The sequence below is a fragment of the Minwuia sp. IMCC3060 genome, assembly GCF_029909435.1.
Classification (GTDB): Bacteria; Pseudomonadota; Alphaproteobacteria; order Minwuiales; family Minwuiaceae; genus Minwuia.
This window is the reverse complement of the sequence record NZ_CP123782.1, coordinates 1-55943: the sequence shown is the minus strand read 5'-3', so window position 1 is coordinate 55943 and position 55943 is coordinate 1. Positions and strand designations below refer to the sequence as shown.

The following is a 55943-nucleotide window of genomic DNA, read 5'->3' as shown; positions in this document are numbered from 1 at the left end:
TCGCCGGTGCCGTTGCGCCATGCCGGTCAGGGGCCCTTGCCCGCAACCGCTTCATTCCCTGGTCTGCAGGCCGTGGCCTGCACAAATTCAGTCAAACAGGCTCGACACCGAGGTCTCGGTGGAGATGCGCTTGATCGCCTCCGCCAGCAGGGACCCGATCGGAACCTGCCGGATCTTCGGCTCGTTCTCGACCTCGTCCGTTGCCCGGATCGAGTCAGTCACCACCAGCGACTCAAGCGACGAGTCGGACACACGCTTGACCGCGCCGCCCGACAGTACGCCGTGAGACACATAGGCGGACACCGACAGGGCACCCCGTTCGAGCAATGCTGTCGCCGCGTTGCAGAGCGTGCCCGCACTGTCGACGATGTCGTCAACAAGAATGCAGTGACGCCCGTCAACATCGCCGATGACGTTCATCACTTCAGACACACCCGCCTGTTCGCGGCGCTTATCCACGATGGCGAGGTCCGCGTCAAGGCGCTTGGCGAAGTAGCGCGCGCGAACCACACCGCCCACATCCGGCGAAACCACCATCAGGTCCCGGTCGCCCAGATTATCCTTGATGTCGCTGACCAGCGCAGGTCCGCCATAGAGGTTGTCGGTCGGGATATCGAAGAAGCCCTGGATCTGTCCGGCGTGAAGATCGACGGTCAGAACCCTGTCCGCACCCGCCTTCTCGATCAGGTTCGCCACCAGCCTGGCGGAAATCGGTGTCCGCGGCCCCGGTTTCCGGTCCTGCCGGGCGTACCCGAAGTAGGGCAGGACAGCAGTGATGCGGCGCGCCGAGGCCCGACGCAGCGCGTCGATGCAGATCAGCAGTTCCATCAGGTGATCGTTGGCCGGGAACGACGTGGACTGAACGACGAAGGCGTCCTCCCCCCGCACGTTCTCGTGGATCTCCACATACACTTCCTCATCCGCAAAACGCTTCACGGATGCATTCGTCAGACGGACGCCCAGATAATCGGCAATCTGGGCGGCCAGGGCAGGGTTGCTGTTCCCGGCGAGAACCTTCATGGGGCTGTTCGTCAATCTGTGGCAAAGCGGGCGGTGGCGGAAGCGGGACGTTTATCAGTCCGCCCCGGAACTGTCCATCAGCCATGACAGAATTCTGACATGGCGGGACTGCTGTCACCCCCGGTCGGCGGCCAGTGCCTCCAGGATACGTGCCAGGTCCGGGGCCGCCGCGCCGGCAGCCAGGTCCGCAATATCGCCCCAGCGGCGGTTCAGACGGCCGGCAGGTACGGTATTCTGCTGCTCCAGCCGTCCCCGCTCCCGCCCTGTGGCATCCCGCACCAGCCAGAGCAATGTCACCCGGTCACTGGTCCCGTCAGCCGGGGCGACCACGACATGCAGTTCCAGCGTGGCGCGGGTCGCGTCGGAGGTCGGTCCCAGCGTCAGCCCCTGCTTCGCCAGCGCCGCCCTGATGGCTGTGTCCAGCACCCGGTTGCCGTCACCCGGCGCGCCGGAGATGCCGGCCAGCGCGATCCGCGCCGGGGGCGGCACGGCCTCGGCCACGGGCAGGTCCCCGTTCACCAGGCGCACCAGATGCGCCGCCACTGTCACGGCCAGGTCCCGGATCGCGATGGGACGGGCCGCCGTCCAGTCCGCCGCCACCACCCGCTCCACGTGGTCCAGACCATCCGTCGCCGCACCGGTTGGATCCAGCAGGGTCCAGCGGAACGCCAGCGTCGTGTCCGCCCCGTTCCCCCGCAGCCGCTGAACCTCGCCCGCGAGCTGATAGCGATTCGGGATACGCGCGGTCGTCGCGGCGATCTCCGCCTTCTGCAATTCGATCACCACCCGCTTGGTCAGCGCATCCAGAGGCCCCGCTTCCTTGCCCTGAAGCGGCAGTACGACCAGCGCGATGCTCGGGCCGGGGGCGCGGGCGACCACTGCCGTCTTCTGCCCCGATGGCCGAAAGGGCTGCGGCACCTGCCCGCATGCCGCCACCAGCACCGTCAGGAGCAGCAGAAGGGCTGCGGACCGATGTCCGATGGACTCAGAAAAGGACACAGCTCGCCATCGAGACCAGCAGGAAGAAGAAGATCATCATGATCAGCCAGGGCATCGCGCCTTGTCCTATCGGGTTACAAGGTCGAGCGGCAGGCGGCTCAGCACCTCCGACCCGTTCGCGGTCACCAGCGATGTCCGGCCCAGGGTCATCGCCGTGCCGCTGTCGCTGTCCATCAGGATCATGTGCAGGAAGAACACCATCCCCGACGCGATCTCCACCGGATTGTCCGCATAGAACATCGGCCAGTCCATCCAGTTCGGCGCGAAGGTGGTGCCAAGACAATAGCCACAGGCGTTCATCCGGTGTGCCGTCAGACCGGCGTCATCGAAGACCCGGGCGTGGGCCGCGAAGACATCCCCCATGGTCGATCCCGGTTTCAGCGCGGCCTCGCAGGCCAGCAGGGCATCGACGGCACGGGCATGCATGTCGGTATGGGCCGGACGGGGCGCCCCTATGGGCACGGTCCGCATCAGCGCGGCGTGGTAGCGCCGGTAGGCACCTGCCCATTCCAGGGTCAGCTGATCCTCCACATCCAGAGTGCGCCGTCCGGTGAAATAGCGGCAGAGCAGCGCGCCCTCGCCGGAGCCGATGATGAATTCGTTGCCGGAATAGTCGCCATCGCCGCGAAACACGGCCCCCTGCATCGCGGCCAGGATATCGCCCTCGAACGCGCCCGCGCGGGTCTCGGCAATGCCCGCGTCCCAGGCGTCATCGCCCAGTTCCGCTGCCCGCCGGACATAGTCGATCTCCGCCGCACTCTTGACCAGCCGCAGCCGGCTCACCAGCAGCGACGCGTCGGACATGGCGCAGAACCCCTCCAGCGCGCGATCCAGGCGGCGCAGGTTGTGTCCGGTCAGACCATAGGCGTCCAGTTCGACCCCGACGCGGGCACCGTCCAGCCCCAGGTCCGCCATCATCTCGCACAGGCTGTCGGCAGGATTCACGCCTTCGCGGTCTTCCCAGACCCGGATGTCGGCAATGTCGGACGTATGCCGGGCCTGGCGCAGGTCCGGCGCACGGGTCAGCAGCGCGGTGCGCCCGTCCGCCGTCAGGACCAGACACTGGAAGAAGACATAGCCGAAGGTGTCGTAACCGGTCAGGTAGTACATGCTCTCCTGCCGGAACATCAGCAGGGCATCCATCCCCTGCTTCCGCAGCACGGCGCAGGCGCGGTCGCGGCGGTCAGCCATCTCCTCGGCGGCAAAATGCAGGGGCATGTCTCAGGTCTCCTTCAGCATGATGGCGCTGATCAGGCGGCCATAGTCGGGCTCACCCCGATGCACGGATCGGCGGTAACTGTAGAACAGTTCATGTTCCGGATATGTGTCACGCGCCAGATCATGGAAGCGCGCCACGCCCGCCACCTCCGCCCGGCGGCGGATGAACCCCGGCAGATCGAAGAACGGTCGCGGTGCATCATCGGGCTGGCGGAAATACCGCGCATTCTCCACGTCCATCGCCAGGAAGCGGTCGCGGAACTCCGGCCCGACCTCGTAGGACGCCTGCGCCAGGGTCGGACCGAGCGTCACGCTGATCCTGTCGCGGCGGGCGCCGAGCACCTCCATCGCCGTCACCGTTGCCTCCAGGACCCCGTCCAGCGCACCCTTCCAGCCGGAATGGGCGGCCCCGACGACCTGTGCCTCGGCATCCGCGAACAGCAGCGGCCCGCAGTCGGCGGACAGCACGCCCAGCGCCAGACCCGGCATCCGGGTCACCATCGCATCCGCCTTCGGCCGTGGCCCGTCGAAGCGGCCGGTCACCGTCACCACGTCCGGGCTGTGATGCTGATGCACGGTCAGCAGGTGCCGCGCACCGATATGGCGGCGCACCAGATCGCGGTTGATGGTGACCGCCATCGGATCGTCGGTGGATCCGGGACCACAGTTCAGGCCGGCGTGAATCTTCCGGGAAACCCCGCCCTTGCGGGTGAAGAAACCATGCGCGATGCCGGGCAGACCGGTCAGGTCAGGGCTGGAAAGCGTCGTCAGGCACATAGGCTGTCGGGGTGTCCATGTTCGGGGATGTCAGGCAGAGCGCCTTGAACAGCGTACCCATCCGGTCCGGGTCCGTCAGCCGGTGATAGGCGCCGACCAGCGCATCCCGGGTCGGTGGATCGGCCTTTGCCACCAGTTGCGCCAGTCTCGGCTCCACGCCCAGCCGCCGCAGCAGGTCGCGCTGGCTGATCGGACCGAAGGCCTTGGCACCGCCATGAATCGCGGCGCGGGCCATGGCCGCAAAGTCCACATGCGCTGTCAGATCGGCACTGCCGATGTCGGCGAGGATCGGGTGAAACGCGTGGCGGCGCACGGCCTGCAGGGTATCCCCGGCCGCCGTCTCGCCATGGCCGTAGTCGATGAACAGGGCTGCGCCGCCCTGAACCGCCAGCCGGGTGCCGATGGCCTCCACCAGCCGCCGCCCCTCCTCCGAGACCTCGAAGGTCTCCGCGTCCTTCAGCACTGGCATGTCTTCCGGCGCTTCGAAGACCAGGGGCTCATCCACAAAGACGAGCCTGCCATCGCTGACGCCGACGCAACGCTCCTTCAGTTCACCGTCCTGCATGGTGATCTGCCGGATCGGCAGGGCGTCCAGCAGTTCGTTGCCGATCAGCAGCAGCGGACCGTCGGGCAGCTTGCCCACACGGTCGGCGAAACTGATCTGATGCCCGGCCAGCCGCTCCGCCTGCACCGCCTGCAGGCGCGGGCTGGCCTCCACCAGGCAGACCGTTCCGGTGGCCAGCATCTGCGGCGCGGCGCGGCGAATGGCCCTGAGCGCATCGGCCATCAGGGTGCCGCGCCCCGGTCCGATCTCCGCCAGCACGATATTCTCCGGCGCGCCCATGCGTTGCCACATGTCCGCTGCCCAGAGCCCGAGCAGCTCACCGAACATCTGGCTGATCTCCGGCGCGGTGATGAAGTCCCCGGCGACGCCGAACGGCTCCGATGTCGTGTAGTAGCCATGGGCAGGATCGAACAGGGCACGCCGCATGAAACGGTCGAGCGGCAGCGGCCCGTCCGCCGTGATCTCCGCGATCAGTGCCTCTTCCAGCGCCGTGCTCATGAACGTGCCCCCCCGGACTGCCGTGTCGCCTGCCAGACGAAGTAGAGGCCGATCAGGATCATGGGAAGGGAAAGCTGCTGCCCGCGCGACAGCAGACCGAACAGGGGCTCCAGCCCCGCATCCCACTGCCGGAAGAACTCGACGATGAACCGGGCCAGGCCGTATCCGGCGATGAAGGTGCCCATCACCAGGCCGGGCCGTTCCAGCGCATGGAACCGGCGGATCAGGACCTGCGCCACGATGAACAGCACCAGTCCCTCCAGCAGCGCCTCGTAGAGCTGGCTCGGGTGGCGGGGCTGGTCATCGGCACGGGGAAACACCATGGCCCAGGGCACGTCACCGGGACGGCCCCAGAGTTCCCCGTTGATGAAGTTGGCGATACGGCCAAAGAACAGGCCGACGGGCGCCACCGCCCCCAGCATGTCACCGAAGGCCAGCCGTGACAGGCCGCGCGCGCGACAGAACAGCAGCGCCGCCACGATGACCCCCAGCAGCCCGCCATGGAACGACATGCCGCCGGTCCAGACCTGCGGAATCTCTGACAGGTTCTCGAGGAAATAGCCCGGGCGGTAGAACAGGACATAGCCCAGCCGCCCACCGAGCAGGACCCCCAGCGTGGCCCAGGCCAGAAAGGCATCCGCATCATCGCGGGTCAGCGGAGAATCGGGTCGGGCAGCCAGTTGCATCGCCAGCCGCCAGCCGAGGATCAGTCCCGCGACATAGGCCAGCGCATACCAGCGGATGGCCACCGGCCCGAACTCGACCAGCACCGGGTCGATGGTGGGAAAGGGAATTGCGTACATGCGGCTGGTCTACAGCGGAAAGTGCAGCAGCGAAACAGCGCTGTCAGGCAACTCGCACGCTATTCGGCCCGCTGCCAGATATCGTTCCACCACTTCGTGGCGGGCTTTTCCGGGATCGACATCTGGTCGCGGATCCCGTCGATCGGCCAGCCGGTGAGGCTGGCCAGCCGTTGTGCCTCCTGCTCCATGCGGTGCGGCAGGGTCTGGCGATAGAGGTCCGCCGCCGGGCAGGTGGCCTCCCCGTTCCAGGGATGACGGATGACATAGCGGGTCTGGAAGTTCTCCGCATTGTCCGTCAGGCGGAACATGAGATCATGCGGATGGCTGGTCGCGTCATAGCGCAGATGCAGACGGGTGACGAAGGCATCCACCGGCCCGGGACCGGGCCGGGGCATGATGCGGGTGCCGGGGCGCGGCTGCGGCACCGTGCCGGGCAAAGGCGTCGGGGTGACATCGGGGGCCACCCACCAGGCGCCCAGCGTGCGCAGTTCGGCGCGCGACAGCGGGTCGGCGGCGCAGGGATCGCACCAGCTCATGTTCCAGGCATATTCCAGGAATGCCACGCCGGGTTCACGGCGCACCTGTTCCGCGAACAGCGCCGTGTAGACGTCGCCGAATTTCTCCCGCACATGCACCGGCAGTTCGTCGCCGCTCGGCATCTTCACGGTGCGATAGTTGGCCGTCTCCACCCGCCCCCCCTGGGTCACCGTGAAGACGAACAGTTCCTGCTGCCCGTCAGCATTCAGCATGCCCATGCGGATCGGCAGCATGAAGTCCGGACTCTCGAACGCGATCTGCAGCGGACGCAGATAGCTGCGGCCGGAGCGCGCCTTCTCCCCGAGATTGACCTTGGCCACGAAGAACTTCATGCCCATGGCGATATAGTCGCCCAGCACCTTGTCCGCGGCCTCCGACACGCCGTAGCCATTCTCCCGCAGCCAGGTGCCAAGCCCGCCGGACTGTTCCGCCGACAGGATCTGGATGTCATATTCGCCGACGGTATATTCCGCCTCCACCGTCACGCCCAGGGCCTTGTTGCGCGCCGCCGCACCCTCTGCATCCTCGACCCGTGCCGACTGCATGGCCAGCGCCCTGAACCGGCGCTGCAGGCAGGGATCCTCATCGAAATACTCGACCAGGCGCGGCGCGGTGAAGGCATCCAGATGGTCGACCAGCGCCGGTTCCGCCACATTGATCTGGTCCCGGCCCAGTACCGACGGCGTCGGGATGACAATGGCAAACTCCGACGGGTCACCCCGGTAGTCATTGGCCATGGTGATCACCGTCCGGTCCAGATTGCGCGCCAGCACGACCTTGGACGCCTTGTTGAACAGGTCGCTGCCGCCTTTCGCGACATAGTAGCCGCAGAAGGCGGATGCCGGTGCGGCGGCAGCCAGCAGCAGGCCTGTCAGCAAGGCCAGCAGACGCAGGTTCAGGCCGGGGACGGACCGGGGACGTGGACGCATTGCTCGTACTCCATCAAATCATCTGCGCATCATGCTGCCCGCCGTGTATGACGACAATGGGGCAGGTGTGCCCCGACAGTTCGGCCCTTGTCGAAGCATTTCCAGGCATGCCTGCCCTAGCCTGAGAGTCCCGTTCCTGCCGGAGTCCGCATCGTGATCCGACCTGCCCCGCGCCTGACGACCGAACTGCTGTGCCTTGCCCTGCTGGCGACACTGTGGGGATCGTCCTACCTGTTCCTGAAGGTGGCGGTGACCGAGATTCCGCCGATCACCCTGATCGCCGTCCGCGTCTCCATTGCCGCCGCCTTCCTGATGGTGGTGATCACCGTGCGGCGGGAAAGGCTGCCCCGCGATCCGCTGACCTGGCGGCGCCTGCTGGTGCAGTCCTTCTTCAACAGCATCGGGGCCTGGCTGCTGGTCGCCTGGGGGCAGCAATATGTGGACAGCGCGCTCGCCAGCGTCCTGAACTCCACCTCCCCCATCTTCGTCTTCCTGATGACGGTGCTGTTCACGCGCCACGAATCGACCAGCCTGATCCGGCTTGGCGGCGCGATGCTGGGCATCCTCGGCGTTGCCCTGATCATCGGTGTCGATGCGCTGCAGGGCCTGGGGCAGCAGGTTGCGGGGCAGCTCGCAGCCGTTGCCGGTGCGGTGCTCTATGGCGTGGCGGCGATCTACGGCCAGCGCCGGTTCGGACATCTGAGCGCACCGGTCACCGCCGCCGGGACCATGCTCTGGGCCAGCGCGGTGCTGGTGCCGCTCAGCCTGCTGATCGACCGGCCCTGGGACCTGCGCCCCTCCCCCCAGGCAATGGCGGCGGCAGGGATGCTGGGGCTGTTCTGCACCGGCATCGCGCTGCTGCTCTATTTCCGGCTGCTGCGCACGCTGGGCAGTCTCGGCACCGCCAGCCAGGCCTATCTGCGCGCCGGGATCGGGGTCGGTCTGGGCATGATCTTCCTGGGGGAGACAATGTCGCTGACCGTCGGTTTCGGCCTGATCGCGGCAATCCTGGGGGTCGCCATGATCAACCTGCCGCCATCGCTGTTCGCGCGACCGTTCTTCAGGCGCCGCCGCTTGCCGTGACCGGGAAGGGGACGGGCGATGCCTACTTGCTGGTCATGATCCAGACGCCGTCCCAGTCGTCGCCCGGCGGGTTCTCCTTCATCAGCGCACAGCGCTCGATGTAGGTATTGGCCAGCTTGTCGGAGTCGTTCGCCTTCAGCGCTTCCTCGAAATAGCTGACGGCCTTGTCCCATTCCTGATGACGGTAGCGCTTCACGCCCTCGTTGAAGTTGCCGAGGGCATCCATCAGGTTCGGGAACGACTGGTCGTTGTGATAGTCGAGGCATTCGAAGACGCCCACCGGCTGGGTCTTGCCCTTCACCACCACCTTGTCGATGTCGCGCAGGCGATAGACGCCCTTCAGCTTCGCAACCGTGTATTCCGACAGCAGGATGCGGGCATTGTACTGCTTGCAGGCGCTTTCCAGACGGGCGGCGAGGTTCACGCCGTCGCCGATCATGGTGTAGTCCATGCGCTTCTTGGAGCCGATGTTGCCGGCGACGATGGAGCCGGTGTTGAGGCCCAGCCCCATGTCCACTTCCATGTCGCCGCGCTTCTTGCGCTCCACGTTCCATTCCCACAGGCGCGAGATCATGTTGATGCCGGCGCGCAGGCCCCGGTCCTCGTCATCCTCGTGCGGCACCGGGATGCCGAAGGCGGCCATGATGGCGTCGCCGATGAACTTGTCGAGCATGCCGCCCTGTTCGGAGATGCAGTCCACCATCAGTTCGAAATAGTCGTTCAGCAGCGCGACCGTGCCCTGGGCCCCCAGCGATTCGGTGATCGTCGTGAAGCCGCGCACGTCGGAGAAGAGGACGGTGGCGACGGTGTCCTTGCCGCCCAGGATCTCCTCCTGATTGCCCCCGGCCAGCATCTGGTCGGCCAGGCCGGGATCCATGTAGCGCGACAGGGTGGACTTCACCCGCTTCTCGTTGGAGATATCCTCCATCATGATCAGGGTGCCGAGGGGCTTGCCGTCACCGGAGGTCAGCGGCAGCACATTGACGTTGGCGGAGACCTTCTCGTCCCCGAACGCCAGTTCCGCATCGACCGAGGTATCGCCTTCGCGGCTCTCCTCCACCCGCTCGATCTTCTCCAGCAGCCAGGCGTTGGCCTCCCCGAAGACATCGGCCGCCTTCTGCCCGATCACGTCCTTGGCCAGCGTGCGCATGATTCGCGCACCGGCTGCATTGCAGGTCTTGGCCTCACGATCCTCATCGAAGGTGACGACACCGTTCGACATGGATTGCAGCATGCTCTCGTTGTAGTTCTTCATCGCCTGGATGTCGCCGAACAGCTTGGCGTTCTCCAGACCGATGGCGATCTGGGCGGTGAAGGCCTTCAGGCGGCTCTCGTCCTCGTCGGAGAAAGGGCCACCGCGCTTGTTCAGCGCCTGGGTGACACCGATGACCTTGCCGGCCTTGTTGACCACCGGCACGCAGAGGATCGACCGGGTGAAGAAGCCGGTCTGCTTGTCGAAGCCCGGGTTGAAGCGCAGGTCGGCGTAGGCATAGGGAATGTTGACCGTGTCACCGGACACGAACACCGCTCCGGCGATGCCCAGGTGGTTCGGGAGACGGATCTCCACCGAATCCAGTCCCTCGCCCACATGGCTGAAGAGTTCGTTGGTCTTCTCGTCATTGATGAACAGGGTGGAGCGTTCGGCATCCAGCATCCGGGTCGCTTCGGACATCACCCGCTGCAGCAGCCGCGTCAGTTCCAGTTCCGAGGTCATGTCGGAGACGACATTCAGGAATTCGATCTCGCGCTTGCGGGTGCTCTCCATCCGCTCGACCAGCTGCATCGACTGCAGGGTGATGGCGCACTGGGTGGTCATGCCCTCCAGCACCGCCATGTCGAGGTCGGAAAATTCGCCCTCCGCCTTGTTCAGCACCTGGGCGACACCGATGATGTCCCCCTTGGCGTTCTTCACCGGCGCGCAGAGGATCGACTGGGTGACGAAGCCGGTTTCCTTGTCCACATCCGCATTGAAGCGTTCGTCTTCATAGGCCTTGTGGACGATCTCGCCCTCGCCGGAATGGAATACGGCGCCCGCGATGCCGGCATTGTCCAGAATGCGGATCTCATGCGTGCGGATGCCTTGTGCCACCCGCGAATAAAGCTCCCCCGTGGAACTGTCGTGGAGGAAGAGGGTGCCGCGTTCGGCGCGCGTTTCCTTCACGGCGACAGTGATCAGGGTGTCCAGAACAGCATCGAGGGTGTCCAGCGCCGCGACCTGGCGTGAAACGTCGAGCAGCATCTGCAGGTGGCGCAGATGCTCCGACTGGGACATGCCGTCGTTCTTGCCGCCCGCCGCCTTCATGGGGCTTTTGGCCGGGCTGTCATACATGCTGCTTCTCCTCCAGCCGATCACGCAGCTTCTGGATGGTCGTCCGCAACTGGTTCAGTTCATTCACCTGCAGACGCTTGCTTTCCTGCATGTTCTCACGCTGTACGGCTCGCATTTCATCCATCTCGTCGCGCAGCGCCTGCACTGTATCATGCAATTGGCGGTTCTCAGCGGCCATTTCGCGCTTCACCCGCTGCACGGCGGCATCGGCGGCGACCTTGGCTTCATCCATCTCGTCACGCAGCGATTGCGCCATGGCTTTCAGGTCGCGAATCTCCGCCGCCGCGCCCTGGCGTTCCTGCTGCACCAGCCGCTGGGTTTCCACCCGCTGTTCCTCCAGCGTGTCGCGCAGGGCCTGCGCGGTATCCTTCAACTGCTGGATCTCGGCGGCCGCAGCCTGCTTTTCCGCCTGCACCAGCCGCTGGGTCTCGTTCATCTGCTCGGTCAGCCGGTCGCGCAGGGACTGCGCCGTGTTCTTCAGTTCCTGAATCTCGGCGGCGGCGGCCTGTTTCTCAGCCTGGATGAGCCGCTGCGTTTCCATCCGCTGCGATTCCAGCGTGTCACGCAGGGCCTGCGCCGTGTCCTTCAGTTGCTGGATCTCGGCGGCGGCACCCTGCCGTTCCGCCTGCACCAGACGCTGCGTCTCCAGCCGTTGGGCCTCGATACTGTCACGCAGGGCCTGCGCGGTTTCCTTCAGTTCCCGGATCTCGGCGGCGGCCCCCTGCCGCTCCGCCTGCACCAGCCGCTGGGTCTCGACCCGCTGGGACTCGAGTGTGTCGCGCAAGGCCTGCGCCGTGTCCTTCAATTGCTGGATCTCGGCTGAGGCAGCCTGCTTCTCCGCCTGGACAAGCCGCGCACTCCGGCTGCGTTCGTTCTCCAGTTCGTCCCGCAGCGCCTGGGCGGTATTCTTCAGCGTGCGGATTTCCGACTGCGAGGCGACTTCGGCTTGCTGCACCTTGCGCCGTGTCTCGCGGTCCTTCTCGTCCAGCGCATCGCGCATCGCCTGGATGCCGCGCTGCAACTGCCGTAGCTCCGCACCATTCTCGAGGGTTTCTGCAGCCATCTCGACCCGTTTCACTGTTCGGCAGCAAGCCTATCAGCCTGATTGATAACGGAATCCTAGCGGAATTGGCAGCGCGGCGGTAGAGCGAAGCTTTCGCCGGGGAAAGCCTCCGGATCGTGTGGCTGAAATTTGTGCAGTGCAAAAATTCAAGGCAGTCATATGCGCGTAACACGTGCAATACCCATTGTGCACAAAAAATGACCAATTTATTTCACATATATTTCAATAAGTTACACGCAAGTCTCAACCAATCACATTGGTATCAAGCTTGCTGAAGCACTGCGTTCGGGGGACGCCGGTCTGGCGTCTGTATCGCGATGAGGAGTGCGTTTCGCAATGTTCAAGAAAACCCTTCTGGCCGCCGGCATTGTCGGTGCGGCCCTTTTCGGCGTTCAGGCAACAGCCAACGCCGCCAGCCATTCAGAGGGGGACTCGTTCCAGTTTCCCGGCGAATTCTCCGCCAATGTGGGTTTCGTTTCCGACTATCGTTTCCGCGGATTCACGCAGGCCGACAGCGAACCTGCACTGCAGGGCGGCTTCGACTGGAGCCATGACAGCGGTGTCTATCTCGGTGTCTGGGGCTCCAACGTGGAGTTCAATGACGCGCACCTCGAGACCGACTTCTACGGCGGCTTCGCCAATGAGGTCGAAGGCCTCTCGTACGACGTTGGCATCATCTACTACGCCTATCCGGGTGCGTCCGACCGCTTCAACTTCAACTTCTTCGAAGGTTACCTGAGCCTCGGCTATGACTTCGACATCGCTTCCGTCTCCGTCGGCACCGCCTATTCGCCCGACTTCTTCGGCAGCACGGGCGACGCCCTCTATACCAATGCAGGCGTCAGCATCCCGCTGCCCGCTGACTTCGCGCTGGACGCCGGCATCGGCTACCAGATGATCGATCAGGGAACGTCGGTCATCGACTGGTCGGTCGGCCTGTCGAAGTCGTTCTTCGGTTTCGACTTCAGCGTTTCCTACGTTGATACCGAGCAGAACGCTGTCGGTGCGGATGCGACAGTGATCTTCGCGGTCTCCCGCTCCTTCTGATCGCGTACCGCCCGACCCTGGTCGGGCAACGGCAACCAGACAGATACCCCGTCGGCCCGAAAGGGTCGGCGGGGTCTTCTTTTGCCCGCCGAAGATTTATTGTGCGCTGCACAAAATTAACCCTTGACGCTGCAGGTGCGAGGTTGCATATAGGGTCCATGTTGCAGCGCACAAAAAGAGAGAGCTGCACCGAACAACACGTTGCAGGAGCGAAACCAATGACCAAGGCTGCTTTCCCTTTCGCCGACTTCGGCAAGATGATGACCGAGATGAAGATGCCCAACGTTGACTTCACGTCGATGATGGCGATCCAGCAGAAGAACTTCGAAGCTGTCACCGCCGCCAATCAGCTGGCCATGGACGGTTTCCGCGCGGTCTTCGAGCGCCAGGTGACCATCGCGCAGCAGGCTGTCGAAGAGGCCCAGACGGCCGTCAAGAGCCTGAACGAAGGTGGCGCCAAGGTTGACGTCGAGGCCCAGACCGAGGCTGCCAAGACCGCCATGGAAAAGGCTGTTGCCAATGTCCGTGAGCTGACCGAGATGGTGACCAAGTCCCAGGGTGAAGTCGTGGACGTGCTGCACAAGCGCATGCTCGACGGCATCGAGGAAGTGAAGGGTCAGATGAAGCTGAACTGATCACGCTTCAGCCGACCGACTGATCCGGAAGCCCGTCGCAGGAAACTGCGGCGGGCTTTCTGCATCTGGGCCACCGCCAAGCCCCCGACCGCGAGAAAGATGCGGTCGGAGCATCATGACATTTGAACGCAGGTGCACACCGCGCCATTATCCCGCCAGCACACCCTTGCCCGACACCCTGTGGAGCGTCCCCGTATGCGTAACGACGAGATCCATGATGGTGACGACGCCCAGGACGACCGTGGCCTGACCCCGGAGCTGGTGCGCGAGATCCGGCTGGCGCTGGACGCCGGCGACGCGGAGAAGGTCCGCGAGGCCCTGGCCGAGCTGCATGCCGCCGACCAGGCTGACCTGTTCGAGCTGTTCGACCGTGACCGCCGCGAGACCCTGTTCCGGATGGTCGGCGACAGTCTGGAACCGGAAGCGCTGGCTGAGATGGACGAGCCGGTGCGTGACGCGCTGGTGGAAATGCTTGGCCCGCGCCGGGTGGCGGAGGCGATCTCCACTCTGGACGAGGATGATGCCGTCTACGTCCTGGACGCGCTGAGCGAGGAACAGCAGCGGGCGGTACTGAACGCGGTCGCGGAAGATGTGCGCCGACCGCTGGAAGAAGGCCTGTCCTTCGAGGAGGATTCGGCCGGTCGCCTGATGCAGCGCGACTTCGTCGCGGTCCCCGCCTTCTGGTCCATGGGTCAGGTCATCGATCACCTGCGCCGCACGGAGGACCTGCCTGACGAGTTCTACGGACTCTATGTCATCGACGCGGCCTTCAAGCCCATTGGCTGGGTGCCGCTGGACCGCGCCATGCGCACCAAGCGCCCGATCCGGATCGGCGACATCATGGATGCCGATCCGATCAGCCTGCCGGTGGACATGGACGAGGGCGATGTCGCCTACCAGTTCCGCCAGTATGGTCTCACGTCCGCCCCCGTCGTCGACGACAGTGGCCGGATGCTCGGCGTGGTCATGGTCGACGACGTGGTCGAGATCGTCGAGGAAGAGGCGGAGGAAGACCTGTTCCAGATCGCAGGTGTGCGCCAGGACGACCTGAACATCTCCATCCTGCGCACGACGAAGAGCCGCTTCGCCTGGCTTCTGATCAATCTCGGCACTGCCCTGCTGGCCTCTGCCGTCATCGGCCAGTTCGATGCAACCATCGAGGCCGTGGTGGCCCTGGCCGTGCTGATGCCCATCGTCGCCTCCATGGGTGGCAATGCCGGAACGCAGACCCTGGCCATCGCGGTCCGCGCCCTGGCGACGAAGGACCTGACGACATCGAACGCGCTGCGCCAGGTCTCGAAGGAGCTGGTGGTGGGCGGCATCAACGGCATCGCCTTTGCCATCCTCATCGGGCTCGCCACCCTGCTCTGGTTCCAGGACCCGATCCTGGGCGGGGTCATCGCGGCGGCCATGGTCATCAACATGGTCGTGGCCGGGCTGGCCGGAATCCTGATCCCGCTGGGCCTCGACCGCGCCGGGGTCGATCCGGCGATCTCCAGCGCCGTGTTCCTGACCACCATCACCGACATCGTCGGCTTCTTCGCCTTCCTCGGCCTGGGAGCCTGGCTGCTGCTGTAGGCGGGAACGTCAGGCGATGGGCATGCGCGGTGCGTGACCTACCACACCAACGAAAACGGCGCTGACGGGATCAACCCGCCAGCGCCGCAATCTCTCGACCGAAGTCAGGTTCGTCAGGCAGCGACAGCCGGGGCCGCGCCGCGGATCTCCGCTTCTACATAGGCTTCGAACTGGGTGAAGTTGTCGTTGAAACGACCGACCAGTTCCTGCGCCTTGGTGTCATAGGCACCGCCATCGCTCCAGGTCATGCGCGGGTTCAGCACCTCGTCGGGCACACCCGGGCAGGATGTCGGAACCTGGAAGCCGAAGTTGGGGTCGGTCCGCGTCGGCACATTGGCCAGCGAGCCGTCGAGCGCGGCGTTCAGCAGGGCGCGGGTGTGGCGGATCGGCATGCGCTGGCCAACGCCATAGACGCCGCCGGTCCAGCCGGTGTTGACCAGCCAGCAATCGGCCCCGTGCTTCGCGATCTTCGCGCCCAGCAGGTTGGCATAGACGGAGGGGTGTCGCGGCATGAACGGCGCGCCGAAGCAGGTGGAAAAGGTCGCCTGCGGCTCGCTGCCCAGACCCTTCTCGGTGCCTGCGACCTTGGCGGTGTAGCCGGACAGGAAGTGGTACATCGCCTGCTCCGGTGTCAGCCGGGCAATCGGAGGCAGCACACCGAAGGCGTCTGCCGTCAGCATCACGACATTGTCGGGATGCCCGGCGACACCGGTCGGGCTGGCGTTGGGGATGAACTCGATGGGATAGGACGCGCGCGTGTTCTCGGTCAGGCTGTTGTCGAACAGGTCCAGTTCCCCGGTCATCGGGTCCATCACCACGTTCTCCAGCACCGTGCCATACATGCCGGTGGTCTTGTAGATCTCCGGTTCAGCCTCCGCCGACAGGTTGATCACCTTGGCGTAGCAGCCGCCTTCGAAATTGAAGACGCCGTCATCGGCCCAGCCATGCTCGTCATCGCCGATCAGCATGCGCTTCGGGTCAGCCGACAGGGTGGTCTTGCCGGTGCCGGACAGGCCGAAGAAGATTGCCGCGTCCCCCTTCTCGCCGACATTGATCGAGCAATGCATCGGCATGATCGACCGCTCCGGCAGCAGGTAGTTGAGGATCGAGAAGACCGACTTCTTGATCTCGCCCGCATAGTGGGTGCCACCGATCAGCACCAGCCGACGGGCAAAGTTGACGAAGATGAAACAGTCGGAACGGGTGCCGTCACGCTCCGGGTCGGCGCGGAAGTTCGGGGCCTGGACGATGGTGAACTGCGGCGCGAAGTCCGCCAGTTCGTCCGCCGTCGGCTGGATGAACATGTTGCGGGCGAAGAGGTTGTGCCAGGCGCGCTCCGTGATCACCCGGACGCCAAGACGATGTTCATGCGATGCACCGGCCCAGCAGTCCTGCACGAAGACCTCGCGACCGGTCATGTACCCCTGCATCCGGCCCAGCAGCGCGTCGAAGGTTTCCTCGGTGATGTCCTTGTTCACCGCACCCCACCAGATGTTGTCGGCGGAGCTGCTCTCCCGCGTGATGAACTTGTCCTGTGCCGAACGGCCGGTATGCACACCGGTTTCGACCACCAGCGCACCGCCACGGCCGATCCGCGCCTCGTGCCGACCAAGCGCCGCGGTGTAGAGCGCCGCAGTGCCATAGTTCCAGTGCGCCGTGCTGACGCCACCAAAGCCCTGTTTCTCCAGCCCGTGGCTGCTGATCGTCGGTCCGAGGTTGTCCAAGATGCTCTCTCCCCACAGGGCACGTGAAACGCTGCCGTGCCAAGTCTTACTTCAAAGCCTGAGAAATGCCCTTCGCGGCATGACGCGGGCACCATGCACCGCTGAGTTTCCTGCCTGTAGCAAAAGTGTCGTCAACATGGCCAGTCGCTTTAGCGTCTCAACCGCGATTCCCGCGAAAAAAAGTGCATCTGCGCGGATTCGCGCCCCGCTGGACGGCAGATCCGTCCGCAGGGGGAGAGAATCAGGCGGATGTATCGACCGTCGGCCCCGCAGCCGGATTCCCCTTCGCCACGACCACGCGCGCCGGACGCAGCAGGCGACCGTTCAGGGTATAGCCTTCCTCGATCACGTCGACACAGGTACCCGGCGGGGCACCCGGAATCTCGATCTCCGTCATGGCTTCGTGCAGGTTCGGATCGAACTTCTGCTCGCGCGCCTCGATCTGCTTCACGCCATGACGCTCGAAGATCTGCGACAGCGCCGCCTGGGTCACCTTCACCCCTTCGGTCAGCGCCACCAGGTTGGCGTCCCCGGCATCCTCCGGCACCGATGACAGGGCACGGCGCAGGTTGTCGGCCACCTCGCACATGTCGCGGGCGAACTTGGTCGCCCCGAACTTCAGCGCATCCTGCCGGTCACGTTCGGCACGCTTGCGGGTGTTCTCCAGATCGGCGTAGGTGCGGACCAGCCGGTCCTTCAGCGCCGCGACCTCCGCGGTCAGTTCCGCGATCTGGTCCTCCTCCGGCAATCCGACCTCGATACCGACATCGGGATCGCCCGCGTCGGCCTGTTCGGAATCCACGCCCTCCACCGGTGTCCCGGCAGGATTGGCCTGATCCGGATTGGCATCATCGTTGGCCGCTTCCGCCGCCGCTTCTTTCTTGTTCTCGTCAGTCATCAGTTCGCCCTGATCGCAAGGAATTCATCTGCATGAATGTGTGCTGTTGCTGGCAGGTGGCGGTTTCGGTGGCCCACGTCAACCCATCAGGCGACCAACCACCTTTGCCGTGTAGTCAACCATGGGAATGATCCGGGCGTAATTCAAGCGCGTCGGACCGATCACGCCGATGGACCCGATGATCTGCTGCTTGCTGTCGGTGAAGGGTGCAACGATCACCGATGAACCGGTGAGACTGAACAGATTGCTCTCCGATCCCACGAAAATCCGCACCCCTTCGCCGTCCTGGGCGAGGTCGAGGATGTTCAGCAGATCCCCCTTCGCCTCCAGATCATTGAACAGCAGACGCAGCCGCTCCAGATCCTCGATGGCCGTGATGTCGTCCAGCAGGCGGGATCGCCCCCGGATGATCAGGCGGCTCGGCGTATTGTCGCTGCCGGCCCAGTCGGCCAGTCCGGCCTCCACGACGTTGGCCGCCAGACGGTCCAGCTTCGCCTGCTGCTGCTCGATTTCCTTCAGGATCTCGTCGCGCGCCTCGCGGATGGTGCGCCCCCGCAGGCGGTCGTTCAGATAGTTCCCGGCCTCCACCAGCGCCGAAGGGGTCAGCCCCGGCGTGACGCTGATCAGCCTGTTCTCCACCACGCCGCCGACCGTGACCATGACCACCAGCGCCTGGTCCGGCGACAGGCTGACGATCTCCAGATGCTTCAGCGGCTGGTCATTCTTCGGCACCGTCACCAGACCGGCATAGCCGGACAGGCTGGAAAGCAGCTCGGAGGCTTCGGTCAGCACGTCTGTATAGTTGCGGCCCTGGGTGACGCAGCGCCCTTCGATCGACGCGCGTTCGTCATCCGTCAGGTCCCCGATCTCCAGCAGTCCGTCGATGAACAGCCTGAGACCAAGGTCGGTGGGCAGACGCCCGGCGGAGGTATGCGGTGCGTAGAGCAGCCCGGCTTCCTCCAGATCCGACATGACGTTGCGGATCGATGCCGGCGACAGGGGAGAGATCAGCTTGCGCGAGATGGTGCGCGAGCCTACGGGCGCGCCGGTCTGCAGGAAATCCTCCACGATATGGCGAAAGATCTCACGACTGCGCTCGTTCAGGGACTGGATCGTGTTGTTCTCGCTCATGCTGCAAATCTAGGGAGTCAGGTGGCCACAGGGAAGATGCCGATGTGCGCGGGTTGAAGATATTCGGTGCGGGGGATAGAACGCGCCACCACTTCCTACGGAAATGTCCGCGATATGCCGCCCCGTGCGGCGGACTTCCCCGTGAACGAACAGCAGCAGGAGCTTTCATGTCCCGTCCCTCCGGTCGCGCCGCCGACCAAATGCGCGCCGTCAGCCTGGAACCCGGCTTCTCCCGCCATGCCGAAGGCTCCTGCCTCGTCCGCTTCGGCGATACCCACGTGCTGTGTGCCGCCACGGTGGAGGAGCGCGTGCCCGGCTGGCTGCGCAATTCCGGTCGTGGCTGGGTCACGGCGGAATACGGCATGCTGCCGCGTTCCACCCACACCCGCACCGACCGCGAGGCCGCCCGCGGCAAGCAGTCCGGCCGCACGCAGGAGATCCAGCGTCTCATCGGGCGCTCGTTGCGCGCGGTGACCAACCTGGAAGGCTTCGGCGAGCGCCAGATCCGCGTCGACTGCGACGTGCTGCAGGCCGATGGCGGCACCCGCACCGCCGCGATCACCGGCAGCTGGGTCGCGCTGCACATCGCCCTGAAAGGGCTGGTGGACAAGGGTGCCATCAAGTCGATCCCGCTGATCGGTCAGGTCGCTGCCATTTCCTGCGGCATCTATCAGGGCCAGCCCGTGCTGGACCTGGACTATGACGAGGACTCGAAGGCCGAGACGGACAGCAACTTCGTCATCACCGATGGCGGCACGCTGGTCGAGATCCAGGCCACGGCGGAGGGCACGCCCTTCACCGACGCGGAGTTCATGGAACTGCTGCGGCTGGCGCGGAAGGGCGCCGGGGAACTGGCCGAGCTGCAGCGCGCGGCCGTCAGCGACTGAACGCCATGGCAAGACGCCTGACAGAGAAGCGGATCGTCGTCGCCAGCCACAATGCCGGCAAGGTGCGGGAGATCAATGACCTGCTGCGCCCCTTCGGTCTGGAGGCGGTTTCCGCCGCTGACCTGAACCTGCCGGAGCCGGAGGAGACCGAAGACAGCTTCATCGGCAATGCGCTGCTGAAGGCCCGCGCCGCCGCCACCGCATCCGGCCTGCCCGCGCTTTCGGACGATTCCGGTCTGGCGGTCGATGCGCTGGACGGCGCACCGGGCATCCATTCCGCACGCTATGCCGGTCCCGACCGGGATTTCGGCTTTGCCATGGCGCGTCTGGAGCGTGACATGACCGCAAGCGGCAGACCGGAGCGGACAGCGCGTTTCATCTGCGCGCTGGCACTGGTCTGGCCCGATGGGGAGGAAGCGGCCTTCGAGGGCAAGGTGGAGGGAGAGATCACCTTTCCGCCGCGCGGCAGCCAGGGCTTCGGCTATGACCCGGTGTTTCAGCCGCGTGGTCACAGCATCAGTTTTGGTGAAATGGACCCGGACGCAAAGCACGGCATGAGCCACCGCGCCGACGCCTTCCGCCAGTTGATCGCTGCCTGCCTGTCAGACTGAAACCGCAGAAGCTCCGGCTCAGCCAGGCTGGATGAACGGCAGCGAAGTGACTTCCGCCTGACGGGGACCACTGGACGTCTCCACGACCAGTTGCGTTCCGACTTCGGCCAGGGGGCTGTTGATCAGCGCGATGGCGATGTTGCGTTGCAGCCGGATGGATGGCACGGCGACCGAGATCAGGCCGGCCGCATTTCCATCCCGGTCGCGCACCAGCCAGTTGTGGTCGCTGGGTTCCAGGGTCGGCGGTTCGATGAACAGCCCGACCCGGCGGCGCTTCGGTCCCTCCGCACGGATCTTCCTCAGCGCGTCCTTGCCGATGAAGTCCGGCGCCATGTCCAGATTGATGAAATCCCCCAGACCCAGTTCCAGCGCGTTTGCGTCCGGGCGGGTGTCCGCGCCCCAGGACAGCAGGTCACCCTCCGTACGCTCCACGACGTTCGGGGCGCCGGGACCGATGCCGTGGGGCAGTCCGGCGGACATCACCCGGTCCCACAGATCGGTGCCGCGCGTTCCGTCCATCAGATAGATCTCGAAGCCCGGCTGCTTGCTCCAGCCGGAGCGGGCAAGGATCAGCGGAATGCCGTCGAGTTCCGTTTCACGGAAGGCAAAGTACTTCAGGTCGTGGACCCATTCCCCGAACAGGTCGGCCACCACCAGCGGCGCGTTCGGTCCCTGGATCGCGAGCGGTGAAACATCCGGCTCCGTCACCTCCACATCCAGGCCCAGCGCGGCGGCGATCCCGCCGACCCAGTATTCCATGTCCGAATCGGCGATGGAGAACCAGAAGCGGTCATCGGCCAGTTTCAGCAGCACGGGATCGTTGATCAGCTTCCCCGTCACGTCGCTCAGCAGCGCGTAGCGGCCCTGACCGACCCGCATCTTCGAGATGTCGCGCGGCGCCAGCATCTGAACCAGCCTGGCCGCGTCCGGTCCGGCGATCTGCACCTGGCGTTCCGCCGCCACGTCCCACAGGGCCACCGTCTCGACAAGGCGCCGGTACTCGGCCTCGAAATCACCGAAGCCGGTCGGCATGTACATGTGATTGTAGACCGTCATGTCACTGACACCGGCCGCGACCGTGGCGTCGAAATACGGGGACTTGCGGATGCGTGGCCCGATGGTGATCCGGAATGTCATGGCGGTGCCTCCCCACCTTTTTTTCTTCTGCATACAGCCGGATCGAAGAAACCGGGTATCCCGCTTGCGGCAGTTCCTGTCGGGAACGGACTTTCCAGAGGCCGTTCAGGCGCATAAAGCTGGGTCCGACCTGCAAGGATGGAGAGATCGGTCATGAACTTCGAAGCTTTCGTCACCTGCGCCGTGACCGGGTCTGGTGCCACCACCGACAAGTCACCGCATGTCCCGGTGACGCCCGAACAGATCGCCGACAGCGCCATCGAGGCCGCACGGGCCGGGGCGGCGATCGCGCATATCCATGTCCGCGACCCGGAAACCGGCAAGGGCAGCCGGGACACGGCGCTGTACCGGGAAGTCGTGGAACGGGTGCGCGCATCCGACGTGGACGTGGTCATCAACCTGACGGCGGGCATGGGCGGTGACATGGTCTTCGGCCCCGGGGAGCGGCCCCTGCCGCTGGACCCGGCGGGCACCGACATGGTCGGACCTCTGGAGCGGCTGAGACATGTCGAGGAACTGCTGCCGGAGATCTGCACCCTGGACTGCGGCACGATGAATTTCGCCGAATCCGACTACGTCATGACCAACACGCCGGGCGCGCTGCGCACCATGGCCATGCGGGTCAAGGAACTGGGCGTCCGGCCGGAGCTGGAAGTCTTCGACACCGGCCACCTGGTCTTCGTCAACGAACTGGCCCGCGACGGCTATCTGGATGATCCGATGATGATCCAGCTCTGCATGGGCATCCCCTACGGCGCGCCGGACGATCCGCAGACCCTGATGGCGATGGTCAACCGCCTGCCCGCCGGGGCGACCTGGTCGGCCTTCTCCATCGGCCGGATGCAGATCCCCTTCGTGGCGATGGCGGTACTGGCAGGCGGCAATGTCCGCGTCGGGCTGGAGGACAACCTCTGGCTGGAGAAGGGTGTGCAGGCCACCAACGGCAGCCTTGTCGAACGCGCGGTGTCGATCCTGCGGGCGATGAATGTCCGGGTGCTCGGCCCGGCAGAGGTCCGCGACCGGCTGAAGCTGGTGAAACGATGAGCGGCGCACGTCCCGCCCGCGTCGGCCTGATCGGCGGCGGCGTCATCGGTGGCGGCTGGGCCGCGCGCTTCTGCCTCGCCGGTTCCGACGTGACGGTCTTCGATCCCGACCCGGAGGCGGAACGCAAGCTGGGCGAGGTCTTCGCCAACGCCCGGCGCGCGCTGGCGGGCCTGCACCCCGACAGCCGCCCGGCGGAGGGGCAGCTTCGCGTCGTGACGCGGCTGGAGGACGCTCTGGACGGTGCCGGTTTCGTGCAGGAGAGCCTGCCGGAGCAGGAAGACCTCAAGATCCGGGTGCTGGCAGCGGCTGACGCCCTGTTGGCGCCGGAGGTCATCATCGGTTCCTCCACCTCCGGCCTGCTGCCGACGCGGCTGCAGTCGGCGATGAAACATCCCGAAAGGCTGACCGTCGGGCATCCGTTCAACCCGGTCTACCTGCTGCCGCTGGTGGAGCTTTGCGGCGGTGAAAAGACAGCGGCTGAAACCATCGAACAGGCCCGCGCAATCTATGAATCGATCGGCATGCATCCGCTGCATGTCCGCCACGAGATCGACGGTTTTATCGCCGACCGGCTGCTGGAAGCCGTCTGGCGGGAGGCGCTGCACATGATCAACGACGGTGTGGCAACGGTGGAGGAGATCGACCGTGCCATCCACATGGGCCCCGGCCTGCGCTGGTCCCTGATGGGGACCTTCCTGATCTATCGCGTTGCGGGCGGCGAGGCCGGAATGCGGCACTTCATGAGCCAGTTCGGCCCGGCGCTGAAGCTGCCCTGGACCAAGCTGGAAGCCCCGGAACTGACCGATGAACTGCTGAACCGCATCGTCGACCAGTCCGACGATCAGGCCGGTGACGCATCGATCCGCGAACTGGAGCAACTGCGCGACGACGGCCTCGTCGCCATCCTGAGGGCGCTGCGCGACATGGATCACGGGGCGGGCAGGTACCTGCCGCCGTCGGCCTGAAGACAGGGCACCGGGCCCGGTTGGTCAGACGGCTTTCAGGTGCAGCCCGTAAAGGCTTGCCTCTGCGTTCCGCGCCAGTCCCTCCAGGTGCAGCGACACGATGCGGGGCACGTCGGCTGCCGGGTCCGGACCGACGGACAGGACGACCTTGCCGGGTGCAACCTGGCAGCGGCCGCTGCCGACCTGCGTGACCTGCGCTGACCACTGCGCACCCAGACGGGTCGCGGTGTGGTGCGGGTCCGCGGCAATGGCACCGACCGTCGCGATACGCTGCGCGCCATTGGCGTGGCGGGTGATGTCGGGGCGGACATAGTGTTCCCGCGTCCGGTGCTCGCAGAGGTTCCAGTAGAGCGGCGCATGCCCGGTCTCGGGCACGCAGACACCGAAGGCGACACGCACATCGACGCCATCGGCCAGATGCCAGTCGCGTTCTACATCGAACGGCGGATGGCAGGGCACGCCCAGATCCGGCAACTGCGCCGCCGCCGCCCGCGCGTCGGGTGTGGCCATGACCAGCGACACCGGCCCCTCGTCGGTGCCCAGCACATCCTGCATGAAGGCCGGAACCCGGTCCGGGTCTTCCTTCGCCATGAGTTCGATGTAATTGCAGCAAAGGTCACTGGCGGGCTGAAACAGGACACAACGGTTGCTCAGCCCCAGCGCCGCCATCGTGCTCTTCGGCGTGACCGTGAAGCCGAGTTCCTCGAAATGCCGACCGGCCCTGTCAGCGTCATGGACATGAACCATCAGGTGGTCAATGTCCCGGACCAGCGCCGGGGCAGCGGTCACGAGTCGCTGCCACCCATCTGCGACTGGATGTAGTTCTGCAAGCCGACACGTTCGATCAGGCCAAGCTGGGTCTCCAGCCAGTCCACATGTTCCTCTTCCGATTCCAGAATGCTCTCCATCAGCTCCCGGCTTACGAAGTCGCCCGCGCTCTCGGCCAGGGAAATGCCTGCACGCAGGTCGGGTATCGCGTCCATCTCCAGCGCCAGATCACACTGCAGGATCTCTTTCGTGTCGGTACCGATGCGCAGCTTGCCGAGATCCTGCAGGTTGGGCAGTCCCTCAAGGAACAGGATGCGCTCGATCAGCTGATCGGCGTGCTTCATCTCGTCGATCGACTCGTCGTGTTCATGCTTGCCGAGCCGTGTCAGACCCCAGTCCTTCAGCATCCGCGCGTGCAGGAAGTACTGATTGATCGCGACCAGTTCGTTGTAGAGAACCCTGTTGAGACAGGCGATGACGTCAGGATTGCCCTTCATGCGGCACGACTTCCCTTGCTGCTGTGTGTTCGTTCTGCCGGACAGGCCGGACGGCCATTGCCGACGTGTCGGCCACATCATGCGCCGGGGAGGCTGAACGTGTCGACCCGACGGAACCGCGGGCCACGCGCGAGCTGCCGAGCCAGTGCCGCATTGCGTTGGTGGCGAACATCAGGGCTATTCCGCCGCCATCGCCAAGTCGGCGCCGACCGATTGCTGCCGGGCCTCCATCATGTCGGCGATGGTGGGAAGGCACTTGCCGCAGCGTGTGCTGCAGCCGAGGCCGGGATGCACAGCCGTGGCATCACGCTCGCCGCCGTCAATGACCTCGTTGATCTGACAGTCTGTCAGGGCATTGCAGATACAGACGTACATGACTGCTTCTCGTGCGCTGTTTTCCTCACCTGGGACCAAGAATGATGAGAATGCGAATGATTGTCAATGACAGGTCGCCACATTGCGTCAGCGGCTGCCGAGCCATGCGGTGTGGCGGGCTTGCCCTTACCTGTACGTCAATGCATATCTGGGGCAGAACAATCATTATGATCGGGAGAAGAGTTCGATGGCTGAAGCTTATATCGTCGAGGCGGTACGCACCGCCGGTGGCCGCCGCAATGGCCGTCTGAAGGAATGGCATCCGGCTGATCTGGGCGGTGCCGTGCTGGATGCACTGGTGGACCGCAGCGGCATTGATCCCGCTGCCATCGAGGATGTGGTCATGGGCTGCGTCGGTCAGGCGGGCGAGCAGTCGTTCCATATCGGACGCAACTGCGTCCTGGCCTCGAAGCTGCCGGAGAGCGTGCCGGCGGTTTCCATCGACCGTCAGTGCGGCTCCTCCCAGCAGTCGATCCAGTTCGCGGCCCAGGCCGTGATGTCCGGCACCATGGACATCGTCATCGCCGCCGGTGTCGAGAGCATGACCCGCGTGCCCATGGGCAGCCCGACCCGCCTCGCCGCGGAGGCCGGTCTCGGCGTGCCGATGAGCCCGCACATGGAAGAGCGTTATCCTGGCGTGCAGTTCAGCCAGTTCACCGGTGCCGAGATGATGGTGAAGAAGTACGGCTTCAACCGCGACCAGCTCGACGCCTTCGCGCTGGAAAGCCACAAGCGTGCGATCCGGGCGACCGAGGAAGGTGCCTTCAGCAACGAGATCCTGGCGCTGGAGGTCGAGGGCGATGAGGGCCGCGAGATGCACACCGTGGACGAAGGCATCCGTTTCGATGCCTCGCCTGAGTCCATCGGCTCCGTGAAGCTGCTGATGGAAGGCGGTGCGATCACCGCTGCCAACGCCAGCCAGATCTGTGACGGTGCCGCCGGTGTCCTGGTGGTCAACGAGCGCGCGCTGAAGGAGCACAATCTGAAGCCGCTGGCCCGCATCCACAATCTGACCGTGACCGGTGGCGACCCGGTGATCATGCTGGAGGAGCCGATCGGCGCCACCCGCAAGGCACTGCAGCGCGCGGGCATGAAGATCGATGACATCGACCTCTATGAAGTCAACGAGGCCTTCGCGCCGGTACCGATGGCCTGGCTGCAGGAAATCGGTGCGGACCACGCCCGTCTGAACGTCAATGGCGGCGCGATCTCGCTCGGCCATCCGCTGGGTGCCTCCGGTGCCAAGCTGATGACGACGCTGATCAATGCCCTGCACGCCCGTGGCAAGCGCTATGGCCTGCAGACCATGTGCGAGGGCGGTGGTATCGCCAACGTCACGATCATCGAGGCTCTCTGAGTCCTGTCGGATCGCGGGTGCCCTGCCCTGATGCGGGGCACCCGTCTTCCGCATCCCCGGCCTGCGAAGGGATACGTCCATGAATGACCGCGTCACCATCTCCATCGCGGGCGGCATCGCCGATGTCCGGCTGAACCGCGCCGACAAGATGAATGCACTGGACCCGGACATGTTCGACGGCATCGTTGCCGCAATCAACGAACTGGCATCCAGCAGCGCGGTCAGGGTGGTGGTCCTGTCGGGGGAAGGCCGGGCGTTCTGTGCCGGGCTCGACTTCGAGAGCTTCCGGCGGATGGGCGGCGGCAATGTCGAAGGCGTCGGGCGTCTGACCAGGCGGACCCACGGCATCGCCAACCGGGCGCAGCAGACCGCCTGGGGCTGGCGCAACCTGCCGGTGCCGGTGATCGCCGCGGTGCATGGCGTGGCCTTTGGCGGCGGCCTGCAGATCTGCCTGGGCGCCGATATCCGCATCGTCGCCCCCGACACCCGCATGTCGGTGCTGGAGATCAAGTGGGGGCTGGTGCCCGACATGGCCGGCCTGCCGCTGATGCGGGAACTGGCGGGGGATGATGTGGTGCGGGAACTGACCTTCACAGGCCGTCAGTTCTCCGGTGAGGAGGCCGTGGCACTGGGCTTCGCCACCCGCACCGCCACGGACCCGCATGCGGAGGCCATGGCCATGGCGCGGGAGATTGCGGGCAAGAGCCCCGACGCCATCCGCGCCGCGAAACGCCTGCTGAACATGCGGGGCGACGCCGACGAGGCAGGCTTGCTGATGGCCGAGAGCGAGGAACAGGAAAAGCTGATCGGCAGCCCGAACCAGCTCGAAGCCGTCCGCGCCGGCATGGAGAAACGCGCCCCGAACTTCAGCGAGGCAAGCTGATCCGGAGACCTGCACTCAATCCCTGGAGGCCCACGAAATGACCCTGCGCTTCATCTTTCTGGCGGATCCGATGTGTTCCTGGTGCTGGGGCTTTGCGCCGACGGTGGACCGCATCCGGGAGCGTTTCCCCGAAATTCCGGTGCGGCTGGTGATGGGGGGACTCTATCCGGGCGTCACCAGGCCGATGAAACCCCACGCGAAAGAGGAAGTCCGCAAGCACTGGGAGCATGTGAACGAGGCTTCCGGCCAGCCGTTCGACTATGGCTTCTTTGATCGCGAGTCCTTCGTCTACGACACCGAACCCGCCAGCCGGGCGCTGGTTGCGGCGAAGAAGATGGGCACGGACAGGCCGCTGGAATTCCTGGCGACACTGCAGGGTGCGTTCTACCGGGACAATCGCGACGTCACCGACACCGGAACCCTGGCCGACATCGCCGCAGAGTTCGGGCTGGACCGTGATGCGTTCCTGGAAACCTTCGCCAGCGAGAACACCCGCGAAATGACCCAGCGCGACTTTGCCTTCAGCCGCCAGCTCGGCATCCACGGCTTCCCGTCACTGCTCGGCTACGACGAGGAACGCTATCGCCTGCTCGCCATGGGCTACCAGGAATGGGACTGGCTGGAACAGGTGATCCAGCGCTGGATCGGCAAGGCCTCCGGCGCGACCGGGACCGTTCACTGATTGCCTGCAGGACGCTCGCGGACCTGATCCGTGCGCCCGGCCTCCCGCGCCGGGGCGGCACTGCTGTGTACCAGGATCAAGTCCGGGTACGGCGTCGGTGGGGTGGGAGCGGTGAGCACCAATGTCCTGCCCACTCACGACGCTCGCGGCACTGATCCGAACCAGATTGCACGCTGGATACTCGGATCGAGTCCGGGCACAGCGTCAGGGAGGGACGGTCGGTTCAAATGAGCCGCCCCTCCGCCCTGCGTTCGCTGTTGGTGACCGGTCGCGCCAGCCACCCCTATTTCTTGCTGAACGACTCCCGGGCCTCCTGGGCTGCCGAGAGGTTCGCGCCGAGCCAGCTCTGGTCGAAATCAGCGTAGCTGGAGACCTGGTTCAGGGCGTTCGCGGTGGCGTTCACCGCCTCCTTCACCATCCTGACGGCGGTCGGCGGCATCGAGGCTGCGGTCTCGGCCAGCTCGAGCGCCCGTTCCGCGGTCTTGCCGTCGTCGGCGACTTCGTCGACCAGACCCCAGTCCAGCGCCTGCGCCGCCCCCATCTTCTCGCAGAGGATGATGATGCGCTTGGCCCGCGCCGGACCGACCAGCCGCGTCAGGCGGGGCTGTGCGCCCCACTGCAGGTTCAGGCCGATCTTGATCTCCGGCACATACAGAAAGGCGGAGCGGCCCAGCACCCGCCAGTCCAGCGCCAGCGGCAGCGCGAAGCCTGCACCGACCGCCATCTTCTCCATCGCCGCGACGGTGATCTGGGGCATCTTCTCCCAGGCATCGCACAGGCGTCCGCCCATGCGAAAACGGTCACGGATGTCCAGTTCGCTCAGGCCTTCGGTGCGCCACATGTCGGCATCGGTCAGATCCGCGCCGGACGAGAAATAATTGTCATTGCCCCGCAGGACCACGGCGTGGACCTCGCGGTCATCGTGAAATGACAGCCCCACTTCCGTCATCTCCCGCATCAGGGTCGGGTTGAAGGCATTCAGCTTCTCGTGGCGGTCCATGGTGACGATGGCCACCTTGCCGCGACGCTCGATCTCGACGTTTTTCCAGCTCATGATTGGTTCCTCCCCAGGAAAAGCCCATTGTGACTCAGTTCAGCCGTCGTGTCAGCTTTTCCCGTGCCTTTTCCAGCAGTTGCACGGCAGCCATGCCCTCAAGATGGGCCAGGCCATCGTCCAGAATCTCCTGCGCCGCCATCAGGTTTCCCGATTTCGCCGCCAGGTCGGCCCGGTCGAGCCAGACACCCGGCTCCCGCGGTGCGAACAGGGAGATGCGATGCAGGATCTCCGCGGCACGGTCCAGGTCGCCCGACTGTTCCGCCCGGATGCGAATGTTGTTCTGTAGTCGCATCAGGACATGGCGCAGCGGCACCGCCGCCATGTGCTCCGGCTGCAGCGCCACATCCCGCCCCGCGATCCGGTTCAGCAGGGCCTGCAGTTCATCCATGGTGCGGGTACGTCCGCCGTTGAAGGGGTCAATGATCGCCAGCCCCTCCGGGAATGCCAGGCGCAGGAGGAAATGACCGGGGAAATTCAGCCCCATCAGCGACCAGCCCTGCGCACGGGCGACATGGATATAGAGGATCCCCAGCGCCACAGGCAGACCGCGACGACGGTTGATCACCGCCATCATGTCTGCGTTGCGCATGTCATCGTAGGTCTGGCCGTCGCCACGATAGTCGAACTGCCCGGCCAGCCGTTCGGCAAGCCAGCTCGCGGCCGGTGCTGCGGCGGGTGGAGCGGACGCCAGTTCGGCGAGATGCCGGCGATAGGGTGCGGGGTCACGTTCCGGATGGTCCGCCATGGAAAGCGCCAGGGCCACCTCCGCCACATCCAGGTCGCTGTCGGCCAGGCCGGCGGCCCGGCGCAGAACCGACTGCCAGTCGCTCTCCGCCATACCGGATCAGCTGCCGCGGGAAGGATCGTTCTTCAGGCGAACATAGCTCTCCACCTTCCGGACCCCCTCGATATTGCGGGCATGGCGGATCACGCGGTTCAGTTCGGCCTCATCCTGCGCGATACCGATCAGATAGATCGTGCCGTTGACGGTCTCCAGCGAGTAGTTGATGCCATTGACGTCCGGATCACCGATGATCTTGCCGCGCAGTTCGGTCGAGATCCGCACGTCACGGGCAAAGTTCTGGAAGCCCCCCTCCGTCGTCACCTGGATGGCATTGGCGACTTCCTTCACGCCCTTGATCTTCCAGGCAAGCGCCTCTGCCCGCAGGCGGCTCTCGTTCTTCTCCACCTTGCCGGTCAGCAGTACACGGCCTTCCACCACCTCGTGATCGACATCGCGGAAGAGCTGGAAACTGTCTTCCAGCAGGCTGGTGCTGAGGGCGGTGGAAATCGTGGCATCGTCGATGGCATCGCCGATGGAGCGTTCCTGCGCCAGGCTGACACCGGCGGTTGCGCCCGCGCCGAAGATCGCACCGGCACAGCCGCCGAGCAGCCCGGCGGCACTGCAAAGCGCCACCACCGCGAGAACGCGCGATCCCCGGGATCCCGTTGAAAGAACTGACATTGGGCCGTCTCCTGTCCATGCGAGCGGGCTGTCACGGCCCGATCAGCGAATCATGCAACCGATGATACGGCATCTGGGTAGCGAAAGCGGGCGATTTCAAGGCCGCCACATATCCGGCAGATGCACCGGCAACCGGCGTGGCAGGACCGCAATCAGGTCGAAACGGTACCCCTGCACATCCGCACCCAACTGGCCTGAAGCCCGCAGATACTCGGCCGCGCGCAGGATTCGCTGCTGCTGGCTGCGGCTGACGGCGCGGCGCGCGGCGCTCATTTCCGGGCGACGTTTCACCTCGACAAATGCCACAACCTTGCCACGGCGGGCGACGATATCGATCTCTCCCACAGGCGTCCGCAGGTTGCGCCCGACAATGCGATAGCCCTTCAGCCGCAGCATCCAGACCGCCAGTGTCTCCGCCCCGCGCCCGGCCAGAAAGGCACGCTGCCGCTTCTGGCGACTGCCTGCCGGTTGCGCCATCTCAGTCACTCTTCTTCGGGGCCAGTTCGACGGCGCGACGATAGACCTCCCGGCGCGGCAGACCCGTCTCGGCAACGACCGCATCGACGGCATCACGGGTGCGCAGCCGGGACAGGTGGTCCCGCAGCAGGGCATCGATATCCACCGCCTCCACATCCGCATCATCGGCGGGCGGGCCGACAACCAGAACGATCTCCCCCTTCGGCTGACCGGCCTGCGCGTAGTGCGCGACCAGCTCGGGGATCGAACCGCGCCGCACTTCTTCGAACATCTTGGTCAGTTCGCGGGCAACGGCGACCTGCCTGGCCCCCAGCACCCCGGCCATGTCCCCCAGCACCGCCTGCAGCCGGTTCGCGGTCTCGTAGAAGACAAGCGTCGCCTGCACCGCGCCCAGCTCCTGCAGCACCTTCCGGCGCGCCGCCGATTTCGGCGGCAGGAACCCACCGAACAGGAACCGGTCACTGGGCAGCCCCGCCACCGACAGGGCGGTGATCACCGCGGACGGTCCCGGCACAGCGTGCACCGCAATGCCCGCCGCGCGCGCCTCATCCACCAGCTTGTAGCCGGGGTCGGAGATCAGCGGCGTGCCTGCGTCGCTGGTCAGGGCGATGGCGGCCCCGCCGGAGAGGGCGTTCAGCAGGGCGGGCCTCACTTTCGCCCCATTGTGATCGTTGTAGATATCCAGCGTCGCGGTGGCCCCGAAGCTCTGCAGCAGACGCCGCGCGACCCGCGTGTCCTCCGCCAGGACCCGGTCCGCGGACGACAGGACGTGACGTGCCCGCGGGCTCAGATCGTCGAGATTGCCGATCGGGGTGGCCACGACGTAAAGTCCCGGCGCCAGGGCGCGCGGTCCCGGCCGGGCATGTGAAGAGGATCTGACCATGGCCGCAGGTTACGCCGATTCCGCAAGGATTGCAGATATGTCCGACCGCCGCAGAAGCCGTTTCCTCACAGGTGTTTCCGGGCTGCTGCTGATCGGGCTGGCAGCCTGCAGCAACCCGGCAGCGGAGAAACCGGCCACCGAAGCCGCACCGGTCGCGAAGGCCGCGCCGGCCAGACCCGCGCCTGCCGCACCAGCGAAACCCGCCGAGCCGGTGATACCGGGCGGCCTCGCCGGGACCTTCGGCTCCATTGAAACCCGCTCCGCCGAGGGATTCAGGATGCAGCAGATCCTGCTCAACCGTCCCGAACTGGACGGCCAGCGGCCTGTCCGGGTCGCCATTCTGGTGCCGTTGACTGGCCGTGCGGCCGGGGTGGGACAGCGACTGCTGGACGCGGCAATGCTGGCCATGTTCGACCAGCAGCAACCCCGGCTGAACCTGATTCCGAAGGATACCCAGGGCACACCGGAAGGGGCCGAGCAGGCCGCCCGCCTGGCCCTGGCGGAAGGCGCGGAAGTCATTGTCGGGCCCCTGTTCGGCAATCACGTGCAGGTGGTCAATGCCGTGGCCGAACCGGCGGGGGTGCCGGTACTCGCCTTCTCCAACGACAGTTCCGTCGCGGGCCGTGGTGCCCATATCCTGGGGGTAACGCCGACAAACGAAGTCCGCTCCATCATCGGCTTCGCACTGGCCCGCGGCCACAGCAAGATCGCCGCCTTCCTGCCGGACTCGGTCTATGGCCGCCGGGTGCATCAGGCCCTGGTCGAGACCATGGAACAGTCGCTTGGCGAGCTGGTCCGGGTGACCTACTACCCGGCCGGCGCGGAAGCCGACGATGAACTGCTGCTGCAGTATGCCCGTGAATTCGCCGACTACGACCTGCGCAGGCAGGCGCTGGAGGAGGAACGGGCCCGGCTGGAAAGCAATGGTGACGCCATCTCGAAATCCGCGCTGGAGCGGCTGGAGGTGCTGGATACGCTTGGCGATCCGCCGTTCGACGCTGTGCTGCTGGCCGAGCCTGCCAGCCGCCTGCCCACGATCGCCCCCCTGCTGGCGTTCTATGACGTTGACCCCGTGGTGGTGAGGTACCTCGGACTCGGCGGCTGGTTTGCCAGTGACCTGCAATCGGAACCGACCCTGATCGGCGGCTGGTTCCCGGGCCCCGACCCGGGCTTCTACAACAGTTTCGCCAGTCGCTTCAGCGCCACTTTCGGCACGGAACCGGACCGGATCGCCATGCTGGGATATGACGCCATTGCCCTGGCCGCCACACTGATCCGGGATCAGCCTGCGGGACAGCCGGTCTTCAGTGAGTCGGCCCTGCTGGATGACCAGGGCTTTGCCGCCTACTACGGCACGTTCCGCCTGCGCGCGGATGGCCAGAGCGAACGTCTGCTGCCCGTGCTGGAAGTTGCGCGGGACGGGCTGCGCGTGGTGGGCAGCCCGCGCCAGGGCTTTGCGCCTCTGCTGAACTGATCGGCGACGCCCGCGGGCATTTCCATCACCACCCAATCTGTTCTAGCATCCCGCCAGACGACAACTGACGCTTTGCGATCTGGGGGAAGACGAAATGGATGTTCGGGCAGCACTGGCCGTTGAAGCAGGCAAGCCGCTGGAAGTCACCACGGTTCAGCTTGAAGGACCGAAGGCCGGTGAGGTGATGGTGGAGGTCAAGGCGACCGGCATCTGCCACACTGACGAGTTCACCCTGTCGGGCGCTGACCCGGAAGGTATCTTCCCCTCCATCCTGGGCCATGAGGGCGCGGGCGTGGTGGTGGAAGTCGGCCCCGGCGTCACCTCGGTGAAGCCCGGCGACCACGTCATTCCGCTCTACACACCGGAATGCCGCCAGTGCAAGTTCTGCCTGTCGGGCAAGACCAACCTCTGCCAGGCCGTGCGCGCCACCCAGGGCCAGGGCCTGATGCCCGACGGCACCAGCCGCTTCAGCCGCAACGGGTCGCCCGTGTTCCACTACATGGGCACATCCACCTTCGCCAACTACACGGTGCTGCCGGAGATCGCGGTAGCGAAGATCCGTCAGGACGCACCGTTCGAGAAGGTCTGCTACATCGGCTGCGGTGTCACCACCGGGCTCGGCGCGGTCATGAACACCGCCAAGGTGGAGGTGGGATCCACCGCCGCCGTCTTCGGTCTGGGCGGTATCGGGCTCAACGTGCTGCAGGGCCTGCGCATGGTCGGCTGTGACCGGATCATCGGCGTCGATCTGAACAATGACCGCCGCGAACTGGCGGAGAAGTTCGGCATGACCGACTTCATCAATCCCAACGAGGTCGGCAACGACAAGGTGGTGGAGGCCATTGTCGATCTGACTGATGGCGGCGTCGACTATTCCTTCGAATGCATCGGCAACGTCAACGTCATGCGCCAGGCGCTGGAGTGCTGCCACAAGGGCTGGGGCGAGAGCATCATCATCGGTGTCGCCGGTGCCGGTCAGGAGATCGCCACCCGTCCGTTCCAGCTTGTCACCGGCCGGGTCTGGCGCGGCACGGCCTTCGGCGGTGCCAAGGGCCGCACCGATGTGCCGCGCATCGTCGACTGGTACATGGACGGCAAGATCAACATCGACGACCTGATCACCCACGTGCTGCCGTTCGAGGAGATCAACAAGGGCTTCGACCTGATGCATGCCGGTGAATCGATCCGTACCGTCGTCACCTATTGAGGTCCCTGCACCGAAACCTGCAGGCACCGGCGGCAGTGGGCCGCCTGACCATCGGGTCCCGGGAACAACGGGAGCGTTTCCGGGCGCGGGCTTTCGAGGGCCGGGTCCTGACCCTGCGCAAGGACTGGTCTGCCGTGTCGCAGAGGCAGGCCAGTCTGTTCTGACTGCAAAGGCAACCTGCCGGTCCGGCGGGTTGCCCCCATTGGCAATGTCGCAACCAGCGTCCGGGGAGGGACAATGGAACAGCAAGCAGAGACCCTGAACGAACTCGGTGCCGCGCTCGACGCGCGCCGCGAAACCATCCACACGGAAATGGGTGGGCAGGACAAGATCGACCGCATCCACGAGAAGGGCCGCTACACGATCCGCGAAAGGATCGCGAAGCTGGTGGATCCGAACAGCTTCAGCGAGGTCGGCACCTTCGCCGTCTCGGATCGGGTCGAGGATCGGGGCAACACGCCGGGCGACGGCAAGATCGGCGGTTTCGGCACGGTGGCCGGGCGTGCCATGGCCGTGGCCGGTGACGACATCACGGTGAAGCGCGGCTCCAGTTCCGTCATCGGCAGCCGCAAGCTGCACCGGATCTTCGAGACCGCCTGGGCCGATGGCACCCCCTGTGTCTATTTCGGGGAGACTGGCGGCGCCCGCATCCCGGACACGCTGGGGTCGGAAGGTTTCGTGAAGGTCCCGCCCGACATTGCCAACGCGCGCCGCCGCAGGCGCTCCCCCATGATTTCCGTGATCTGCGGCGAGAGCTTTGGCGGTTCGTCCTTCCAGTCGGCCTTCTCCGACGTGGTCATTCAGGTGGAGGGGACCTGCCTGGCCGTCACCAGCCCGCGCGTCATCGAGATCGCGACGGGGGAGAAGATCGGCTTCGAGGAACTGGGCGGCACCTCGGTCCACGACCGCATGACCGGTCAGATCGACCGGGTCGCGAAGGACGAGGATGATGCCATCGACCAGGTGCGGACCCTGCTCGGCTATCTGCCACAGAACTGCTGGGAAGAACCGCCGCGCACCGCCTATGACACCAACATCGGCCCGGACGACAAGATCAGCGATCTGGTGCCGATGAAGCGCACACGGGCCTATGACATGCGCCGGGTGCTGCGGCGCATGACCGACGACGGCAGCATCTTCGAACTGAAGCCCAATTTCGGCCGCAGCCTGATCACCGCCTTCGGGCGCATCGCCGGTCGGTCGGTGGGCTTCGTCGCGTCGCAGCCGGTGATCTATGCCGGGGCGCTGTCGCCCGATGCCTGCGACAAGGCCACGGCCTTCCTCAGCCTCTGCGACGCCAACAACATCCCGCTGATCTTCATGCAGGACACGCCCGGCTTCATGGTCGGGCGGCAGGTGGAGCATGCCAATCTGCTGGCCAAGGCGATCCGCTTCGCGGAGGCACTGGCGCTGGTGGAGGTGCCGCGCCTGACCGTGGTGATGCGCAAGGCCTTCGGCCTCGCCTATTTCTCCCTGTCGGGCAGCAGCATGGGGGGACGCGCCGTCGCCGCCTGGCCGTCTGCGGAGATCAGTTTCATGGACCCGGCGGTTGGCGTGAACGTGGTCTATGCCGACAAGCTGGCGAAGCTGGACCCGGAAGCCCGGGGTGCGGAACATGCCCGCCTGATGGCGGAGGTTGCCCGCGACACGGGTCCGAACGCCGCCGCCGGTGCCATGCAGGTGGACGAGATCATCAACCCCGCCGACACCCGCGCCTGGCTGGCGCACCATGTCAGCCGCATGCACATCGACATTCCCCCGCGGGGGTCGTTCAAGCCGCTGGCGACCTGGCCGACCTGCTACTGAGCATGTCCCTGAAACCCGTGGACAGGAGAACGGGATGATCCAGCTCTACGAACACCCCCTCTCGCCCTACGCGCAGAAGGTGAAGATCGCCCTGCGCCACAAGGACGTTCCGTTCAACCTCGTTCGGCCGGAGGGGCTGGGGTCCGGCGCTGCAGCAGCGGATTTCGCGCAGGGCAATCCACGGCGGGAAGTACCGCTGCTGGTGGACGGGGACTGCCGCATCTTCGATTCCACGATCATGCTGGAGTATCTCGAGGAAAAATGGCCGGAACCGTCGCTGATGCCGGAAGCCCCGGCGGAGCGGGCGCGCGTGCGCATGGTCGAGGATGTGATGGACACGCATCTGGAAGCCGTGAACTGGGGCCTGGGGGAGGTGAGGTACTTCCGGCGCGCGGAGGGGGCGCAGGCCGATGCGCTGCGGGGCCGGGCTGAAGCACAGCTCGACGGCTTCTTTGGCTGGCTGGAGACCCGGCTCGGCGATGCGGAATGGATGACCGGCGCACGATTCGGGCGTGCCGATCTGGCGGTGGTGCCGTTCCTCAATGCCTCCCGCGGGTTCGGATTTGCGCCGGCGGCGGGCGGCGCGCTTGCGGCATGGCTGGATCGGGTCAATGCGATTCCGGCGGTCGCAACCACGGCGGCGGAGGCCGAAGCCTCCATCGCCAGTATCGGCAAGGCCTATCGCGCGGTGGAAGGCGGCGGTTTCCGTCGCCACTATCGGGACCACCGCCTGGAATGGATGATCCGTTCCGGCGGCTTCGACATTGTCGCCCGGGGTCTGGAGCGGGGCGACATCCGTTTCACCGACGGTTTCGACGGGGGGAGCGACTGATGTCCGCCATGGAGCCGGCCACGGAATCCTTCGGTCTCGAAGGCAAGGCCGTGCTGGTTGTCGGGGGCGGCGCCGCCGGTGACGGCATCGGCAACGGGCGTGCGGCGGCACTGCTGCTCGCCCGCGCCGGGGCGGACGTGATGGTGGTCGACCGTCAGGCGGACCTGGCCGAGGCAACGGTCCGGATGATCCGCGACGCAGGCGGCTCGGCAGCGGCGATCGATGGTGACGCGACGCGGGAGGACGATTGCCGGAACATGGTGGCGCGGACGCTGGCGGCCTTCGGCCGTCTGGACGGGCTGGTCAACAATGTCGGTATTGGCAGCCGCGGCAGTGTCGTCGCCATGAGCCAGACCGAGTGGCAGCGGGTGATGCAGGTCAATGTGGAGACCATGTACCTGACCTCCCGCTTCGCCATTCCCGCCATGTGCGAAAGCGGTGACGGGGGCGCGATCGTCAATGTCTCCTCCATCTCCGCGCTGCGTCCGCGCGGCCTGACCGCCTACACCACGTCCAAGGGGGCGGTGATCGCGCTGACCCGTGCAATGGCGGTGGACCACGGGCCGGACGGCATCCGGGTCAACTGCGTCGCCCCGGGTCCGGTCTACACGCCGATGGTCTACGCGCGGGGGATGAGCGATGCGGCGCGGGAGCAGCGCCGCAAGGCCTCCCTGCTGGGCCTGGAAGGCACCGGCTGGGACGTTGGCATGGCGATCCGGTTCCTGATCTCCGCGCAGGCCCGCTATGTCACCGGCCAGACGCTGGTGGTGGATGGCGGCGTCACCCTGCAGGGGCCGGAGCGCGATTCAGCAGGCTGAGCAAGACCACATGCAAGGGGGAGGACAACGGACATGGCTCGCGTGAAATATCTGACGAAGGACGACCTGGCGGAGGCGGACAAGCCGCTGCTGGATCGTGACATCAACCTGTTCCGGGCGCTGGCCCACAATCCGAAGGCCGCACGCGCCTTCAGCCATCTGGGACGGCATATCAGGTTCGGCAGCGGCCTGGATGGACGGTTGCGGGAGCTGGCCATCCTGCAGGTCGGCTACCTCGCCCGCTCGCCCTATGAATTCTCCCACCACATCAAGATCGGTGCGGACTTCGGCGTCAGTGACGCGGATATCGCCGCAATGATCGCGGAGACCAACGGGGAGGATACCGCGCTGGAACCCCTGGCCCGACTGGTCCTGCGCGCGGCGCGGGAGATGACGCTGGACGGCGGTGCCAGTTCCCGGACCTTCGACGAACTGAAACAGTATTTCGCCGAGGACATGATCATCGAGCTGTTTCTGGCCATTGCCTTCTACAATGGCGTCGTCCGCATGCTCGCCAGCCTGGAGATCGATGTGGAGCCGGAATACCAGCAGTACCTCGACCGCTTTCCGTTTCCGACCGACTGAGCGCCTGACTGCCTGACCGAGGGAAGGAGCAGCCCATGAAGATCCGTTCCGCCGAGATCATCCGCCTGTCGATCCCCTTCACCGATGGCAGTTCCGGGGTCGGCCTGATGCCGCAGCAATGGACGCATCTGGATGTCGCCCTGCTGAAACTCACGACCGAGGATGGCACCGTCGGCTGGGGCGACGGCTTCGCCTACCATTGCGTCGGGGCCACCATCGCCGCATTGCAGGACATGGTACTGCCGCATGTCGTGGGCGCGGAAATCGATGACATTCCGGCCTTCAACCACCTGCTTCAGAAGCGGCTGCACCTGCATGGCCGCTATGGCATCACCATCTTTGCCATATCCGCGGTCGATACCGCGCTGTGGGACATCGCGGCGAAGCAGCAAGGGGTGTCGCTGGCCCACCTGCTGTCGGACAGCCCGCGCCCGTCGATCCCGGCCTATGCCAGCCTGGTACGCTACGGCAATCCCGGACAGGTGGCGGAATTCACGGCGGATGTGGTCGCGCGGGGGTTCCGGACCGTGAAACTGCACGAGATCGCGCTGGACTGCATCGAAGCCGGTGTCGCGGCGGCGGGCAGCGGGGTTCGTGTCACCACCGACGTGAACTGCAACTGGTCGCTGGAGGAAGCGCACCGGATGATGCCGGAGATGCAGCGCCTCGGCCTCTACTGGGTCGAGGAGCCGGTGTTTCCGCCTGACGATGCGGAGACCCTGGGCGCACTGCAGGATCAGTATGGCGTCTCCATCGCCAGCGGCGAGAACGCCTGCACCCTGACCGAATTCCGCCGCACCATCCCGAAGCTCGACTTCGTCCAGCCGTCTGTCACCAAGGTCGGCGGCGTGTCGGAGGCCGTGGCGATCTGCGATGCGGCAGCCGAGGCGGGCAAGCGCGTCATGCCGCATTCGCCCTATTTCGGGCCGGGGTACTGGGCCACCCTGCAGGTCATGGCAGCGAAACCGAACGCGGAACTGTTCGAATTCTTCTGGATCCAGCCCGAAGCCTTCATCGACCCGACCATCCCGACGCCGGTCGATGGCAGCATCACTGTTCCCGACCGCCCCGGCATCGGCTTCGAGCCCGACCCGGACGTGCTGGCGAAATATCGGGTCGCATAGCGACCCGGCGTCGGCTCAGACCTGCCCGCCGCCGTCAGCAGAGAGTGTCTGGCCCGTGACGTAGCGCGCGCGGGCCGAGAACAGGAACAGCGCGGCACCGCCTGACCATGCCGGGTCGCCGAGAATGTGTCGGGCCGTGGTCATCCGGCCGCCCCCTGCCAATGCGGTTCCAGCCATGTTCCGATCTGACTGATCGACTGGCGCGCGATCTCCAGTCGCGGCCAGAACCAGTGCCAGACATGCGGCACGCCGTCCGTCATCTGCAGGGTGACATCCGCACCCGCTGCCTGCGCCCGCTCCGCCAGCCGCAGGGTATCGAAGCGCAAGGCCTCCGCATTGCTGGCCTGAACCAGCAACGGCGGCAGACCGGAAAGATCCGCGTGGATGGGTGAAGCGCCCGGATCGTCCAGCGCCGCGCCACCCACGTAAGCGGCGGCATAACCGGCGATATCCTTGAAATCGATCAGCGGATCGTCGGCGGTCGCCTTCGCGACATCGGATCCTGCCGCGACATCCAGATCCACCCAGGGGGACAGACAGACACCGGCGACGGGTGCAACCCCGCCCCGGTCGCAAAGGGCTGTCAGCGCCGCGACTGTCAGGCCACCGCCTGCGGAATCCCCCATGACACATACCTTCGCCGCAGGCCGTTCGAGTCGTATCTGTTCGACCGCAGCGCAGGCATCAAGCAGCGCTGCGGGGAAGGGATGCTCAGGGGCCAGACGATAGTCCGGCACCAGCACATCCGAACGGGCGGCGACGCCGATCGCGGCGGCAAGGTGGCGGTGGGAGCGCGGGGAGCCGATGCCATACCCGCCGCCGTGCAGATAGACGATCATCCGGTCCGCAGCCGCGCCCGAGACCTGAAGCAGCTCGCCCGCCAGTTCCCCGCAGGACCAGTCACTGACAGTGACACCGTCGGGCAGTGCAAAGGCCTTCTCCGCCCGGTCGTAGAGCGCCCGGCGTTCCGCCAGCGAGACTGTATGGGCCGGCGGCTGCTGCTCCAGGAATGCGATCAGATCGCTCAGTTCACTCATGATTCCCCTCCCCTGACGGTCGAAGCCTTGCATACGGCGCAGCCGACACGTGAATATGGTCACCTGGAATACTATAATCTAGGTCATGTAGTGTCACGGCGAGTCGGCACAGCAACAGGGGAGAGAGATCGATGAAACTTTGTGAAGGACGCGTGGCGATCGTCACGGGCGCGGGACGGGGACTGGGGCGCAGCCATGCGCTGATGCTGGCCGAGCATGGGGCAAAGGTAGTCGTCAATGACCTCGGCTCCGCCGCGAGCGGCATCGGGGAGGATGCGACACCGGCGGACGAGGTGGTGGCGGACATCCGCGCGGCGGGTGGCGAGGCAGTGGCCGACCACAGCGACGTTGCCACCTGGGACGGCGCCCAGGGCGTGGTGCGCAAGGCCATCGATACCTTCGGCGACGTCAATGTCATCATCAACAATGCCGGTATCCTGCGCGACCGCATGATGGTGAACATGACGGAGGACGAGTGGGACTCGGTCGTCCGCGTGCACATGAAGTCGACCTTCGCCGTCACCCACCATGCCGCCAACCACTGGCGCATGATCAGCAAGCAGGGCGGCAGCCCGGAGGCGCGGGTCATCAACACCACCTCCCACTCCGGCCTCTACTGCAACATCGGCCAGACCAACTACGCCGCCGCCAAGGCCGGCATCGCCACCTTCTCCATCGTCGCGGCGCGGGAGCTGCAGCGCTATGGCGTCACCGTCAATGCCATCGCGCCGCGTGCCACCACGCGCATGACCGAAGGCCTGCGTGAATGGACGGAGGAGCAGTTGGACAAACGGCGGCCGGAGTGGGTCTCGTCGCTCGTGACCTGGCTGGCCAGTACGCAGTCGGCAGGCGTCAGCGGGCGCGTGTTCGAAGCCTGGGGCTATGGCTTCACGGTGGCGGAAAGCTGGCAGCATGGCGCAACAGCACCCGCATCGCTGGACCCGACCACCATCAATGACAGCATGCGGGACGCCATTGCGAAGTCACGCCCCAACGCAGGCATCGATATCGGTGTCGAACTGGATCCCTGACCGGGGCCGCACCGCAGGAACATCAGTCGTCGCCGTCGAGAATGCCCCGGATATTGTCCTTCATCCGGCCCAGCACCCTCTCGGCGGTGGCGATGTCCTCGTCCGACAGGCCGTCCAGGACCGTGTGGTTCAGGCGGTGACCGACCGTCGCCATCTGGTCCAGCACGCCCTGCCCCCGTGCCGTGACGACGATCCGTTTCGCGCGGCGGTCACGGCTGTCGGGGCGGCGTTCGACAAAGCCGCTGGCCTCCAGCCGGTCGATCAGCCCGGTCATCGGCGCCTTGCCCATGTCCAGGATGCGCGCCAGCTTCGTCTGGGGCATCCCGGCCTCAGCCCCCTCGGTGCCGAGACTGCGCGACAGTTGCGCCAGCACCCACCACTGGGAACGGGTGATGCCAAGCGGCTTCATCTCCTGATCGAACAGCGTCCGCCGCATGCGGGAAACGTCATGCACCAGAAACCCGATCCGGAACTGCGGTGACTGCGCCGAAGGCCCCGATGAAGCTGCCGGTTCGTCGGTGGGTTCTCTGACCGCCATCGTGACCTCTTCCGCAGGATGCATTGCCGTCGTTTCCGACACCTTATTGAACAAAACCATCCTGCAGAATACCACTTTCCGTCAGGACCACGGGACAGTCGATCACGCGAACAGCAGGACCAGCGAGAGCAGGATGGCGATCATCGGCACAGTCCGGTGGACATCGGGCGCGCCCGCAGGCGTCGGCACGCGCCGCTTCAGCGCAAGCAGGGCGAGGTTCACGACGATAAAGATGCACAGCAGGATGTAGGTCGTTACCTGGGCCAGTTTCTCGATGGGGGCACTCAATGCCAGGACGACAACGATCAGGGTCACGGCGACGGTCGCCGCGACAGGTGTTCCCAGCCGGTCACTGGTGGCATGGGCCCAGGTGAACAGGCGGTTCCGGCGGCCCAGGCCATACAGCACGCGGGCGGCCATGACGATCTGGGCCAGCACGCCGTTCAGTGTGGCGAAGATCGCGATCACGATGATCGTGTCCGGTGACCAGCCTGTTCCCTTCTCGAACACCAGGGCCAGCGGGCGTTCGCTCTGCGCCAGTTGCTGCATGTCGACGGCCCGGATCGCAGCGACCGCGACAAGCACGTAGAGCAGGGTGGTGATCATGATCGCGCCGACGATGCCGCGCGGCATGGTCCGGACAGGGTCGATGGTTTCCTCCGCCAGGTTGACCATGTCCTCGAAACCGATGAAGGCGAAGAAGGCCAGCAGTGCCGCGGCGAGCAGCATCGGACCGCCGCCGTGCAGCAGGGAACCCAGGTCCACCATGTCTGCCAGGGGTGTCACCGGTTCGGCACTGAAACCCGCCCCGACGATCAGCAGCAGGCCGACAATCTCGATGAGGGTGAGAATCGCGGCAAACACCAGGGACTCCAGCACGCCGACAAGGGCGATGCAGCCCAGCAAGAGGCCGACAAGGATCTCGAGCCAGAATCTCGGCAAGTCGACAAGCGCGGCAAGATAGCCAACCCCACCCTTCAGGATCGCTGCCGCCGAGATCACGCCGACACAGGCAACCGCCACACCGACACAGTCACCGAACCACCCGATACCGAAGGCGGTGCGGACATAGGCGGCCTCCCCCGCGCTTTCCGGTATCCGGGCCGAAAGCTCGGCAAAAGAAAGCGCCGAGAGCGCCGCTGCCACGCCCGCGACAACGAAAGAAAGCGGGGTCAGCGCGCCCGCCACGCCCGCGACCTTGCCCACCAGCACATAGATTCCGGCGCCGACCATGACGCCGACGCCGTAGAGGATCAGCAGGCTCAGTCCGACGCGGCGATGAAGGGCCATGGTGGCGTCCTTTCAGGGAACCGGGGAGAAACGGAGAGACGCAGCAATCGGGCAGCGGATGGCGCTATCGCATCAGCAGAACAGGCATGTGTGCCGACGCGAGGAATGCAGCCAGGTTCGGCCCGGCCAGTGCCCCGTTCTGCGGCGAGACGATGACAAGCCCGGCATCCGAGCGGATCTGCTGGATGAGGTCCGCTGTCTGGACGGCGGCGGTAATCCGGGCAGGAAGATCAAACGACCGCAACTGGCTCTCGGCTTCGGCGGGTGTGACGGCCGCACCGGAAAGGACCTCCACCACGCGGTCACTGTCCCCCTTGAACCACCGGGCGGCGGCCAGACCACGGGCAAGAAATCCGGCACTGTCGGCGACCACGACGATGCGCCCCTGCCCGACGCTCTCGCCCGGCGGCAGCACCAGGACGGGGGCGGACATCCGGCGGATGGTCGCGGCAAGCGTCGCCCCCACATGTCCGGGACGGCGCGACAGCACCAGCAGGTCATCCTGATCCGCCTGCGATACAAGCGTCTCAGCCACGATTCCGCGCACCGTCCGCAGCTCGCAATGACACCGGAGCGCCGCCGCAGTGGCCGATACGTGGCGCGCGAGCAGCGCCGACTGCGCCCGCAAGGCGGCATCCATCGCCCGGGCGTCCAGCGTCTCGGAAAGTCCCGTCACCGTGCTCACGTGCCGCGCGGGCAGCCCCTCCCCCGCCAGGACATTCACCATGCGGGAGTCCTCGACAAACAGACCTTCCGCCTCGGCATTCAGCCGGTTTGCCAGCCGCAGGGCCTCGGGCAGCATGGAACGCGCTGCCGGGGAGAGGTCCAGGGCCAAGAGCATCCGGCGGATCGCGAAGCCTGCCGTCATCCCGCCCCCTCCGGCGGGTCGGGATCACGACCCGCGTCCGACGATGCCGCCTTCGACGCCTTCGCGAAGGCCGTCAGCCTGTCCTCGACCAGGCGATGAATGGTGCCCTCGGCAAAGCTGCCGTCCGCCCCGCGCGGGCCTGTTGCCATGCCGGTCAACAGCGACAGCGCCTCATCGACGTTGCTGACCGCATGTATCCGGAATGTCCCTTCCCGTGCCGCCGCGACCACATCCTCCCGCAACATCAGATGCCTGACATTCGACCGCGGAATGATCACGCCCTGGCTGCCGGACAGCCCACCTTCGCGGCAGATGTCGAAGAAACCCTCGATCTTCTCGTTCACGCCGCCGATGGCCTGGGAGACACCATGCTGGTTCACCGAACCGGTCATCGCGAGATCCTGACGGATCGGGACACCACTGATGGCGGACAGCAGCGCACAGAGTTCCGCCATGGAGGCGCTGTCCCCGTCCACCCCGCCGTAGGACTGTTCGAACACCAGACTGGCGGAGAGGGTCAGCGGCCTGTCGGGCAGATAGTGCTGGGCAACGAAGCCCTGCAGGATCATCACGCCCTTCGTGTGCAGCGCACCGCCAAGCTTCGCCTCCCGTTCGATATCCAGGACGCCGCCACGGCCCGTGCGCACACGCGCCGTGATCCGGCTCGGCTGACCGAAGGCGAGAGACCCCGCCTGCAGAACCGACAGGCCGTTGACCTGCCCCACGGCGCTGCCCGCGACATCCACCAGCACGACGTCCTGCGCAATGCGCTCGTAGATCAGGTCGCGGACCCGGCTGCCCCGACGGATACGGGCGTCCAGAGCAGCGGTCACACTGTCGGCGGACACAACGGACGCCCCTCCGGCCGCAGCCAGATGACTGGCCTCCCGCGCCAGATCGATCAGGTCGCCAACCTGTGTCGAGAAACGCTCCGCGTCCCCTGCCTTGCGAATGGCATGGTCCAGGATTGCAGCGACGGCAGCGCTGTCGAGAGGCAGCAGCCCCTCGTTGCGCGATGCCGTGGAAATGATGGCGGCAAGCTGGAGAGCCGTTTCCGGCTGGCGCGGAACCTGATCCTCGATATCCGCCGCGATCTTGAACAGCTCCGGGAACTCGGGGTCGTGCACCGACAGCAGGTAATAGAGTTGCCGGTCACCGATCAGCACGATCTTCGTTTCCAGCGGAATCGGTTCCGGGTCCAGCGTGACCGTGGAGATCATGCCCATCGACTGCGCGATCGATTCGATCCGGATCTCCCGCGAACGCAGCGCCCGTTTCAGCTGATCCCAGGCAAAGGGCTGGGTCAGGATCTGGCGGGCGTCGAGCACCAGATAGCCACCGTTGGCCCGATGCAGCGCGCCACCGAGGATGAGGTTGAAGTCGGTGGCCAGCGCACCGAACTGGGCAATATGCTCGATCCGGCCAAAGACATTGCCATGCGACGGGAATCCTTCCGCGACGATGGGCGCGCCGGTGGACTCGGCATTGTTGACGATCAGGTTCGCGCGGTATCGCCGCTGCACCGCGCTGCGCGCCGCCTCCGGGCTGGCTTCCGCTTCACCCGGCGCGTTCTGTGACGGGGCGGGACGCAGGAACTGGGCGGCATTCTCCACGACATCCGCCTCGACCGCATTGATGTGGGCAGCCACCTCCGGCAGATCGGCGTAGGCCTTCTCCAGCTCGTCCGTCAGATGGCCGACGGCAAAGCGGGTGACTTCCCTCTCGAGCTCGCGGACCTTCTCGCGGTGCTCCTTCTCCAGCGCCGGAATCTGCACGACGATATTCTTCAGCAGGCCCTGCAGACGCTCGATTTCCGACTGGAACCGCGCCTGTTCCGCCTGATCCAGGCCGCGAAACGCCTCAGGCGTCAGCACTTCGCCGTCCTTCGCCGGCGCGAAGGTGAAACCCATGGGTGTGCGGATCAGCGCCACGCCGGATTTCTCCGCATCCTCATGGATCGCGGCAAACAGCTCCTGCTGCCTCGACTGCATTGCCTCGTCCAGCGCGCGGCGGCGCGCCTGATAGTCATCCCCCTCGAAAGCGCCCGGAATGGCCGCGCTGAGCTCGTTCACCAGCGTGTCCATGTCTTCCTTCAGACGCAGGCCACGGCCCGGGGGAAGCCTGATGGCGCGCGGCTTGTGCGGATTCCGGAAGTTGTGGACGTAACACCAGTCCGGCGGCGTGGGCCGTTCCGCCGCAAGCGGCTTCAGGATGCTGGAGACGATCCGGTGACGACCATGACCGGGGCCACCCATGACGAAGACATTATAGCCCTGGGACGGGATGCCGACGCCGAAGCTGACCGCTTCGATCGCCCGTTCCTGCGTGATGTTCTGGGCCACATCGGACAGCTCTGCCGTTGTCGAGAATCCAAGACTGGCCGGCTCCGTCACCTGACGGAGCTGTTCAGGGGAAACCACAAGGTCATCGGTCTGCATGGTTCACCTCGATCATCAGCGGACGGCAAGGATGAAGAACCCGTCCGGATACCGGCACCGCCCGGCTGAAGCCACCGGACAGGCATTCTGCGATGCTAGGGCAAGCCCCCGCGATACCCGTTGATCCAGATCAACCTGCACGGACAGCGATCTGCAGTCGTGATCATGGTTCACGGAGATGCGGATCACCGGTAGCTTGCGGGTCAGGAACCGGGCCGCGGATCAGGGTCGAAGGGCATGTCTGATATGGAATTCGACTACATCATCGTCGGCGCGGGCTCGGCCGGATGCGTCCTGGCCGATTGCCTGACCAGGAACGGTCGCACCACGGTCCTTGTGATCGAGGCCGGCGGTTCCGACGCCCGCTTCTGGATCAAGGTGCCGGTGGGTTACGGCTTCACCTTCTCCGACCCCAGGGTGAACTGGCGCTACAGCGCCGAACCGGACCCCGGGCTGAATGCACGGGTCGGCTACTGGCCGCGCGGTCGGGTGATCGGCGGATCGGGGTCGATCAATGCCATGGCCTGGGTGTGCGGGCAGGCCCATGATTTCAACGACTGGGAGGGCGCGGGCGCCGCCGGGTGGAACTGGAGCACCGCGCAACCGGTCTTCGAGCGGCTGGTGAGCCACAGCGAGACCGGCCCCGATGGCAGGGCACGAATCCGGGGCTCCGGTCCGCTGCGCGTATCCGATCTCAGCGCCCGGATGCACCCGTTCTCGTCCCGGTTCCTTGAAGCCGCGCAGGAGCTTGGCTGGCCGCTGACCGACGACATGAACGGCGACCAGCCTGAAGGACTCTCGCGATACCGCAGCACGGTGCGCAACGGCATCCGCTGTTCCCCGGCGGATGCCTTCCTGCGCCCGGCGCTGAGGCGGGGCAATGTGAGGGTGCTGAAACATGCGCTGGTGGAGCGGCTGCTGATCCGGGACGGGCAGGCCACGGGCGTGCAGTACAGCCTCGGGAACCGGACCATGACCGCCCACGCCAGGGGCGAGGTCATCGTCAGTGCGGGTGCCGTCAATTCCCCGCAACTGCTGCAACTGTCGGGCATCGGACCGGCAGGACTGCTGCGGTCGCACGGGATCGATGTTGTCAGTGACCTGTCGCAGGTGGGGCGGGGACTGCAGGACCATCTGGCGATCACCCATCACTTCATCGCCACCGAACCGACACTGAACACCCTGTTGAGCCGCCGGTCCGGGCAGTTCAGGGCCGGCCTGCAGTACCTGCTGACCCGCAGGGGGCCATTGAGTGTGCCGGTCAATCAGGTGGGCGGCTTCATCCGGTCGGAAGGGACCGCCGTGGTCCCGGACATGCAGGTGTTCTGCAATCCGGTATCCTATTCGACCCAACCCGGCGGCGCGCCACGAATGGATCACGATCCGGGGTTCATCCTGTCGGCTCAGCCCTGTCGTCCGACCAGCCGCGGGGAGATCATGATTGCCTCCGCCGATCCGCGCGAAGCGCCGCTGATCCAGCCCAACTCCCTGTCGACCGAAGCGGATCGCGCGGCGGCTGTCCGGGCCGGCAGGCTGTTGCGGTTGCTGGCCGGAACGCCGACGATAAGGCGCGTGACGCGTGCACCGAAGCCGCCGGACATATCGGTCATGACCGACGCCGAGATGCTGGAGAACTTTCGCGACCGTGCCGCGACCGTCTTCCACCCCTGCTGCACCTGCCGCATGGGGGACGACCCGGCCGCTTCGGTCCTGGATGAACGGCTGAGGGTGCACGGGATCGGGCGCCTGCGTGTCGTCGATGCCTCATCCTTCCCCAACATCACATCGGGCAATATCAATGCGCCGACGATGATGCTGGCCATGCGGGCCGCTGATCTGATCCTGGAGGACGCGCAGACCACCGCGCACCACACCTGAGAACCGAGAAGGACTGGGAAACGCATGCGTCTGGAAAAGATCGAGACCTTTGTCGTCGGCAATCCGCCGCCCCGTCACGGCGGTCGCTACTTCATCTTCCTGCGCCTGACCACCGCCTGCGGGATCACGGGGGTCGGCGAGATCTACAACGCCACCTTCGGCCCCGATCTCTGCGCCGCCATGGCCGTGGAGGTGTTCGGGCGCCAGTTCGAAGGACAGGATCCGCACCAAATCGAGAAGCTCTGGCGGCGCACCTATGGCGCCGGCTTCACCCAGCGCCCCGACGTGACGGTGATGGGCGTGCTCAGCGGTCTCGAGATGGCCTGCTGGGACATCATCGGCAAGGCGGCGGACAGGCCGGTCCACGACCTGCTGGGCGGCAGGGTGCATGACCGCCTGCGCAGCTATACCTACCTCTATCCGCCGGAGGGCGATGTCTATCCCGACCCGGATGTGCCCAATGTCTACAACGACCCGGACATGGCCGCGGAGGTCGCGGTGGCGATGGTCGAAAAGGGCTTTACCGCGGTGAAGTTCGATCCGGCGGGCCCCTATACCGTCTATGACGGCCACCAGCCGACGCTGGCGGATCTGGAGCGCAGCGAGATGTTCTGCAAGCGCATCCGGGAGGCGGTGGGCACCCGGGCCGACCTGCTGTTCGGCACCCATGGCCAGTTCACGGTCTCGGGCGCAAAGCGCATGGCCCGGCGGCTGGAGCCCTACGACCCGCTCTGGTTCGAGGAACCGACCACGCCGGAGAACCCCGCCGACATGGCGGAGATCGCGCGTTTCACCTCGATCCCGGTCGCTGCCGGTGAACGGCTGTGCACCAAGCACGAATTCGCCCGGCTGCTGGAGGCCGGTGCCGCCTCCGTCCTGCAGATGAACCTCAGCCGCGTCGGGGGTCTGCTGGAGGCGAAGAAGATCGCCGCCATGGCCGAGACCCGCCAGGCCCAGATCGCACCGCACCTCTACTGCGGGCCGGTGACGGCGGCGGCCAACATCCAGATCGCAACCTGCAGCCCGAACTTCCTGATCCTGGAAAGCATCGGCACCTTCACCGGACCCTACATGTCCATGGTCGACGCCGATTTCACCTGGCAGGACGGCTACCTGATCCCGCCCACCAGTCCCGGACTGGGCATCACGCTGAATGACGCCGTGATCGCCGCGAACCCCTATACCGGCACTGAACTGCATCTGGGCATGGCCCACGAACCCGTCGTGCCCTGAAGACCCGGTCAGCCAGGAAGGAGGCCCAGCCATGGTGATGCTGGACAGATTCTACATCGACGGCGCCTGGGTGGAGCCTGTCTCGACGGAAACCATGCCCGTGATGAACCCGGCGCATGACACCAGGATCGGCACGCTGAGCCTGGGAAACGCGGTCGATATCGACCGGGCGGTGGCTGCTGCCGCCGCCGCCTTCGAGACCTATTCACGGACAACTAGAGCCGAACGGCTGGCCCTGCTCGAACGTCTGCTGGCGGTGACCCGGACCCGCCTCGAGGATCTGGCCCAGGCAATGACTGCGGAGATGGGTGCCCCGATCACCATGTCCCGGGACGCGCAGGCCGACAGCGCGATCGGACACCTGGAGGGCTTCATCGCGGCACTGAAGGTGCAGCAGGAACGGGAGACCCTGCCCAACGGCGACATACTGACCCGCGAACCGATCGGGGTCTGCGGCCTGATCACGCCCTGGAACTGGCCGATCAACCAGATCGCGCTGAAGGTCATTCCGGCCCTTGCGACCGGCGCGACCTGCATCCTGAAACCGTCGGAGCACACGCCGCTTTCCGCCAGCATCTACGCCGAGATCATCCACGCGGCCGGTTTTCCTGCGGGTACCTTCAACCTGGTGCACGGTGACGGCCCCACCGTCGGGGCGGCCATGTCGCGCCACACCGGCATTGCCATGATGTCGTTCACCGGCTCCACCCGCGCAGGCAGCCAGGTCACAAGGGATGCCGCCGACACAGTGAAGCGGGTCACGCTGGAACTGGGCGGCAAGTCGCCCAACCTGGTCTTTGCCGACTGTGATCTGGAGCGCAGCGTCACCTCGGGCGTGGCGGAGTGTTTCTACAATACCGGCCAGTCCTGCGACGCGCCCACGCGGATGCTGGTCGAAAGGACCTGCTACGCCAGGGCACTGGAGATCGCCGCGGCAGCCGGCCGGGCGCAGGCGGTCGGCGACCCGCTTCAGGAAGGTGATCATATCGGCCCGCTGTTCGACAGGATCCAGTACGACCGGGTGCAGGCCATGATCCGGACCGGGATCGATGAAGGGGCGCGCCTGCTGGTCGGAGGCCCAGGCAAGCCGGAAGGTTTCGAGCACGGCTGGTACGCCCGGCCGACGATCTTCGCCGACGTGCACCCCGACATGCGCATCGCGCGGGAGGAGATCTTCGGACCGGTGCTGGTGATCATGCCGTTCGACAGCGAGGAAGAGGCCATCAGGCTGGCCAATGACACCGACTACGGGCTGGCGGCCTATGTCCAGACCGGCGATCCGGCACGGGCGGAACGGGTCTCGGACCGGCTGCGCGCGGGCGGCATCCACATCAATGGCCGTGCCGCAGGCTATGGCTCGCCCTTTGGCGGCTACAAGCGATCCGGCAATGGCAGGGAAGGCGGGTCGTTCGGGCTGGAGGACTATCAGGAACTGAAGGTCAGGCCCCCCTTCGCCCCCTGACGACACGCCGCAGCCTCACCTGCCTGGGCATGCCCCGGGTCACCCGAGGCCTTTCGGAATGACCTCGTATCCCGGTTCCTCCGGCTCATCATCCTGCATCTCGGCGGGAAATCCCGGTGCCCTGATGTCCAGTCCCGTGGCATCTTCCAGCCGCCGGATGATGTTCGGCGACAGTTCCCGCTCACCATAGCGGGCAATGCCGTCATCGAAGATCTCGATCATCACCGGATTCATTTCCAGTGGCACACCTGCCCGGTCGGCGACGGCCTGGAACAGCCCGATGTCCTTCTTCACCAGATCCATGGTGAAGGAGATGTCGCGGGAGCCATTCAGGATGACCTGGCTTTCGGTCTCATGCACGAAACTGTTGCCCGAACTGATCCGGATCGCCTCGTAGGTCGTGTTCATGTCCATCCCGGCGGCCTTCGCGGTCACCAGCGCCTCGCAGCATGTGAGCAGGTTTGCGGTCGCCAGGTAATTGGTGATGACCTTGAGGACCGAAGCTGAGCCGATCGCTCCGGTATGCAGGACCCGTCTGCCCATGGTGGTCAGCAACGGCAGGATGCGCTCGAACGTGGCGCGATCACAACCGGCAAGGATCGCGATATTGCCGGTGGCAGCGCGATGGCAGCCACCCGATACCGGGCAATCCACAGCCGCCCCGCCCCGTTCCGTCACCATCGCGCCGAGGCGTTTCACCTCGGCTTCGTCAGTGGTGGACATCTCCATCCAGATCTTTCCGGCGGACACCTCGGGCAGCATCTCCCGCATCACCGCATCCGATGCCGCGGGCGACGGCAGGCAGGTAATGACCGCATCGCAGTCACGCATCAGCTGCGCCGGGCCGTTCCCTTCCCGCGCGCCCTGCGCGACGAACGCATCGACCCTTTGCGCATCCAGGTCATGAACCGTCAGGTCGATCCCGTTCCGCAACAGCGACCCGGAAAGTTTGGCCCCGACATTGCCGAGACCGATGAAACCCACCCTCATGGGAACCTCCTGTTTGCACCACTGCGCGCCGGGCGAACCGCCCCCTCAAGCAAGCGCAGGTCCGCCACCGGACACAAGCAGGATCATGACAAATCCACCCATGCACGCCAGAGGCATCCGGAATTTCGGTGATGAAATGGTGGTCCCCGAGGGTGAAAGTTTGAACACCCTCCTTGAGACTCTGGCTGACTGGGAAAGGCAACTCAAGGACTGCGAAGATGTTATCCCCTACGATCTGGGGAACAAGTCGGACGGGCCATCACCATGACTCGCACGATTTTCAACCATGCATCCGGTGCTACCCGGAAACCCTCCCGCCCCGCCCCATTCTCAATCCGGCTGACCGCTGACGAGCGCGCCTGGCTCGAACGCAAGGCGGGGAACAAGCCGCTCGGAACCTACATCCGTGACCGTCTACTCGGCGATCATGTGGCTGGACGGTCGGCCGTGCGTAGCCCGAAGCCTGACTATGCGATGCTCAGCAAGGTGCTCGCCGCTCTGGGGCCGTCTGAGCTGGCGACCAGCATATGCATGATGGCGAAGCTCGCGGAGCGAGGTTCACTGCTGCTCGATGATGAGTGCGCCGCAAGCCTTCAGGCGGCCTGCGCGGATATACAGGAGATGCGCCTGCTACTCATTCGTGCGCTGGGCCTGAGGCTTGGCGGTGACGAATGATCCTGGTCGGCAACCAGCGCGGTGGCGCGAAGGATCTCGCCCGGCATCTCATGAAGCAGGACAATGAACATGTCTCCGTGCATGAGCTGCGCGGCTTCGTTGCCGACGATCTGGATGGGGCGTTCACGGAAAGCTACGCGATCAGCCGGGGTACGAAATGCAGACAGTTCCTGTTTTCGCTCAGCCTCAATCCGCCGCCTGATGAAGAGGTCAGCACGGCCGATTTCGAGGCGGCGATTGATCGGGCGGAGGCGAAGCTTGGCCTGACGGGCCAGCCGCGCGCCGTAGTGTTTCATGAGAAGGAAGGACCCGGCGGTATGCGCCGTCATGCCCACGCTGTCTGGAGCCGGATCAGGGCCGATGAGATGAAGGCGGTGCAGATGTCTCATTCGCACCGCAAGCTCATGGATATGAGCCGCGAGCTGTATCTGGAGCACGGCTGGAAGATGCCGCGCGGGCTCGCCGATCAAAAGAACCGTGATCCCCGCAACTTCACACTGGAGGAATGGCAACAGGCCAGGCGTGCGGGCCGAGATGCGAAAGATCTCAAGGCTTCGATACAGGACGCCTGGGCCATCTCAGACACGAAGACCGCCTTCAGCAATGCGCTTCTGGAGCGCGGCCTGTGGCTCGCGCGTGGTGATCGGCGCGGCTATGTCGCCGTCGATTATGAGGGCGAGGTTTTCAGCCTGTCACGCTGGGCCGGGGTGAAGACCAAGCACCTTCGCGAGCGGCTGGGCGATGAGAAGTCACTCTCCAGCGTCGAGGACGCGACGGCCCGCATGGCAGCGGCAATGACGCAGAAGATGGACGTCTTCCAGAAGGAACTGGCATCCCGCAAGCAAGCCGAACAGCAACGATACGAAACGCAGCGTATAGAACTGGTTGAGCGTCAGCGCGCCGAACGAAAAGCGCTTTCGACGGCTCAGGCCCAGCGTGAAATGAAGGAGCATCAAGACCGCCAGGCCCGACTGCGCGGCGGCGTCAAAGGGCTGTGGGATCGTCTGACAGGCGCGCGCAATCGCATTATTGAGGAGAATATGCGCGAGGCCGATCTGGCGCGTCTGCGCGATCTGGCCGAGCGCGAGCGGATGGTTTCTGAGCAGTTGGAGCAGCGCCGCGATCTGATCGCTGAGCGCAAGAATGGACAAAGGATCACCAACGAGCATGCCCAGACCGTTGCAGCTGATAAGAGGAGATATGATGCAATGGTCGGCAGTGGCCTCGTCGACCATTCGGTCGGGCGGAACGGAGGCGCGGTTCGACGGCCTGATGGCCATGAAAAGCGACAAAATCGGCCAACTCGGACTCCTGAGACAAAATTGGAGACTGCCCAGCCCCCGGCTGAGGACCGGAACGCGCGTTTGCAAGCGTTCAAGGCGGAACGGCGAGGTGTCCCGGACCAGCAGCGGCAAGCAAGGCTGAAGCTGGAGCGATAACGTCGCCCCTCATCGATTGGCCTGTGTTGGTATGTTCAGATGCTGGTCTCTTTGGGAAGGAGCGACCGGATACCAGCGACTGCACATCCTGCTGAAGCGGGAGGTCTGGAGAATCAACTGGAAGAAGCTCTGCCGCATCTAACGGCATCGAGCTCGATCCGCAAACTGAGGACGGTAAGGAGGTGTTTGCCGAATCTGTGGTCAAGCCTAATGCGGGTAAGATCGATTTTGCGGGTTTCGACCCTCTGTTTGATTGGATCGTGGCGGTGTTGGCTCATTACGCAGCGCTCCGATTGACTTATATATAGGTCATAAAGCCTCTTAAGGCTTATATATAAGTCTTATTCTTGACATTCTCGCTTCATTCCGGCATGATGGAGAATGAAAGGATGCAGCCCCATGGCACGGACAAAAGGATCAACAAGCGCTCGCACGCTCTCCTATTACGGGGAAGAAGCACTGACCTTGCTTGGCCAGCTCATTCGTGCCGGTCGCATCGAAAGAAAGATAAGTGTCCAACAGCTGGCCGAACGCGTGGGCGTATCGCGCGATATGATCCGCCGCATCGAGAATGGCGATCCGCGCTGCGGCATTGGCTCGGTCTTTGAAGCAGCCACAATTGTTGGCGTTCCCCTGTTCGAGGCCGAGGAAAGCAGGCTGTCAATGCGTGTGGCTGAGCAGGCAGAAAAGCTCCAGCTCATGCCAAAGACTGTGCGCGAGACCAAAGAGGTGGTGAGAGATGACTTCTAATCATCGCCACGATGAAGCCTATGTTTGGATTTGGCTACCTGGAGAGACCAAGCCGATCGTGGCAGGACGGCTCAGCCGCCAGAATGATGGACGCCTTGCCTACAACTACGGCCGAAGCTATCTCAGCCGCGAAAACGCGATCGCGATCTACGCACCGGAACTGCCCTTAAAAGCAGGCTCGATTGAAATCAGTGACAATATGCAGATGCCTAGCTGCATCCGTGACGGTTCGCCCGACGCTTGGGGTCGGCGGGTCATAATCAACCGGATGCTTGGCCTTCAGGGCAAGGAAGCAGATGCGGCTGAGCTGGATGAGCTGACTTATATGCTTGAATCCGGATCTGACCGGATTGGAGCGTTAGACTTCCAGAAATCCCCTAACGAATACGTCCCGCGCCAAAGCCAGAACGCTACGCTCGAAGAGCTAATTGAATCCGCCAAGCGCGTCGAAGACGGCGTACCGCTTTCGCCGGAACTTGATCTTGCGCTCCAGCACGGCACTGCTCTGGGCGGTGCGCGCCCCAAGGCGCTGATCGATGATGGTGA

General features: G+C 65.3%; 53 protein-coding genes and 1 pseudogene. 26 read left to right on the top strand and 28 right to left on the bottom strand.

Annotated elements, in window-relative coordinates; genetic code table 11:
• Positions 1–87: 87 nt before the first annotated feature.
• The 7 genes from QGV54_RS00270 to QGV54_RS00240 form a co-directional block, all read right to left on the bottom strand.
• Positions 88–1020 (bottom strand): ribose-phosphate pyrophosphokinase, encoded by a 933-nt coding sequence (locus QGV54_RS00270; RefSeq protein WP_281018887.1) that lies wholly within the window; start codon positions 1018–1020, stop codon positions 88–90.
• Positions 1021–1134: 114 nt separating this feature from the next.
• A complete protein-coding gene (locus tag QGV54_RS00265; RefSeq protein WP_281018888.1) occupies positions 1135–1899 on the bottom strand; it encodes a hypothetical protein in 765 nt (254 codons plus the stop codon).
• Positions 1900–2085: 186 nt separating this feature from the next.
• Positions 2086–3237 (bottom strand): Xaa-Pro peptidase family protein, encoded by a 1152-nt coding sequence (locus QGV54_RS00260; protein ID WP_281018889.1) that lies wholly within the window; start codon positions 3235–3237, stop codon positions 2086–2088.
• 3 nt (positions 3238–3240) lie between these two features.
• Positions 3241–4014: a peptidoglycan editing factor PgeF gene (gene pgeF, locus QGV54_RS00255; protein ID WP_281018890.1), complete on the bottom strand. Its 774-nt coding sequence runs from the start codon at positions 4012–4014 to the stop codon at positions 3241–3243.
• The gene (locus QGV54_RS00250) at positions 3986–5077 is read right to left on the bottom strand and encodes an SAM-dependent methyltransferase (RefSeq protein ID WP_281018891.1); all 1092 of its coding nucleotides are present in this window, start codon (positions 5075–5077) and stop codon (positions 3986–3988) included. The genes pgeF and QGV54_RS00250 overlap by 29 nt, the downstream gene beginning before the upstream one ends.
• Positions 5074–5880 carry a prolipoprotein diacylglyceryl transferase gene (gene lgt / locus QGV54_RS00245; protein WP_281018892.1) on the bottom strand — a complete coding sequence of 269 codons (807 nt, stop codon included), beginning with the start codon at positions 5878–5880 and terminating at the stop codon, positions 5074–5076. The genes QGV54_RS00250 and lgt overlap by 4 nt, the downstream gene beginning before the upstream one ends.
• Positions 5881–5939: 59 nt before the next feature.
• Positions 5940–7346: a DUF2330 domain-containing protein gene (locus QGV54_RS00240; protein WP_281018893.1), complete on the bottom strand. Its 1407-nt coding sequence runs from the start codon at positions 7344–7346 to the stop codon at positions 5940–5942.
• 153 nt (positions 7347–7499) lie between these two features.
• Here QGV54_RS00240 and QGV54_RS00235 point away from each other — a divergent pair, with 153 nt between their 5' ends.
• Positions 7500–8429: an EamA family transporter gene (locus QGV54_RS00235; RefSeq protein WP_281018894.1), complete on the top strand. Its 930-nt coding sequence runs from the start codon at positions 7500–7502 to the stop codon at positions 8427–8429.
• A 22-nt stretch (positions 8430–8451) separates the two neighbouring features.
• Here the strand turns inward: QGV54_RS00235 and QGV54_RS00230 are convergent, their stop codons facing one another.
• Together QGV54_RS00230 and QGV54_RS00225 are read right to left on the bottom strand one after the other, a co-directional pair.
• Positions 8452–10758: an adenylate/guanylate cyclase domain-containing protein gene (locus QGV54_RS00230; RefSeq protein ID WP_281018895.1), complete on the bottom strand. Its 2307-nt coding sequence runs from the start codon at positions 10756–10758 to the stop codon at positions 8452–8454.
• Positions 10751–11821, bottom strand: coding sequence for a hypothetical protein (locus QGV54_RS00225; protein ID WP_281018896.1), 1071 nt, complete (start codon positions 11819–11821; stop codon positions 10751–10753). Before QGV54_RS00225 ends, QGV54_RS00230 begins: the two co-directional genes overlap by 8 nt.
• 336 nt (positions 11822–12157) lie before the next feature.
• Here QGV54_RS00225 and QGV54_RS00220 point away from each other — a divergent pair, with 336 nt between their 5' ends.
• From QGV54_RS00220 to mgtE, 3 genes are all read left to right on the top strand, one after another.
• Positions 12158–12868, top strand: a complete 711-nt coding sequence (locus tag QGV54_RS00220) for a TorF family putative porin (RefSeq protein ID WP_281018897.1) — start codon at positions 12158–12160, stop codon at positions 12866–12868.
• A 218-nt stretch (positions 12869–13086) separates the two neighbouring features.
• Positions 13087–13503 carry a phasin family protein gene (locus tag QGV54_RS00215; RefSeq protein WP_281018898.1) on the top strand — a complete coding sequence of 139 codons (417 nt, stop codon included), beginning with the start codon at positions 13087–13089 and terminating at the stop codon, positions 13501–13503.
• 195 nt (positions 13504–13698) lie between these two features.
• Positions 13699–15081: a magnesium transporter gene (gene mgtE, locus QGV54_RS00210; protein ID WP_281018899.1), complete on the top strand. Its 1383-nt coding sequence runs from the start codon at positions 13699–13701 to the stop codon at positions 15079–15081.
• A gap of 113 nt (positions 15082–15194) precedes the next feature.
• On the opposite strand, the gene QGV54_RS00205 is transcribed toward mgtE, so the two are convergent.
• From QGV54_RS00205 to hrcA, 3 genes are all read right to left on the bottom strand, one after another.
• Positions 15195–16805: a phosphoenolpyruvate carboxykinase gene (locus QGV54_RS00205; RefSeq protein ID WP_281018900.1), complete on the bottom strand. Its 1611-nt coding sequence runs from the start codon at positions 16803–16805 to the stop codon at positions 15195–15197.
• Between the two features lie 241 nt (positions 16806–17046).
• Positions 17047–17703: a nucleotide exchange factor GrpE gene (gene grpE, locus QGV54_RS00200; RefSeq protein ID WP_281018901.1), complete on the bottom strand. Its 657-nt coding sequence runs from the start codon at positions 17701–17703 to the stop codon at positions 17047–17049.
• Positions 17704–17781: 78 nt separating this feature from the next.
• Entirely contained in the window at positions 17782–18834 is a 1053-nt protein-coding gene (gene hrcA, locus QGV54_RS00195) for a heat-inducible transcriptional repressor HrcA (RefSeq protein ID WP_281018902.1), read from the bottom strand.
• Between the two features lie 167 nt (positions 18835–19001).
• On the opposite strand from hrcA, the gene rph reads away from it, so the two are divergent.
• A complete protein-coding gene (rph, locus tag QGV54_RS00190) occupies positions 19002–19721 on the top strand; it encodes a ribonuclease PH (protein ID WP_281018903.1) in 720 nt (239 codons plus the stop codon).
• A gap of 5 nt (positions 19722–19726) precedes the next feature.
• Positions 19727–20332 (top strand): RdgB/HAM1 family non-canonical purine NTP pyrophosphatase, encoded by a 606-nt coding sequence (gene rdgB, locus QGV54_RS00185; RefSeq protein ID WP_281018904.1) that lies wholly within the window; start codon positions 19727–19729, stop codon positions 20330–20332.
• Between the two features lie 18 nt (positions 20333–20350).
• Here rdgB and QGV54_RS00180 read toward each other — a convergent pair whose 3' ends face one another.
• Entirely contained in the window at positions 20351–21469 is a 1119-nt protein-coding gene (locus QGV54_RS00180; protein ID WP_281018905.1) for a glycine cleavage T C-terminal barrel domain-containing protein, read from the bottom strand.
• Between the two features lie 153 nt (positions 21470–21622).
• On the opposite strand from QGV54_RS00180, the gene QGV54_RS00175 reads away from it, so the two are divergent.
• A complete protein-coding gene (locus tag QGV54_RS00175; RefSeq protein ID WP_281018906.1) occupies positions 21623–22513 on the top strand; it encodes a 3-keto-5-aminohexanoate cleavage protein in 891 nt (296 codons plus the stop codon).
• Positions 22510–23478: a 3-hydroxyacyl-CoA dehydrogenase NAD-binding domain-containing protein gene (locus tag QGV54_RS00170; RefSeq protein ID WP_281018907.1), complete on the top strand. Its 969-nt coding sequence runs from the start codon at positions 22510–22512 to the stop codon at positions 23476–23478. Before QGV54_RS00175 ends, QGV54_RS00170 begins: the two co-directional genes overlap by 4 nt.
• 24 nt (positions 23479–23502) lie before the next feature.
• Here QGV54_RS00170 and QGV54_RS00165 read toward each other — a convergent pair whose 3' ends face one another.
• From QGV54_RS00165 to QGV54_RS00155, 3 genes are all read right to left on the bottom strand, one after another.
• The gene (locus QGV54_RS00165; protein WP_281018908.1) at positions 23503–24267 is read right to left on the bottom strand and encodes a VOC family protein; all 765 of its coding nucleotides are present in this window, start codon (positions 24265–24267) and stop codon (positions 23503–23505) included.
• Positions 24264–24743, bottom strand: coding sequence for a bacterioferritin (gene bfr, locus QGV54_RS00160; protein ID WP_281018909.1), 480 nt, complete (start codon positions 24741–24743; stop codon positions 24264–24266). The genes QGV54_RS00165 and bfr overlap by 4 nt, the downstream gene beginning before the upstream one ends.
• A 177-nt stretch (positions 24744–24920) precedes the next feature.
• Positions 24921–25118: a (2Fe-2S)-binding protein gene (locus QGV54_RS00155; protein ID WP_281018910.1), complete on the bottom strand. Its 198-nt coding sequence runs from the start codon at positions 25116–25118 to the stop codon at positions 24921–24923.
• Between the two features lie 187 nt (positions 25119–25305).
• Between QGV54_RS00155 and QGV54_RS00150 the strand changes: the two genes are divergently transcribed.
• The 3 genes from QGV54_RS00150 (at position 25306) to QGV54_RS00140 (ending at position 28040) form a co-directional block, all read left to right on the top strand.
• Positions 25306–26475 carry an acetyl-CoA C-acetyltransferase gene (locus QGV54_RS00150; RefSeq protein WP_281018911.1) on the top strand — a complete coding sequence of 390 codons (1170 nt, stop codon included), beginning with the start codon at positions 25306–25308 and terminating at the stop codon, positions 26473–26475.
• A gap of 79 nt (positions 26476–26554) precedes the next feature.
• Positions 26555–27358, top strand: coding sequence for a crotonase/enoyl-CoA hydratase family protein (locus QGV54_RS00145; RefSeq protein ID WP_281018912.1), 804 nt, complete (start codon positions 26555–26557; stop codon positions 27356–27358).
• Positions 27359–27395: 37 nt separating this feature from the next.
• A complete protein-coding gene (locus QGV54_RS00140) occupies positions 27396–28040 on the top strand; it encodes a DsbA family protein (protein WP_281018913.1) in 645 nt (214 codons plus the stop codon).
• A 283-nt stretch (positions 28041–28323) separates the two neighbouring features.
• On the opposite strand, the gene QGV54_RS00135 is transcribed toward QGV54_RS00140, so the two are convergent.
• The 5 genes from QGV54_RS00135 to rsmI all read right to left on the bottom strand — a co-directional run bounded on the left by QGV54_RS00135 (position 28324) and on the right by rsmI (position 31859).
• Positions 28324–29094, bottom strand: a complete 771-nt coding sequence (locus tag QGV54_RS00135) for an enoyl-CoA hydratase/isomerase family protein (RefSeq protein WP_281018914.1) — start codon at positions 29092–29094, stop codon at positions 28324–28326.
• A gap of 34 nt (positions 29095–29128) precedes the next feature.
• Entirely contained in the window at positions 29129–29935 is an 807-nt protein-coding gene (locus QGV54_RS00130; protein WP_281018915.1) for a transglutaminase-like domain-containing protein, read from the bottom strand.
• A gap of 6 nt (positions 29936–29941) precedes the next feature.
• Positions 29942–30562, bottom strand: a complete 621-nt coding sequence (locus tag QGV54_RS00125; protein ID WP_281018916.1) for a BON domain-containing protein — start codon at positions 30560–30562, stop codon at positions 29942–29944.
• 96 nt (positions 30563–30658) lie between these two features.
• The gene (locus tag QGV54_RS00120; RefSeq protein ID WP_281018917.1) at positions 30659–31039 is read right to left on the bottom strand and encodes a YraN family protein; all 381 of its coding nucleotides are present in this window, start codon (positions 31037–31039) and stop codon (positions 30659–30661) included.
• Position 31040: 1 nt separating this feature from the next.
• Complete coding sequence (gene rsmI / locus QGV54_RS00115) at positions 31041–31859, bottom strand: 16S rRNA (cytidine(1402)-2'-O)-methyltransferase (protein ID WP_281018918.1); 819 nt, start codon at positions 31857–31859, stop codon at positions 31041–31043.
• A 100-nt stretch (positions 31860–31959) separates the two neighbouring features.
• Here rsmI and QGV54_RS00110 point away from each other — a divergent pair, with 100 nt between their 5' ends.
• The 7 genes from QGV54_RS00110 to QGV54_RS00080 all read left to right on the top strand — a co-directional run bounded on the left by QGV54_RS00110 (position 31960) and on the right by QGV54_RS00080 (position 39768).
• Complete coding sequence (locus QGV54_RS00110; RefSeq protein ID WP_281020031.1) at positions 31960–33396, top strand: penicillin-binding protein activator; 1437 nt, start codon at positions 31960–31962, stop codon at positions 33394–33396.
• A 94-nt stretch (positions 33397–33490) separates the two neighbouring features.
• On the top strand, positions 33491–34603 hold the full coding sequence (locus QGV54_RS00105; RefSeq protein ID WP_281018920.1) for an S-(hydroxymethyl)glutathione dehydrogenase/class III alcohol dehydrogenase: 1113 nt from the start codon (positions 33491–33493) through the stop codon (positions 34601–34603).
• 237 nt (positions 34604–34840) lie between these two features.
• Positions 34841–36409, top strand: coding sequence for a carboxyl transferase domain-containing protein (locus QGV54_RS00100; RefSeq protein ID WP_281018921.1), 1569 nt, complete (start codon positions 34841–34843; stop codon positions 36407–36409).
• Positions 36410–36443: 34 nt separating this feature from the next.
• A complete protein-coding gene (locus QGV54_RS00095; RefSeq protein WP_281018922.1) occupies positions 36444–37241 on the top strand; it encodes a glutathione S-transferase family protein in 798 nt (265 codons plus the stop codon).
• Complete coding sequence (locus tag QGV54_RS00090) at positions 37241–38059, top strand: SDR family NAD(P)-dependent oxidoreductase (RefSeq protein ID WP_281018923.1); 819 nt, start codon at positions 37241–37243, stop codon at positions 38057–38059. The genes QGV54_RS00095 and QGV54_RS00090 overlap by 1 nt, the downstream gene beginning before the upstream one ends.
• Before the next feature lie 33 nt (positions 38060–38092).
• The gene (locus QGV54_RS00085) at positions 38093–38644 is read left to right on the top strand and encodes a carboxymuconolactone decarboxylase family protein (RefSeq protein ID WP_281018924.1); all 552 of its coding nucleotides are present in this window, start codon (positions 38093–38095) and stop codon (positions 38642–38644) included.
• Positions 38645–38679: 35 nt separating this feature from the next.
• Positions 38680–39768, top strand: coding sequence for a mandelate racemase/muconate lactonizing enzyme family protein (locus tag QGV54_RS00080; protein WP_281018925.1), 1089 nt, complete (start codon positions 38680–38682; stop codon positions 39766–39768).
• A gap of 15 nt (positions 39769–39783) precedes the next feature.
• On the opposite strand, the gene QGV54_RS00075 is transcribed toward QGV54_RS00080, so the two are convergent.
• Positions 39784–39912 (bottom strand): SDR family oxidoreductase, encoded by a 129-nt coding sequence (locus QGV54_RS00075; RefSeq protein ID WP_281018926.1) that lies wholly within the window; start codon positions 39910–39912, stop codon positions 39784–39786.
• Positions 39909–40805, bottom strand: coding sequence for an alpha/beta hydrolase (locus QGV54_RS00070; protein WP_281018927.1), 897 nt, complete (start codon positions 40803–40805; stop codon positions 39909–39911). Before QGV54_RS00070 ends, QGV54_RS00075 begins: the two co-directional genes overlap by 4 nt.
• Positions 40806–40936: 131 nt before the next feature.
• Here QGV54_RS00070 and QGV54_RS00065 point away from each other — a divergent pair, with 131 nt between their 5' ends.
• Complete coding sequence (locus QGV54_RS00065; protein WP_281018928.1) at positions 40937–41836, top strand: SDR family NAD(P)-dependent oxidoreductase; 900 nt, start codon at positions 40937–40939, stop codon at positions 41834–41836.
• A 22-nt stretch (positions 41837–41858) separates the two neighbouring features.
• Here QGV54_RS00065 and QGV54_RS00060 read toward each other — a convergent pair whose 3' ends face one another.
• From QGV54_RS00060 to QGV54_RS00045, 4 genes are all read right to left on the bottom strand, one after another.
• Positions 41859–42374 (bottom strand): MarR family transcriptional regulator, encoded by a 516-nt coding sequence (locus tag QGV54_RS00060; protein WP_281018929.1) that lies wholly within the window; start codon positions 42372–42374, stop codon positions 41859–41861.
• A 102-nt stretch (positions 42375–42476) separates the two neighbouring features.
• A complete protein-coding gene (locus tag QGV54_RS00055) occupies positions 42477–43664 on the bottom strand; it encodes an amino acid permease (protein ID WP_281018930.1) in 1188 nt (395 codons plus the stop codon).
• Between the two features lie 64 nt (positions 43665–43728).
• The gene (locus QGV54_RS00050) at positions 43729–44532 is read right to left on the bottom strand and encodes a universal stress protein (protein ID WP_281018931.1); all 804 of its coding nucleotides are present in this window, start codon (positions 44530–44532) and stop codon (positions 43729–43731) included.
• Positions 44529–46970, bottom strand: a complete 2442-nt coding sequence (locus QGV54_RS00045) for an ATP-binding protein (protein ID WP_281018932.1) — start codon at positions 46968–46970, stop codon at positions 44529–44531. The genes QGV54_RS00050 and QGV54_RS00045 overlap by 4 nt, the downstream gene beginning before the upstream one ends.
• Before the next feature lie 237 nt (positions 46971–47207).
• On the opposite strand from QGV54_RS00045, the gene QGV54_RS00040 reads away from it, so the two are divergent.
• The 3 genes from QGV54_RS00040 to QGV54_RS00030 are packed head-to-tail and all read left to right on the top strand — an operon-like array spanning position 47208 to position 51543.
• Complete coding sequence (locus QGV54_RS00040; RefSeq protein WP_281018933.1) at positions 47208–48848, top strand: GMC family oxidoreductase N-terminal domain-containing protein; 1641 nt, start codon at positions 47208–47210, stop codon at positions 48846–48848.
• A gap of 24 nt (positions 48849–48872) precedes the next feature.
• A complete protein-coding gene (locus QGV54_RS00035; RefSeq protein WP_281018934.1) occupies positions 48873–50081 on the top strand; it encodes a mandelate racemase/muconate lactonizing enzyme family protein in 1209 nt (402 codons plus the stop codon).
• Between the two features lie 31 nt (positions 50082–50112).
• Entirely contained in the window at positions 50113–51543 is a 1431-nt protein-coding gene (locus tag QGV54_RS00030; RefSeq protein WP_281018935.1) for an aldehyde dehydrogenase family protein, read from the top strand.
• A 39-nt stretch (positions 51544–51582) separates the two neighbouring features.
• Here the strand turns inward: QGV54_RS00030 and QGV54_RS00025 are convergent, their stop codons facing one another.
• Positions 51583–52533 (bottom strand): NAD(P)-dependent oxidoreductase, encoded by a 951-nt coding sequence (locus tag QGV54_RS00025; protein ID WP_281018936.1) that lies wholly within the window; start codon positions 52531–52533, stop codon positions 51583–51585.
• Positions 52534–52797: 264 nt separating this feature from the next.
• Here QGV54_RS00025 and QGV54_RS00020 point away from each other — a divergent pair, with 264 nt between their 5' ends.
• From QGV54_RS00020 to QGV54_RS00005, 4 genes and pseudogenes are all read left to right on the top strand, one after another.
• Positions 52798–53208 (top strand): hypothetical protein, encoded by a 411-nt coding sequence (locus QGV54_RS00020; protein WP_281020030.1) that lies wholly within the window; start codon positions 52798–52800, stop codon positions 53206–53208.
• Positions 53205–54647 (top strand): hypothetical protein, encoded by a 1443-nt coding sequence (locus QGV54_RS00015; protein ID WP_281020029.1) that lies wholly within the window; start codon positions 53205–53207, stop codon positions 54645–54647. The genes QGV54_RS00020 and QGV54_RS00015 overlap by 4 nt, the downstream gene beginning before the upstream one ends.
• A 399-nt stretch (positions 54648–55046) precedes the next feature.
• Positions 55047–55397, top strand: a complete 351-nt coding sequence (locus QGV54_RS00010; RefSeq protein WP_281020028.1) for a helix-turn-helix transcriptional regulator — start codon at positions 55047–55049, stop codon at positions 55395–55397.
• A pseudogene (locus QGV54_RS00005) lies at positions 55387–55938 on the top strand (HipA N-terminal domain-containing protein); the annotation flags it as partial. The gene QGV54_RS00010 and the pseudogene QGV54_RS00005, both read left to right, overlap by 11 nt.
• Between the last annotated feature and the right edge of the window lie 5 nt (positions 55939–55943).

What these genes read in the sequence shown, in the direction of transcription:
- QGV54_RS00270 (WP_281018887.1), bottom strand. Translation starts at nt 1,020, where the DNA reads ATGAAGGTTCTCGCCGGGAACAGCAACCCTGCCCTGGCCGCCCAGATT.
- QGV54_RS00260 (WP_281018889.1), bottom strand. Translation starts at nt 3,237, where the DNA reads ATGCCCCTGCATTTTGCCGCCGAGGAGATGGCTGACCGCCGCGACCGC.
- pgeF (WP_281018890.1), bottom strand. Translation starts at nt 4,014, where the DNA reads ATGTGCCTGACGACGCTTTCCAGCCCTGACCTGACCGGTCTGCCCGGC.
- QGV54_RS00250 (WP_281018891.1), bottom strand. Translation starts at nt 5,077, where the DNA reads ATGAGCACGGCGCTGGAAGAGGCACTGATCGCGGAGATCACGGCGGAC.
- lgt (WP_281018892.1), bottom strand. Translation starts at nt 5,880, where the DNA reads ATGTACGCAATTCCCTTTCCCACCATCGACCCGGTGCTGGTCGAGTTC.
- QGV54_RS00240 (WP_281018893.1), bottom strand. Translation starts at nt 7,346, where the DNA reads ATGCGTCCACGTCCCCGGTCCGTCCCCGGCCTGAACCTGCGTCTGCTG.
- QGV54_RS00230 (WP_281018895.1), bottom strand. Translation starts at nt 10,758, where the DNA reads ATGTATGACAGCCCGGCCAAAAGCCCCATGAAGGCGGCGGGCGGCAAG.
- QGV54_RS00225 (WP_281018896.1), bottom strand. Translation starts at nt 11,821, where the DNA reads ATGGCTGCAGAAACCCTCGAGAATGGTGCGGAGCTACGGCAGTTGCAG.
- QGV54_RS00220 (WP_281018897.1), top strand. Translation starts at nt 12,158, where the DNA reads ATGTTCAAGAAAACCCTTCTGGCCGCCGGCATTGTCGGTGCGGCCCTT.
- QGV54_RS00215 (WP_281018898.1), top strand. Translation starts at nt 13,087, where the DNA reads ATGACCAAGGCTGCTTTCCCTTTCGCCGACTTCGGCAAGATGATGACC.
- mgtE (WP_281018899.1), top strand. Translation starts at nt 13,699, where the DNA reads ATGCGTAACGACGAGATCCATGATGGTGACGACGCCCAGGACGACCGT.
- grpE (WP_281018901.1), bottom strand. Translation starts at nt 17,703, where the DNA reads ATGACTGACGAGAACAAGAAAGAAGCGGCGGCGGAAGCGGCCAACGAT.
- hrcA (WP_281018902.1), bottom strand. Translation starts at nt 18,834, where the DNA reads ATGAGCGAGAACAACACGATCCAGTCCCTGAACGAGCGCAGTCGTGAG.
- rph (WP_281018903.1), top strand. Translation starts at nt 19,002, where the DNA reads ATGTCCCGTCCCTCCGGTCGCGCCGCCGACCAAATGCGCGCCGTCAGC.
- rdgB (WP_281018904.1), top strand. Translation starts at nt 19,727, where the DNA reads ATGGCAAGACGCCTGACAGAGAAGCGGATCGTCGTCGCCAGCCACAAT.
- QGV54_RS00180 (WP_281018905.1), bottom strand. Translation starts at nt 21,469, where the DNA reads ATGACATTCCGGATCACCATCGGGCCACGCATCCGCAAGTCCCCGTAT.
- QGV54_RS00175 (WP_281018906.1), top strand. Translation starts at nt 21,623, where the DNA reads ATGAACTTCGAAGCTTTCGTCACCTGCGCCGTGACCGGGTCTGGTGCC.
- QGV54_RS00170 (WP_281018907.1), top strand. Translation starts at nt 22,510, where the DNA reads ATGAGCGGCGCACGTCCCGCCCGCGTCGGCCTGATCGGCGGCGGCGTC.
- bfr (WP_281018909.1), bottom strand. Translation starts at nt 24,743, where the DNA reads ATGAAGGGCAATCCTGACGTCATCGCCTGTCTCAACAGGGTTCTCTAC.
- QGV54_RS00155 (WP_281018910.1), bottom strand. Translation starts at nt 25,118, where the DNA reads ATGTACGTCTGTATCTGCAATGCCCTGACAGACTGTCAGATCAACGAG.
- QGV54_RS00150 (WP_281018911.1), top strand. Translation starts at nt 25,306, where the DNA reads ATGGCTGAAGCTTATATCGTCGAGGCGGTACGCACCGCCGGTGGCCGC.
- QGV54_RS00145 (WP_281018912.1), top strand. Translation starts at nt 26,555, where the DNA reads ATGAATGACCGCGTCACCATCTCCATCGCGGGCGGCATCGCCGATGTC.
- QGV54_RS00140 (WP_281018913.1), top strand. Translation starts at nt 27,396, where the DNA reads ATGACCCTGCGCTTCATCTTTCTGGCGGATCCGATGTGTTCCTGGTGC.
- QGV54_RS00135 (WP_281018914.1), bottom strand. Translation starts at nt 29,094, where the DNA reads ATGAGCTGGAAAAACGTCGAGATCGAGCGTCGCGGCAAGGTGGCCATC.
- QGV54_RS00130 (WP_281018915.1), bottom strand. Translation starts at nt 29,935, where the DNA reads ATGGCGGAGAGCGACTGGCAGTCGGTTCTGCGCCGGGCCGCCGGCCTG.
- QGV54_RS00125 (WP_281018916.1), bottom strand. Translation starts at nt 30,562, where the DNA reads ATGTCAGTTCTTTCAACGGGATCCCGGGGATCGCGCGTTCTCGCGGTG.
- QGV54_RS00120 (WP_281018917.1), bottom strand. Translation starts at nt 31,039, where the DNA reads ATGGCGCAACCGGCAGGCAGTCGCCAGAAGCGGCAGCGTGCCTTTCTG.
- QGV54_RS00110 (WP_281020031.1), top strand. Translation starts at nt 31,960, where the DNA reads ATGTCCGACCGCCGCAGAAGCCGTTTCCTCACAGGTGTTTCCGGGCTG.
- QGV54_RS00105 (WP_281018920.1), top strand. Translation starts at nt 33,491, where the DNA reads ATGGATGTTCGGGCAGCACTGGCCGTTGAAGCAGGCAAGCCGCTGGAA.
- QGV54_RS00100 (WP_281018921.1), top strand. Translation starts at nt 34,841, where the DNA reads ATGGAACAGCAAGCAGAGACCCTGAACGAACTCGGTGCCGCGCTCGAC.
- QGV54_RS00095 (WP_281018922.1), top strand. Translation starts at nt 36,444, where the DNA reads ATGATCCAGCTCTACGAACACCCCCTCTCGCCCTACGCGCAGAAGGTG.
- QGV54_RS00090 (WP_281018923.1), top strand. Translation starts at nt 37,241, where the DNA reads ATGTCCGCCATGGAGCCGGCCACGGAATCCTTCGGTCTCGAAGGCAAG.
- QGV54_RS00085 (WP_281018924.1), top strand. Translation starts at nt 38,093, where the DNA reads ATGGCTCGCGTGAAATATCTGACGAAGGACGACCTGGCGGAGGCGGAC.
- QGV54_RS00080 (WP_281018925.1), top strand. Translation starts at nt 38,680, where the DNA reads ATGAAGATCCGTTCCGCCGAGATCATCCGCCTGTCGATCCCCTTCACC.
- QGV54_RS00075 (WP_281018926.1), bottom strand. Translation starts at nt 39,912, where the DNA reads ATGACCACGGCCCGACACATTCTCGGCGACCCGGCATGGTCAGGCGGT.
- QGV54_RS00070 (WP_281018927.1), bottom strand. Translation starts at nt 40,805, where the DNA reads ATGAGTGAACTGAGCGATCTGATCGCATTCCTGGAGCAGCAGCCGCCG.
- QGV54_RS00065 (WP_281018928.1), top strand. Translation starts at nt 40,937, where the DNA reads ATGAAACTTTGTGAAGGACGCGTGGCGATCGTCACGGGCGCGGGACGG.
- QGV54_RS00060 (WP_281018929.1), bottom strand. Translation starts at nt 42,374, where the DNA reads ATGGCGGTCAGAGAACCCACCGACGAACCGGCAGCTTCATCGGGGCCT.
- QGV54_RS00055 (WP_281018930.1), bottom strand. Translation starts at nt 43,664, where the DNA reads ATGGCCCTTCATCGCCGCGTCGGACTGAGCCTGCTGATCCTCTACGGC.
- QGV54_RS00050 (WP_281018931.1), bottom strand. Translation starts at nt 44,532, where the DNA reads ATGACGGCAGGCTTCGCGATCCGCCGGATGCTCTTGGCCCTGGACCTC.
- QGV54_RS00045 (WP_281018932.1), bottom strand. Translation starts at nt 46,970, where the DNA reads ATGCAGACCGATGACCTTGTGGTTTCCCCTGAACAGCTCCGTCAGGTG.
- QGV54_RS00040 (WP_281018933.1), top strand. Translation starts at nt 47,208, where the DNA reads ATGTCTGATATGGAATTCGACTACATCATCGTCGGCGCGGGCTCGGCC.
- QGV54_RS00035 (WP_281018934.1), top strand. Translation starts at nt 48,873, where the DNA reads ATGCGTCTGGAAAAGATCGAGACCTTTGTCGTCGGCAATCCGCCGCCC.
- QGV54_RS00030 (WP_281018935.1), top strand. Translation starts at nt 50,113, where the DNA reads ATGGTGATGCTGGACAGATTCTACATCGACGGCGCCTGGGTGGAGCCT.
- QGV54_RS00025 (WP_281018936.1), bottom strand. Translation starts at nt 52,533, where the DNA reads ATGAGGGTGGGTTTCATCGGTCTCGGCAATGTCGGGGCCAAACTTTCC.
- QGV54_RS00020 (WP_281020030.1), top strand. Translation starts at nt 52,798, where the DNA reads ATGACTCGCACGATTTTCAACCATGCATCCGGTGCTACCCGGAAACCC.
- QGV54_RS00015 (WP_281020029.1), top strand. Translation starts at nt 53,205, where the DNA reads ATGATCCTGGTCGGCAACCAGCGCGGTGGCGCGAAGGATCTCGCCCGG.
- QGV54_RS00010 (WP_281020028.1), top strand. Translation starts at nt 55,047, where the DNA reads ATGGCACGGACAAAAGGATCAACAAGCGCTCGCACGCTCTCCTATTAC.